Raw genomic sequence first — 55,771 nt, 5'->3', positions numbered from 1 at the left:
TTCGTCATGATCTGACCAGTCTTCCCGCCCGAGGACTCGGGCAACAAGACGACTCTCACAACGACTGGATCTAAAAAACGGGGTCAGCCCAGGTGTACCCACCCTCGACCAAGGCAAACAGAATGCTTGCATGGCCGTCTTCAGTGATACCCGAGACAAGCTCCTCTTGGGCGGTGGCGCCCGCCGCAACGTACCAACCGCTCTCAACCTCATACAGGTCGTAAAACTGCGCGATCGTGTCGTCGCACATCTCACAGTCAGGGGCGGAGACTGCGGCGGCAGGTTCGAAGTCACCAGTCAGCTGTAAATACGTGATGGCCTCGAACCAATACTCCAGCGCCGCCAACGCCCCCTCCTCGGTCTCCTCATAGATCTCAGCCGGAATCTCAGGCTCGGGCCAGTTCTGCGCGGGGCCATCCGAGGACGCAGGTACCGGCGTCGGGGACGGTTCGGGGTCCTCGGTCTCATCCCCGTCACGACCCGGCTGCTCCGGCTCCGAAGCTCCACCTTCCGGTGAGGTCTCCTCCGTGCTCGGCTCAGCATTGGACCCACCGAGTTCCGGTCCGGCATCGTTACCGCCGCAGGAACTCAGGAGGCACCCGAGAAACAGCACAAGACTCACCACACCAAGCCGACCCGCTGAAGTGTTCATGAACCTGTCCCGTCCATAGCGTCACTGCTGCTGAAGCACACACTAGACAGAACCGCCCCGGCGCAACAGGGCCGGGGCGGTTCTGTGGACGAGCGAAGAATCAGAACAATTGGCGGAAATTCGTCTTCGCGAGGTCGACGAGCTCATCGCCACGGCCGCTGAGCACGGTTCGCACCGCGTAGAGCGTGAAGCCTTTCGCCTGCTCAGCGGTCACGCTCGGCGGCATCGAGAGTTCCTGACGCTCGGTGACGACATCGAGCAGCGCAGGGCCATCGTGCGCGAGAAACTCCTCCACGGCCGCAGGAAGATCCTCAGATTTCTCGACTCGGATCCCCTTGATATCCATCGCCTCGGCCACCTTCGCGAAGTTGGGGTTCTTCAGCTCGGTGCCGAAATTGACGATGCCGGCAGCCTTCATCTCCACCTCGACAAAGTTCAGCGAGGAGTTGTTGTAGACCACGGTCTTGACCGGCAGCTCGTTCTGCGTGATGGTCAGCAGCTCACCCATCAGCATCGCCAGCCCACCGTCACCGGCGAGTGCGATCACCTGCTTCTCCGGCTCGGCCATCTGCACGCCGATCCCCTGCGAGATCGCATTCGCCATGGACCCGTGGCTGAACGAGCCGAGCAGCCGACGTCGGCCGTTCATCGTCAGGTACCGGCAGGCCCAGACCACCGGGGAACCGACGTCGGGCAGAAAGATCGCGTCGTCGTCGGCGGCGTCGTTGATCAGCTTGGTCAGGTACTGCGGATGGATCGTCCGCTTGGACGGGGTGGCCAGCGCGTCAAGGTCCTTGCGGGTCTTGGCGTAGTGCTTCGTCGCCCCATCGAGGTGTCGAGAGTCCTGGTGCACGTCGAGCCTCGGCAGCAGCGCCTCCACGGTGTCCTTGACCGAGCCGACCAGCCCGACATCGACCGGTGTGCGCCGGCCGATCTGGGAGCCGCGGATGTCGACCTGCACGACCTTCGCATGCTCGGGATAGAACTGCTGATACGGCAGATCCGAACCGAGCACCAGCAGGGTCTCGCAGGCGGCCATCGCCCGGTACCCGGAGGAGAACCCGAGCAGCCCGGTCATTCCGACGTCGTAAGGGTTGTCCCACTCCACGTGCTCCTTGCCGCGCAGCGCATGCACGATCGGCGCCTGCAGCCGCTCAGCGATCGCGAGCAGCTCGGCGTGAGCCCCGGCAGTGCCGGCCCCAGCCAGGATCGTCACGCGCTCGCAGGTGTTCAGCGCCTCGGCCGCACGGTCGAGATCCGTCTCGGCCGGGATGACCCGGGAGAGCATCGGCCGGATGCTCTCCGCCTCGGCCTGGACATCGGCGAGCGCCACATCGCCGGGGATCACCAGCACGGCGACCCCCCGCTTCTCGATGGCCTCGCGCATGGCGATGCGAAGCAGCCGCGGCATCTGGTCTGCGTGGGCGACATGCTCCACATAGACGCTGCACTCGCGGAAGAGCTCCTGCGGGTGGGTCTCCTGGAAGTAGGTAGACCCGATCTCCTCACTGGGGATGTGCGCCGCGATCGCGAGCACCGGAGTCCGCGAGCGCTGCGCGTCGAAGAGACCGTTGATCAGGTGCAGGTTGCCCGGTCCGCAGCTGCCCGCGCAGACGGCAAGCTCGCCGGTGACCTGGGATTCGGCGCTGGCGGCGAAGGCGGCGGCCTCCTCGTGCCGGGTGGGCACCCATTCGATGGTCCCCGCCGCGCGCAGCGCATCGGTCAGGCCGTTGAGCGAATCCCCGGAGATCCCGTAGATCCGCTCGACTCCGCTGGCGTGCAAGGTATCAACGATGTTCCGTGCGACTGTCGGCATGACGTCCTTCCCGAAAGAGTCGCCGCCACCTGCGCACAGGCCACGGCGCGTATCTCCGCAGTCTAGAACTCCAGGACGTATGCGCCTATGGGACATGTCACGCAGGGAACGACGACGGCGGCTCGGCCCCTCGGCCGGTGCGCCCGCGACAGCCCCACGTAGGCTGGCCCCATGCCGATCCACGACTCCCCCGCCGAGCACCCCATCCTCGAGGCCAGGTCTCTGCAGTCGACCCCGATCTATGACCTGGTCGAAGAGACCTTCAGCTTCGGGAGTGCCGGGGAGACGCTGACCCGCGCGTTCCTCAAGCACCTCAGCGCCGTGGCCGTGCTCGCGATCGACGAGCAGGACCGGGTCCTGTTGATCCGGCAGTACCGCCACCCACTGCGACAGAACATGTGGGAGATCCCGGCAGGTCTGCTCGACGCCGAGGGGGAGCCGATGCTCGACGCCGCAGCCCGGGAGCTCCACGAGGAGGCCGACATCAGCGCCGCCACCTGGCACACCCTGGCGGATTTCCACACGAGCCCCGGCGCCTCCAACGAAGCCATCCGGATCTACCTCGCCTCAGGGATCACGGAGACCCCAGAACATGAGCAGCACGCACGGGAGGGCGAGGAGGCCGAGATTCAGAAGGCATGGGTCCCGCTGACCGAGGCCGTGCAGGCGGTGCTCACCAGTCAGATCCGCAACCCCAGCGCGGTGACCGGCATCCTGGCGCTGCATGCAGTCAGGACCGGCGCCGGAGAGCTGCGCGCACCGCGAGCCCCCTGGGCCGATCACCCCCGCGGCATCGAACCATAATCCCTCGCGCCTTCGCGGGAGAAGTTCCGCTGGTCCATACCCGGTTTGAGCTTGAGGCACTGGGTGGGGGCCGCCTGGAAGAGATTCCGCTGCGATTTGGGCCACGTGGAGTCGATGACCTCGAACCTGGCGGCATGACTGAAAGAGCCGTGCATCAGCAGACGCATCCCATCGAGGTATCGAACTCTTGACTGCGCAATGGGCGACACCTAACGTGTAAGCAACTACTTACACACTGGAGGCGCCGTTGCCGCCCAAGGACCCATTGAGCGTCACCTTCAGCGCTCTGGCCGATCCCACTCGCCGTGACATCCTGAACCGGCTGCGACGTCGGCCGCTCACCGTGAGCGAGCTCGCCGCGCACTACCCGATGAGTCGCGCGGCCATCTCGCAACATCTGTCCGTTCTCGAGCGCGCTGAACTGGTGAGTCGCAATCGCCGAGGACAGTGGGTCGACTGCTCGATCACTCCGGCATCTCTAGACGAGGCGGGCCAGTGGATCGAGCAGCAGCGCACCGAATGGGACGACCGACTGAACCGGCTCGACAACTACCTCGCAAGCCAACCCGCACCTCAGGACGAACCAGCACGAGAAGAACCATCACAAGAACAACCAGCACAGGAAGGCGATACCGATGATCGATGACACCAAGGGCTTCACCCTCGCCCGAACCTTCGCAGCGACCCCCGAGGAAGTCTGGGAGGCATGGACAGACCCTGACGCCGCAGCACACTGGTACCACCCCGAGGGCGCATCCACACCACGCGAGAGTATTGAGATGGACGTACGCGTGGGAGGCCGCTATACCTACACGATGGTCAACGACGACGACGGCACCAGAGTGATCACCGCTGGCGTCTACCGAGAAGTGACGCCCTGCCAGCGCCTGGTCTTCACCTGGGGTGACCCGCTGGCCGAGCCGGAGGACACTCCCGTCATCACACTCGTTCTGACACCGACCGGAGAGGGAACCCGCATGACCTTCGAGTTCCGCGGGGCGGACGGAGCCGCAGGAGACAACTTCTTCTACGACGGCTGGGACAGTGCGCTGGATGTCCTGAGTGAGTACCTCAGCACACGCTGACGGCCCGGGCACCCACCAGCCAATCTCAGCTGGCCTTCTTCTTCTGACCTGATCCGCTGCTCTTGGAGGAGTCCTTGGAAGATCTGCCCTTTGCGGAGCCCTCGTCCGACTTCTTCGAAGAACCGTTCTCCGCGTCTCCGGCCGCTTTGCCGGAGCTCTTGCGCCGGGAATCCACGGACTGCTTCAGCGCCTCCATGAGGTCGATGACGTTGCCGTCGCCATCGTCCTCGTCCTCGAGGTTGCCGAAGGTCGCCTCGGTGTCGATGTCCTCACCGTGGGCGAGCTTCTCCTCCACCAGCGTGTGCAGCTGATCCTGGTACTCGTCCTTGAACCGCTCCGGATCGAAGTCCTCGGCGTAAGAGTCCACCAGCGAGCTGGCCATCTCTTGTTCTTTCTTGGTCAGCCGCGACTTGGGGATCTCGAACTCAGGTTCCCGCAGCTCATCGGCCCAGCGCAGCCCCTGCAGCACGATCACGTCTTCGCGCACCCGCAGCACCCCGAGCCGGGTCTTCGAGCGCAGCGTGAACGTCACGATCGCCACCCGGGAGGACTCCTCCAGGGTCCGGCGCAGCAGCACATAGGCTTTCGCGGATTTCCCCGAAGGCTCCAGGTAGTAGGACTTGTCCAGCACCATGGAGTCGATCTGCTCCTCGGGCACGAACTGCTCCACCGCGATCTCCTTGGAGTCATCCGCGGGCAGCTCGCCGAGCTCCTCCTTGGTCAGGATCACCGAGGACTCCCCGGAGTCATAGGCCTTGTCGATGTCCTTATAGTCGACCTTCTCGCCGCAGACCTCGCAGTGCCGCTCGTAGCGGATCCGACCGCCGTCGTCCTCATGGACCTGATGCAGAGACAGATCATGGCTCCGGGTGGCCGAGTACAGCTTGATCGGCACCGTCACCAGCCCGAAAGACACGTCGCCAGACCAGATCGCCCGCATGGGTCACTCCTGTCGTTGTTCCTGAGGGTCATTCCTCATTGCCGTTGTCTCATGACATCACAGCCGAAAGCTTCACGGCAGGCAAGACCGCGCTCGAGGAGAGCCCCGGCCGGAGCCGACTCAGTGATGCACCTGGCCCTCGCTCTGCCTTCTCGTCGTGGTCCGGACGATCACCAACCTCGGAGGTCTCCAGACCCGCTGTGCACATCAAAGGGGCACCGCCGATGATCGACGGTGCCCCTCTTGAGAAGTCCTGGAATCAGCGCTTCTTGCCCTTGTTCTCGTACTGCGAGAGCGCAAGGCCCAGCCCGAAGAAGGTGGGGGCCCAGTGGCCCACGAAGATGCCCCAGCGGTCGGCCTGTGGCTTGGAATCATCCTTCTTGAAGCGGGACGCGGTCCAGCTTCCGAAGGACAGGGCTACAGAGGCCAGCGCGGCGTTGTAGGCGTACTCTGAACGAAAACCGAGATTATGCAGTGTGGCCAGCATGTGACTCCTCACATCGAATCATTGTCAGTACCCGAAAGAATGTGGCACCTGACTAGAACCTATGGGTGGCGCCTGGTGATTCCATGGTGATTGCCTGCGCAGGGGCTCCGTGCTCCCCTCCGTTCAACGAGCTCAGGGCACACGAGCCACTCTGCGCAGGACCAGGATTGCCGGTGTCAGCGGTGGAATCTCTCTACTCGGGCTCGGTCCGCAGACTCAGGCCACCGACGTCGTCGATCTCGATCACGGAGTCGAGATCCAGCTGCGCGAGGAACCGAACGTCGTGGCTCACGACGAGCAGCGCCCCGCGATAGGCGCCCAACGCCTCGGCCAGTTGTTCCACGCTGGTGATATCGAGGTTGTTCGTGGGCTCATCGAGGATCAGCAGCTGTGCCGGCGGTTCTGCCAGCAACAGCCGCGCAAGGCTGACTCGGAAGCACTCTCCCCCGGACAGGCTGGAGACGGGGCGGTCCACCACGGAGCCGCGCAGCAGCAGTCGAGCCAGTTGATTGCGGATCTCACCGGCCGGCAAGGACGGGGCCGCCAGTTGCACGTTCTCCAGGGCCGAGCCTGAGTCATCAAGGTCATCCGAACGCTGCGGCAGGTATCCCACCCGGTCGGTCAACAGCTCACCGGTGATCCCACCCCCAGAAACTCCTGAATCAGATCCGCCGCGCACCAGGTGCTCGAGCAGGGTCGTCTTCCCCGAACCGTTGGGTCCGGTCAGCGCGACACGCTCCGGGCCCTGCAGGATGATGCTGCGGGACCCGTCCCGAAGCTCGGCGATCCGGCGGCTGCGCGGCACCGCAGGGTCCGGCAGCGTGAGGTGGATGTGCTCCTCGTCCCTGACCTTGGCATCCGAGGCGTCTAATGCAGCCTGGGCGGCCTGAACCTTGCCCTCGTGGGTGGCGCGCATGGCACCCGCCGAGACCTGTGCCTTGCTCGCGCGGTTCCCCGCCAGGATCTTCGGGATCCCCCCGCTGGCCTGGGTCCGCTTACCGGCCCGCTCCCGGCGGGCATTCTTGGTCTCCGCCTCGATGCGCTGCTTCTTCTCGGTCTTGAGCGCCTGCTGGGCGGTCCGCGCTGCTTGAACCGCCGCGGCCTGCTGCTGCGCGAGGTGCTCGCTGAACTGGCTGTAGGGGCCCCCGAAAACCTCGAGCCGGCCGGCGTGGAGCTCCGCGGTGGAGTCCATGTGCTCGAGCAGCTCGAGGTCGTGACTGATCACCACCAACGTGCCCGGCCAGTCGTCCACGAACTCAGCGAGCTGGGCTCGCGTGCGGCGATCCAGGTTGTTGGTCGGTTCGTCGAGCAGCGTGACCGGGGTCCTGCGCAGCCGCAGCCCGGTGACGGCGATGAGCATCGCTTCACCACCGGAGACCTCAGTGACCGGACGCTGCAGATCAGCCACGGAGAATCCGATCCGCTGGAGCGCCTCCTCGGCTCGGGACTCGATGTCCCAGTCATCGCCCACGTCCTCAAAGTGCCGGACGGCCGCGTCGCCCGCCTCTATCGCGTGCAGCGCCCTCAGGGTGGGCTCGATCCCGAGCAGCCCGGCCACGGTCCTGCCGTGACCGAGCGTGAGCGTCTGGGCAAGGTAGCCCACGTCGCCGATGGTGCTGATGTGACCCGCTGTTGGAGTCAGCTCTCCGGCGATGAGCCGAAACAACGTGGACTTGCCGGTGCCATTGCGCCCGATCAGTCCGGTCCGACCGGTGGTCATGGTCCCGTTGAGCTGCTCCAGGACGGACGTGCCGTCGGGCCATTCGAAGGAGAGGTCGTGCAGGGTGATGGCTGAGGGTGCTGGCATGGGATGAAGTCCTTCGGTCCTCGCCCGGGATGCGGGCGGATGCGGGCGGATGCGCTGAAAATGGTTCCTCCGGGCGCTGGAACTCGCTGCGGCGGAGGGCATAGTCCCGGACGTGCGGACCACTCACGAAGCGGTGCCGGAGAACGGCGATCGCAGAAGAATGGAGTGGGAAGCTGCCACCGGCGGCGCGGGAACGCGCTCTGGCCGGCGGCCACCGAACGTCAGGTGGCTAGGCGTTGTCGACTTCGGTATCCATGAGTTCAAGCTACCAGCCAGCTGCCGGTGAGCGCCTCCTGCTGACGCGGAATTCCGTGAGAGTCAGTTCCGGGTGGAAAGGTACGCCGCCAGTCCCAGACCGCCCAGCACGGCCGAGACATCCCGTGGAGAATGAGCACCAGCCGACGACGGCGGCAGGTGGGCCGCCACATGCACCCACTCCCCTGCCTGATTGGGCAGGGAGAGCGCGGAGCTGTATCCGCGCTGCGCGCCGACCGCGGTGAGCTCAAAGCCCGAGAGGGTCTGATGCCGGACCCGGCGGGGTCCGTAGCCAGGCAGGGCCGAGGCGAGACCGGCAGGTTCGAAGACCTTGCCCATCCAGCCGTGGAGCAGCTGCCGGGCCTCAGAGGAAGCTCCCCCAGCCACCGCTGGATCATCCTCTGGGTCGTCGAGGGTCCCGAGGGAGCGCAGCAGCTGACACGTTGAGGCGGCGGTGGCGGACCCCAGCAGGCCCTCACCCCAGGACTCACCGGATTCGAGTCCGGACAGCTGCACCGCATCGAGCCGGAGCGAGCTCGTGAGACCCCCGGCCTCGGAGAGCAGGTCGACGCCTTCGGCGGCCGCGAAGTCCAGCAGTGCGAGCACGCAGGCGCCGTCGCCGGTGGAGAGGACCAGGTTCACCGCGTCCTCCACGCTGAGCTGCAGCTCTCCGGACATCAGTCGCAGGGTGCCCGTGCGGGCTCCGGCGCGGTGGTCCCTGGAGACCGTGAGGGAACGTTCCAGGAACCCTTCGTGGCTCTGGCCCAGATGGGCCAGGGTCAGCCCGAGGAGGAGTTTTCCGATGCCGCCGAGGTCATGCGGCTCATCCGCCCTGGATTCTGCCACCACCCCGGAAAGCCCGGCGTCACCGACCGCGAACCGCAGCTGCGGATACGCCGCCGCGCATTCCTCGAGAGTCAACATCCGCACCTCAGCGACCACGGGCCCACTCCTGAACGGCCAGTCCCAGCTCGGCGAACAGATCGAAGACCGCCACCCGTCCGGGGAGCCCGGAGGGCAGCTGTGTCGGAATGTTCTCGGCGTAGGCCGCGACCGCCGCCAGCGGCACACCTGATGCCGAGAGCGCGAGTCCCACCTGGGAGAGGCTGCGCAGTCCTCGCCCGTTCTTCTCCGCGAACCGGATCTGCGTGCAGGCCACTCCCAGTGCAGGCGTGAAGAGTCCGAGCATGGCTTCCCGGGCGAACGCGCACAGCTCCACCGAGAGCATCAGCTGGGCGGCGGCGGTGTCATCCACGCAACCGCGTCCCAGCTTCTCCAGCAGTCGGGACTGATCCCGCGCCGTCGTCGTGGTGAGGGTGTCCAAAGAGTGACTCCAGGTCAGGTCGCCGGTGCGGGGGAAGATCTCGCGGTGCAGCGTGGCGTGCAGGCCCATCCAGGCGCAGTAGTCATTGACCCATTGCAGCGGGTCCGGGCGAACCGAGCCGATGGCGGCGAAGACCAGCTGGGTGCAGATGTTGTCCGAGGTGCTCATCATCTGCAGCAGGGAGTCGCGCAGGCTCAGCGAGATCCCGGCGGAGAGGTTGCGCATGATCCCGGCCTGGACGCCGTCCTTCATCTCCTCGGTGATCACCGAACGGTCCTCCAGGCTGAGCTCGCCGGTCTCGACCAATGCCAGGCAGGCCAGGAGCACGCTGACCTTGCGGGTGCTGAAGGACGCGACGGCGCGGGTGGCGTCTTCACCGATGACCTCACCGGTGCCTACGGTGCGGATCATCCAGGAGAGCGCGAAGGGCTGATCTGCGGCCAGACGGGTGACCGCAGTCTCGAGGTCCCGCAATGACTGCTCCACAAGACTCCTCGTCACCAGGCCGGTCGGACAGATCCAGCATAATCGCGACACACACTTGCGAGGCGTGCCCGTCCGAAACGGGCGAGGCCTCGCACTGGACGAGGAACAGAATCGGCTGCGACTCCACGCTGGTGTGTCGAGGAGGGGGACGCTCCCCCACCTGGCCGCAGGTGAGGACGCCCCTTCATGGTCGATCCCAGGCGAGGCGCCTCCTGCGGGAGGCCCTGCAGAAACAGCTGCCAGCAACTACTCAGATGTCGTCCTCGTAGGCAGGTCCGCCCTCACTCTCCCAGCGGCCCAGCTGGCGGGTCTTGGAGGAGTTGTACTTGCGGCGCACCCCATAGCCGCCCTGATCATCCTCGTCAAAGAAGACAGCACCGAACCCTTCCAGGGCAACACGCAGCTTCTTCTTGGCTTCGAGGTCCAGTCCGCATCCGCGGTGCTCGAAGTCGCGGACCCGTGCGGGCTCGAGGGCGGCCGCTTCACTCACCTCATCGACGGAGACCTGGGTGAGCGCACGTGCTGCCCGGGCCAGGTCGGGGGTCAGCGGGGCGAGGTATCGTTTCATCTTCCCAGTGTGTCAAACACCACACTTTTCGGGAATGGTCGCCAGAACGGCATCGCAGTCACCCATCAGAGATCGGAGCGAACACCATGCAGAAGACCTCGCTGATCGCATTGTCACGGCATGAACTCGAGCAGGCCCGCGAAGCCTCCAGCGGCAGGAGCGCGAAGACGGTCTTCGGCGGACACGAGCATCAGCTGCGGCAGACCGTCATCGCACTGCGTGCAGGTGAGGAGCTCTCCGAGCACGAGAACCCGGGGGAAGCCACTCTGCAGGTGTTGGAAGGCCGGGTCTTGCTGAAGTCCGGTGAGGCGTCCTGGAACGGATCGCCCGGAGATCTCCTCACCATCCCCGACGGACTGCATTCGCTGGACGCGGTCGAGGACTCCGTCATCATGCTCACGGTGGTCAAGCTGCGCTGAGCGAAGCCTCCCCAAAGGTCCCCCTGAACCGCCTAGGCGTCAGGCAGGTGGGGCATGCGGACCGCTGGGCGCATTAGGGTTGGAGCATGATCAACGAAGACGCACGACTGCCCCAGGACATCCTGCACGAACTGCCCGGCTCCAACGCGGTGATGAAGCACGGTGTCGCTGTCGACGCCGCCCGCTGGCGCGCCGAACTCTCCAAGCGCGGCCTCCCCGAACTGACCGGGATGCTCCGCAGCCTGGATAAGGTCTCGCTGACCCGCCGCGACGTGTTCGAGATCGGTGACCGCGAGCGCACCGCCGAGAACGCCTTCCAGCTCTTCTACTACTCGCTGTCCTGGGGCCTCGGACCCAAGGTTCCGCGTCTGCACCACCGCCTGGACAACTTCGCCTCTCACCGCGAGGAAGCCTCCGAGCTGCTTGTCTCCGCATGGAACGCAGCCCGCAGCGAAGAGTTCGCCAAGGATGCCTTCAGCATCCTGACCACTGAGGACGGCGCAGGCCGGATCCCGTGGTTCGGCCCCGCGTTCTCCACGAAGTTCCTCTACTTCGCCCAGGGCGCGGCCGCGCAGCCGAAGCTCCTCAGCCTGGATCGCGACATCGCCGCGAACCTCGCCCGCGACGCCTGGCCCGATGCCACCACCGACGTCTGGGTCCCCGAGGTCTACGAGCAGTACTGCACCCTGCTGACCGAATGGGCCGATGAGGCCTCCCAGGACTCCTCCGTGGACCGCACGGTCCGCGCCGATGAGATCGAACTGGCGATCACCCGCCGGGCATAAGACACTCCGCAGGAAACGCCACGCGGCGGGCGCCATCCAGGTGCCCGCCGTGTGTGTCCTGGATCACAGAATTACCCGACAAGCCGTTCTAGATTGAGGTCATAGGTTCTCACCTCAAGAAAGGACGATCCGATGTCTGCTCCCACTGCAGCACACGGAACACCAAGCACCGCAAGGCCCACCAGCTCGATGGGACAGATGGTCTCTGCCGGGATGCTAGGCGGCCTTGCGGGCGGGCTCGTCTTCGGAGCCCTCATGGCCATGATGGGCATGTTGCCGATGATCGCGTCCCTGGTCGGAAGCAGCTCGGCTGGAGTGGGCTTCGGCGTACACCTCGTCATCTCGGCCCTCATCGCATTGGGCCTTGTGGTGCTTCTCGGTCACGTGTTCTCGAGCTACGGCCGCGGAGCACTCATCGGCCTGATCTACGGCGCTCTCTGGTGGGTCTTGGGCCCGCTGCTGATCATGCCCCTGATGATGGGGATGCCGGTATTCGTCCTCGACGCGACAGCGCTGTGGAGCCTGATGGGCCACCTCATCTACGGCCTCATCCTCGGCGTGGTCGTCGTCGCGGTCCTGAATCGGCGCAGGTAGAGGCCCGGCTCATCGGTAATCGGGGTTGGGATCCAGATCGGGGTCCCGCCCCGCGGCGCGCCACTGCTCCGGGACATTGCCCCAGGCAGGAATTCCACCCGCCCGGCGGAGCATCATAGCCATATGCATCAGGTTCCAGGCCATGAATGTGGTGTTGCGATTGGTGAAGTCGCTCTCCGGTCCACCGGACCCCTCGTCCAGATAGCTGGGGCCTGGGCCGATCGGACCGATCCACCCCGCGTCCGCAGCGGGCGGGATCGTCACCCCGATGTGTTGGAGGCTGTAGAGGATGTTCATGGCACAGTGCTTCACCCCATCCTCGTTGCCGGTCACCAGTGCTCCGCCGACCTTGCCGTAGTAGATGTACTGACCGGCGTCGTTGGTCAGTCCTGACATCGCGTAGAGGCGTTCGATCACCTGTTTGGTGACCGAGCTGTTGTCCCCGAGCCAGATGGGTCCGGCCACCACGATGATGTCGGCCGCCTTCACCCGTTCGAACAGCTCTGGCCATGCGTCGCGTTCCCACCCGTGCTCTGTCATATCTGGGTAGACCCCGGTGGCGATCGGATGGTCGATGGGGCGGATGATCTCCACCTGCACTCCTTGCCGGCGCATCAGGCCGGCGCTGAGCTCGACAAGTCCTGAGGTGTGACACAGTTCGGGGCTGCGTTTGAGGGTGCAGTTGAAGAAGACCGCCTTCAATCCCGAGAATCCGCTGTCCCCGTCCGGGGCCTCCGGGTATCCGCTCATGGTGACCGCTCCTCTTTCCGCCGGTTCAAAGTCTCGTGGATCAGCGCGGCTTGCTGCCCACGCGGACCTGCAGGTGCCCGCCCCGAGCCGAGGCGGAACGGACCTCCGCGGAATCGCGTTCCAGCGCCTTCCACGGATGCGCATCGATGTCTGCTCCGCCCAGCCAACAGGCGGTCCGCGCCAGAGGCGTCAACAGTGCGCTGGGTCCCGTCGGTCGCTGCATGTCCAGCACCCCCAACCGGCCTCGCGTCACCGTCAGCTGCTGCATGGTCTCCCAGGCGTTCTCCCACTGCTGCATGAGCGAGAGCGCGTAGGTCGCCAGCGTGACCTCGGAGAACGGGCGGCCTCCGTCCCGTGTCACCTCGACGGAGATCTGCTCGGCACTGAACGCGGTGGCATCGGCCTGGATCAGGATCACGTTCTCCCAACCGTGGCGCACCGCCCTTCTTCGGGCCTGGGCGAGCATCTGGGCGCTGCGGTCCACGCCGACGATGATCCCGCCGGGACCCACCCGATCCTGCACGAGCGGAAAGTTCATCCCCGTGCCACACCCGATGTCGAGCACCTGGTCTCCCGTCCGGAACCCGAGCAGCTCGACCAGCCGTTCTCGGCCCGCACCGTAGACGGGGTACTCGGCGGAGAGCAGATCGTACAGGGGCGCGAAGGCCGTATATTTCTCGATGGTCGCGCTCCTTCCACACGGGCGATCTCCGGGCAGCTCCCCGTCGATCTCTTCTGACCTTACTCATCTCGAAGCTGGAGGAAAGTGTCTTGGTTTACAGATCGCCCAGTTCGACGCCCGTAGGCTGAGCTGGTCTCATCCGATCTGCACGAAGGACCCCTCCATGGATCAGCCCATCGACCTGTTGGTCATCGGTGGCGGGACCGCAGGAATCGTGGGCGCCAAGACCGCCGCCCGGCTGGGCGCACGGACCGTGCTCGTCGAGGCGCACCGCACCGGAGGCGACTGCCTCTGGACCGGGTGCGTCCCCTCGAAGACCCTCCTCTCGGCCGCTGCGCAGGCAGCCCGGGTGCGCACCAGCGGCGGCTCGGAACCTGATTTTCCACGGGTGCGGGAACGGATCAGCGCGGCCATCGAGACCATCGAGCCGGAGGACTCACCGGAAGCTCTGGAGCGCGCCGGCGTGACCGTTCTGCACGGAAGCGCGCGGTTCACGGGACCGGGCGAGGCCGAGATCGACGGCCGGCTCCTCCGCTTCCGCCGAGCTCTCATCGCCACCGGCAGCTCTCCCGCCGTTCCGCAGATCCCTGGCCTGGGGCAGGCGCAGACCGTCACCTCGGACACCATCTGGGAGCTGACCGACCTGCCCGCCCGGCTCCTGGTCCTCGGTGGCGGGCCGATCGCCTGTGAGCTGGGGCAGGCCTTCGCCCGGCTCGGGTCTGAGGTGACGCTACTGGCCCGTTCAGGGCTGCTGCCCAAAGAGGACCGCGACGCAGCAAGCCTGGTCCAGGCGAGTCTTCAACGTGACGGGGTGACCGTGTTCGACGACGACGAGGCGCGCCTGATCAGCCGGGGTGCGGCTGGTTCGCTGGTCACCACCACGGCAGGACGCGAGCTCGAGGCAGAGGTGATCCTGGTGGCCACCGGCAGGACCCCGCGCACCGCCTCCCTGGGCCTGGAGCACCTCGACGTGGATCTGGACTCCTCCGGGCAGGTGCTCGTGGATGACACCATGCGCACCTCGAACAGCTCGATCTGGGCCGCCGGAGATGTCACCACGCACCCGAAGTTCACCCACCTGGCCGGGGCCTACGCCAGCACCGCCGCCTCCAACGCCGTCCTCGGACTTCGGCGACGGGTCAGCACCACCGTCCCGCGCATCACCTACACCTCCCCGGAGGTCGCCGCAGTCGGTCTCACAGACGCCGACGGCCCCGGGATGAGCACCTCGACCGTCACCCTGGAGGAGACCGACCGCGCGGTGACCGAAGGAGCACGTGAGGGCTTCGTGCGTCTGGTGATCGGCCGGCGCGGCCGGATCCTCGGCGGGACCATCGTGGGCCCGCGGGCAGGCGAGTCCCTCGGCGAGCTGAGCCTCGCCGTCGCCAGTAAGCTGACCACCCGTCAGCTCGCCGGCGTCACCCACGCCTATCCCACCTACAACGATGCGCTGTGGAACGCGGCGGTCGCCCATGCGCGCCAGGGGCTGGACTCCCCCGTGGTCAAGACGCTCACCGGCACGCTGGCCGCCGTCGCCCGATACCGGGACCAAAACCGGAACCGGCGCTCCCGGGCTCAGCGCAGCGCGTGAAATCCCGCGACGATGCGCTGGGCCGCGCTCAGGCACACCAGCAGCGCCCACACCGCGGCGATATAGGCGGCCGCGGCGGGGAAGATCAGCCACAGGCTGTGCACCAGAACCGTCTCACCGCCCTCCGCCAGGCCACCCAGGAAGGAGAGCGAGCGTCCGTCGTCGAGCGTTCTGCCCTGCTTCTCCGCGATGGAGGAGAACGACAGGAAGGCGCCGCCGTTGATGTAGTAGGCGAAGAGCACCAGCAGAAAGGGCAGCCAGGGTGCGTCGAAGGCCGCGTTCGCGCCGATCGCCACGCCGATCACCGTCGCTCCGTAGACGATGAAGTCCGCGCAGATGTCGAAGAATCCGCCCTGCCCGGAGGCCGGCGATGACCCCAGCGCACGACGCCGCGCCAGCGGCCCATCCAGGCCGTCAGCCAGTCTGCAGAGCAACCACATGAGCAGCGCCGGGATCCACAGCTGGGTCGCGGCCAGCGCCGCGCTGGCCAGGCCCGCCACCAGGTTCAATGCGGTGAGTCGGTTCGGGGTCACCGCGGGCACGTCGAGCCATCGCGCGGCCGCGTCCAGTGCGGGGCCAAGGCTGGAGCGCAGTCGTGCATCAAACATCTGCTCGGCCTCGTCTTCCGCGAGCCCGGACCATGTAGGCGATCGCTGCCAGGGTCAGCAGGCCCAGCACCGCGAAGGCGACTTCGGCCTGCAGGCCCGGCTGGAAGCCATAGGCGCCCAGCGCGAGGTAGCTGGCAGTGCCGGGGATCATGCCCACCAGCGTGCCGAGCAGGTACGGCCACCAGCCCAGGGCGGTCAGCCCGGCCGAGTAGTTGATCGCGGTGAAGGGCAGCACGGGCACGAGCCTGACCCCGACCACGGCAAGAAAGCCGTGGCGCAGCAGGACCTCCTCGACCTTGGCGACGCGGGTCCCGGTGAAGTGTTCCACGGCTTCCCGGCCCAGGACGCGGCCGAGCCAGAACGCCGCGGCGGCGCCCACCATGGCGGCGCTGTAGACGATCAGCAGCCCTGGTCCGAACCCGAAGAGCACGCCTGCCCCGATGGAGAGCACGTTCTTCGGCACCGGCGCCAACGTCAGGGCTGCGTAGGCGGCGCCGAAACCGAGGGGCCCCCACCAGCCTGCCTCCGCCACACTGGCCCGCATCTGCTCCACACTCGGGATCGGCAGTGCCAGCGCGGCCACGGTGAAGAGCACCAGGGCGATCAGCAGGACCAGCGCCTTCAGCACGGCTTTCCTGTCTCGCCTTCCGGCCGCAGGAGGCTCCTCGCGTGGTTCCGGGACACCAGGCTCGGGGCTCTCACCTTGCATCCCCTGTGCCCCCATCTCATTCACCCCATGACCCTACGTGAACCCGCACCCCAGACCCGCCTCCCCCAGACCCGTCTCCTCCAGATCCGCCTCCCCCAGACCAGAAGGACCCGATGACCCGGCACAGACCCCGCACCCGGACACAGAAGCACCTGATGATCCTCCCGTCCCTGGCAGCTGGCGCCCTGCTGCTCTCGGCCTGCGCAGGAGGTTCCGTGGCCGCGCCCGAGGAGTTCACCGACTTCGACGCCGTGCTGGACGCGGCCCAGGGCCAGACGGTGGACCTGTGGATGTACGGCGGTGATGAGCAGGGCAACACCTATGTCGATGAGGAACTGGCCCCGGCGGCGGAGGAGCTGGGCATCACGCTGCGCCGAGTCCCGGTGACCGACACTGCGGACGCGCTGAATCGGGTGCTCAATGAGCGGCAGGCCGGACGCGAGGACGGCTCCGTGGACCTGGTCTGGGTCAACGGCCCCACGTTCAGCACCGGGCGCCAGGCCGAGGCGTGGCGCTGCGGCTGGACCGAGATGCTGCCCAATATGGAGCACACCGACCCTGCGGACCCGCTGCTGAGCGATGATTTCGGGACCCCCGTCAACGGGTGTGAGGCTCCCTGGCACAAGGCGCAGTTCACCTATTTCTATGACTCGGAGGCCGTGGCCGAACCACCGGAGTCGCTGCCGGAGCTGATCGACTGGGCCGAGGCGAACCCTGGGCGATTCACCTACCCCGGGCCCCCTGACTTCACCGGCAGCGTTTTTCTGCGCGAGGTGATGATCTCCCAGGCCGGCGGCGCCGGGGAGATCCCGCTGGAGTTCAGCGCGGAGAGCTTCGCGGAGCACTCCCCCGCCGCGATCGAGACGCTGGAGGAGCTGGCACCTTCGCTCTGGCGCGAGGGCGCCACCTACCCACGGGACGAGCAGGCGCTGAACGAGCTCTTCAACGACCGCCAGATCGACATCGGGATGACCTACGGCCCGGCCCGGCTGACCGAACTCGTCGACTCCGGGGCGCTGCCTGCCTCCACGCGGGTGATGCCCATGGAGGAGGGCACGGTGGGCAACGCGAGCTTCCTCGCGATCCCGGTCAACGCGCAGGACACCGCCGGGGCGATGGCCGTGGCGAACCTCGCGCTCTCCCCTGCCCAGCAGGCGCTCAAGGCCGACCCTGAGGTGTGGGGCCAGTTCACCGTGCTCGACGTCGAGGGGCTGGACTCGGCGGACCGGTCACGATTCGAGGAGCTGCCCAGCTCCCCGGTGGTGCCCTCCTACCAGGAGCTGTCACGCAACGCTCATGCGGAGCTGGGCTTCGACTGGGTGCCTGCCCTGGATGAGGCGTGGCGAGAGTCCGTGGCCAGGCGCTGATGAGCGTTCCCTCAGGGCAGCGATCAGCCTCTCGGCGGGCGCTGCTGACCGCGGCCCCTGCCGTGCTGCTGGTGGTCCTGGTGATCGGCGCCGCCCTGCTGACGGCGCTGCTACAGAGCCTGGGGTTCCTGCCCGTCTTCGGAGAGGCCAGGTTCAGCACCGAGGCGTGGGCCGACGGGGCGTCTCTGCTCGAGTCGGCAGGCGTGTCCCTCTACCTCGCGACGGCGTCCACGGCCCTCGCGCTCGTGGTCGGCTTTCTGGTCGCCGCGTATGCGCTCACCGCGGGTCGCGGCGGCCGACTGGTGGCGGCGCTCAGCGCGGCCACCATCCCGATCCCGCATCTGGTGGCCTCCGGGGCCATCGGGCTGCTGCTCGCCGATGCCGGCTTCCTGGCACGCGTGCTGGGCATGCCCGAGGGATTTCCGCAGCTGGTGGGTGATTCCTGGTGGGCCGCGGTGATTCTGGAGTTCGCATGGAAGGAGTCTGCCTTCGTCGCGCTGGTGGTCCTCGGCGGGATCGGCCGGCCGGTGGCTGAGCTGACCGAGACCGCGGCGACGCTGGGCGCCTCAGCACGGCAGCGGATGCTGCACGTGATCCTTCCGCTGGCCCGGGTCCCCTTGGGCGTGGCCGGGCTGGTGGTGTTCGTCTACACCCTCGGCTCCTATGAGGCGCCCTGGCTGCTGGGGCCGGTGGCCCCGGAGCCGCTCTCGGTGCGCGCCGTGCGGCTCTTCGGATCCGTGGACCTGAGCTCCCGCCCGGAGGCGATGGCCACCGCGCTGACCTCCGTGGCGGTCGCGCTCGCCGTGATCGGGCTGGGACTGCTGCTGACTCGCCGCTCGAGACGACGCTCGAGAGCCCAGTCAGGTGTCAGCTCATGACCACGGTGACGAAGCCGGTCCCGAGCAGCCGCGTCCCCGAACGCAGGCCTCAGCCCAGCGCACGGCGAGCATCGGTTTCCGGGTGGCGAAGAATCCTGCCCGTCGTCCTGGGTGCGGCGCTGCTGCTCTGGATCCTGCTGCCCCTGGCCCCGGTGCTGCTGTGGTCTGTGGCCGGTCAGTGGCGGGCGCCCGCACCGCTGCCCGGCTCATGGTCGTCCCAGGCGCTGGAATCACTGCTGAGTCCCGAGATCCTCCAGGCAGGTCTGTGGTCCCTGGCGCTGGGCATGAGCGTCGCCGTCGCTGCCACGACGCTGGGGGCACTGGCCGCGTTCAGCCTGCACAGGCTCCCGCGCACCCTGTCCCGGATCGTGGGGTTCCTTCTGCTGACCCCGCTGGCGATTCCACCCTTCGCTCTGGTCATGGGCGCCAATGTGCTGCTGCTCTCTGCCCGGGTCCCCACGTTTGCCGCCGTGCTGATCGTGCTCACGGTGACGGCCCTGCCCTACACGACCTACATGTTCAGCGTCGCGCTGGCCTCCTATGACTGGCGGTTCGAGGAGGTGGCACGCACTCTGGGGGCGTCTCGGGTGCGGGTGATCCGCACGGTGCGGATGGCACTCCTGGCACCGGCGATCGCCCGTGCCGGCTTCCTGGCGTTTCTTGTGGGCTGGAGCGACTACATCACCACGGTGCTCATCGGGGGTGGCCAGTTCCGCACGCTTCCGATGCTGCTGGGCTCCTCGGCGTCGAGCACCGGTGGTGAACAGCTCACCGCCGCGCTGTCCCTGGCGATGATCCTCCCGCCTGTCATTCTGCTGGCCTTCTTGGCCCGCTGGGGCGCCCGTGGAAGGATCTCGCCATGAGTTCGAGCCTGACCTTCGACGCGGTCTCGCACCGTTTCGGTGCCGAGGAGGTGCTGCGAGACATCACGCTCTGCGTGCCGGAGAGCAGCTGTGTCGCTCTGCTGGGAGCCTCCGGAAGCGGAAAATCCACGCTGCTGCGCATCGCCGCAGGACTGTTGCCACCCTCGGCGGGGCAGGTGCGCATCGACGGGGAGGACGTCACCGCGGTGGAGGCTGAGAAGCGCGAGACCGGGCTGGTGTTTCAGCGGCCGCTGCTGTTCCCACATCTGAGCGTGGTGGACAACGTGGCCTTCGCCTCCCGCATGGCCGGAGGCTCCAAGGCGGAGTCGCGGCGTCAGGCGCGTGAGTATCTGGAGCTGGTCCAGCTGGCCGACTACGCCCAGCGCATGCCGGGCCAGCTCTCCGGCGGGCAGGAGCAGCGCGTGGCGCTGGCCCGCGCTCTGGCGCGCCGACCGCGCATCCTGCTGCTGGACGAGCCGTTCAGCTCGCTGGACCTTGGGCTGCGCGAAGACATGTACGAGCTCCTCGAGACAATCCGCGAGCAGCTTCGCCCCACCATCGTGCTGGTCACTCACGACCGGCGTGAGGCGTCGGTCCTGGCCGACACCATCGCGGTGCTCGAGCACGGTGAGATCCTCCAGCACGCCCCCGTCGCCCAGATCCACCACCAACCAGCCTCTCCGGCGGTCAATCGCATCCTGGGCGGGCTGAATGAGGTTCTCGGCGTCATCCGCGCGGGGGTGCACCATTCTGCACTGGGCCGGATCACTGTCGCCCCAGACACTCCCGACGGCCCAGCCCTGCTGATGCCCCGGCAGGAATCGCTGCAGCTGACCGGCGCCGGTGAGGCCCCCGCCCGAGGAACGGTCACCCAGATCAGACCCTCCGGTGCGCACACCCTGGTGCGCGTCACGCTGGACGCAGCTGCAGATCAGGAGCGGGTCGACGTGGCCGTCGAGGTCACCGGGACGCCGAGGCTGAGCCGCGGGGACACCACCGGGGTGGGCCTGCGCGGGACCGCGGGATGGGTGGTTCCGCTCTGAGCCGGTGGCCGTCGTGCCTGTGCGCGAGTGTGCGCTGGATTGCAGACCTGCGCTCGACGACGCACCTACGGTGGTCAGTGCAGCCGAGACACGGTGCCGCCGAAGTTGAAGGAGGGAGCAGGAGATGTCCATCATGGAGACACCCAGCGCATGCGTGCATCACCTCACCCATGCCTCAACATGCGGTGACCAACCATGGTCTCCGCAGCGACGGGAGAGAGACCCCTTGAGCTTCGCCACCGATGACTTCACCTGCCTGGATGAGGTGGACCTGTTCGCTGACCTCAGCCCTGCCGAGATGGAGGGACTGGAACAGATGGTCCCGGAACGCCGTTTCGGCCCCGGGGAGCTGGTCTTCTCGCAGTCGGAACCAGTCAGTGCCCTGTTCGTGCTGAAATCCGGGCGCGTCCGGGTCTTCCGGGTCGCCGAGGACGGGAAGACGCTGACGCTGGCGATCCTGGAGCCGGGAGCGGTTTTCGGCGAGATGCTGCTGGTGGGTCAGCGGATGTATGAGAACTACGCCGAGGCCATCGAAGACTCGGTCATCTGCCAGCTCACGGTGGAAGACGTGGAGCGGCACCTGATAGCGGACCCACGCATCGCGCTGCGGATCGCGAAGCTCCTCGGTGACCAGGTGGCCCGCCTGGAAGAGCGGCTCACCGACCTGGCGCTGCGTCCCCTGGCGGCCCGCGCCGCCAAGACGCTGCTCACCCTGGCCGAATCCGCCCCCACCACCGCGCTCAGCGCCCGACTGGGGCACGGCGGCACCATCCGCATCACACATGAACAGCTCGCCGGCCTGCTCGGAGCCACCCGTGAGGGGACCAGCAAGGTCCTCTCGGAGTTCGCCGCGCAGGGTTACATCCGGCAGGCCCGCGGACGCATCACCGTCAAGGATTCGCAGGGGCTGCGGTCCACCGCCAGAACGACCTCCTAGATTCTTCCGCCGCCCACACCTATCGGTTGGCGGGATCCACACAAGAGAAAGGCATCACTTTGACACGAGCCGCTGTACAAACCGTCGAGACCGCACCCGAGAGCGTCCAGCCTGAGCTGAAGGACCTGGAGCAGAAGTTCGGCAAGGTCCTGAACATCCATGGGGCGATGGCGTCCTCACCGGTGGCGCTGCAGACCTACATCGCCATCCAGCAGGTCATCGCGGACTACGGAACCTTCGACGCACAGACCCGGGAAGCCATCGCGCTGGCCGTGGGCAATGTCAATGACTGCACCTACTGCCAGTCCGCCCACACCCAGGGCGCCAAGGGTGCCGGACTCAGCGAGGAGCAGACCGTGGCCATCCGTCGCGGCGAGGTCGACTTCGACCCGAAGCTGCATGCTCTGCTGGAGGTGGCCCGCGAGGCGACCGCGGAGAAGGGCAATGTCCAGGACGCCACCTGGCAGGCCGCGCTGGATGCCGGATGGAGCACCGAGGAGCTGACCGAGCTCTCCAGCCATGTGACGGTGAACCTGTACACCAACTACTTCAACCACATGGTCAAGACCGAGCTCGACGTCCCGGCCGCACCCTCGCTGTAGCCTGCGGCGGCGCAGCCTGCGGGAACGCAGCGCTGAACCGCTCGTAGCCTGAGGCTGACTGGTGGCGGGCGCCGCGAACTGCGGCGCCCGCCACTGGCGCGCTGTGGGCAGGGTCTGCGCCATCCGTCACGAAGCGCCCAGCCAACACTCAGCCTCCGCGACCAGGGTTGACCCATGGCTAGCAAGCGGCAGCAGACTGTCACCGTGGGTGGCCACAAGCTGCGGCTCTCCAACCTGGACAAGGTCCTCTTCCCCGCCTCGGGCACCACCAAGGGTGAGGTCATCCACTACTTCCAGACCGTCGCGGACGCGATGCTCCCCCACGCCAGGGATCGTCCGGCCACCCGGAAGCGCTGGCCCGACGGCGTGGGCACCGCGGACAAGCCCAGCGAGCCGTTCTTCCGCAAGAACCTGGAGGACTCCGCCCCGGCCTGGGTGCCGCGCCAGGAGCTGGAGCACTCCGATCACAGCAACATCTACCCGCTGGCGAACGAACCCGCAGTGCTGGCCTGGTTCGGACAGGTGGGCGCGCTGGAGATCCACGTTCCGCAGTGGCGCTTCGGCAAGAACGGCGAACCACAGAACCCCGACCGACTGGTGCTGGACCTGGACCCCGGGCCCGGTGCGGACCTCAGCGACTGTGCGCAGGTGGCCCTCTGGTGCCGCGACATCCTCGATGAGATGAACCTGCCCTCGATCCCGGTCACCTCCGGCTCCAAGGGCATCCACCTCTACGCCGCCCTGAACGGAACCTACACCTCGGAACAGGTCTCCCCGGTGGCCCACGAGCTGGCCAAGGCGCTGGAGACCGATCACCCGGACGCGGTGGTCAGCGATATGAAGAAGTCCCTGCGCCAGGGCAAGGTGCTCATCGACTGGTCGCAGAACAACCCGAACAAGACCACCATCGCCCCCTACTCGCTGCGCGGTCGACCCGGCTCACCGGAGGGTCCATATGTGGCCGCACCGCGGACCTGGGAGGAGCTCGACGACCCCAAGCTCACCCAGCTGGACATGCACCAGGTGACGCAGCGCCTGGCATCCGGCACCGATCCGCTTGCGAACTTCAGCTCCGACGACGACGCCCCGGACGGCCTGCCCTCCACGCACGACGCGCTGACCACCTACCGGTCGATGCGCGATGCGGCCAAGACCCCCGAACCTGTCCCCGCAGACTCCCCCGCGACCCGGGGTGACGCCCCGATCTTCGTGGTCCAGGAGCATCACGCCACCGCGCTGCACTATGACACCCGCCTGGAGCGCGACGGCGTCCTGGTCTCCTGGGCGGTGCCCAAGGGCCCGCCACTTGACCCCAGTGAGCAGCACCTCGCGGTGATGACCGAGGACCATCCGATCGAATACGCCGAGTTCGAGGGCACCATCCCGAAGGGCGAGTTCGGCGGCGGCGAGGTCACCATCTGGGACACCGGCACCGTGGAGATCGAGAAGTGGGAGGAGCGCAAGATCCGGTTCATCCTGCATGGTCAGCCCGACGGCGGCCTGGGCGGGGTGCCGCGGCGCTACGCCCTGGTCAACACCAGCAAGGGCAAGGACAACGGCAAGAACTGGCTGATTCGGCTCACCAAGGACCAGCCGAGTTCAGCCAAGTCCGCGCGGCCCGACGCCGAGAAGAAGCCGTTCGAATCCCCGCTGAAGCGGTCCACACCGAAGTCCCAGCAGAAGCCCGAGCGCAAGCCCACGCCGATCCCTGATCCGCTCCCCTCTCCCATGTTGGCCAGTCCCGGGAAGCCTGCGGACATTCGCGGCTCCGGGTGGGTGTTCGAAGGCAAGTGGGACGGGTACCGCGCGATCGCCGCAGTCCACGAGGACGGACACGTTGAGATCCGCAGCCGCAACGGCAAAGACTTCACCCAGACCTTCCCGGAACTCGCAGAGCTCGCCGAGCTCGTCCCACCGGGCACCGTGGTCGACGGCGAGGTGGTCGCCCTGAACTCTGGCAGCAGGCCGGACTTCGGGCTGCTCCAGCGCCGCGGCCGACTGACCAAGTCACGCGAAATCGAGCAGACAGCAAAGCAGATCCCCGTGCACTTCATGGTCTTCGATGTGCTGCACACCGCGGAACAGGGCGACCTCGCCAAGAAGCCCTACCGGGAACGGCGGGAGCTCTTGGAGGATCTGGCGAAGAACGGCACGCACGTCCAGGTCCCTGGCGACCTCGGTGACTCGCTGGAGGAAGCGATCGAGGTCAGTTCGGAGCTCAAGCTCGAGGGCGTGGTGGCCAAGCGGAAAGACAGCGTCTACCGGGTCGGCCGGCGCTCGGATGACTGGGTGAAGCTCAAGCATGAGAATCACGCCGATGTGGTGATCATCGGTTGGCGCCAGGGCAAGGGCGGCCGCGCGAAGACCTTCGGCTCGCTGCTGCTGGGTATGGAGGACGAGGAGGGCGAGCTGCATTACGCCGGGCGGGTCGGCACTGGCTTCAGCGACGTCGACCTCACCGACATCCGCACCCAACTGGAGAAGATCACGCGCAAGACTCCCCCGGTGGATGACGTCCCCCGTGAAGATGCCTCCGACGCCACCTGGGTCATTCCGAAGCTGTCTGCGGAGGTCCGGCATTCCGGTTTGACCAGGGACAACCGGCTGCGCCACCCCACGTGGCGAGGAGTGCGGATGGACAGCGGGCCCTGACTTAGCTCAGCGCTGAAGCGCTGTACAGAGGAACCACGATCCGTAGACTGCCTAACGAGAAGCTCATACCCAACACAGGAGAACGATATGACTGATATGACTGCCAACGAGCTCGTCAAGAAGCTCAACAGCATCGGCACCTGCATGTTCACCACAGTGGACCAAAACCACCGCATCGTCTCCCGCCCCATGGGCGTCACCGAGATCGACGACCAGCACAAGTTCTGGTTCTTCACCCCGCTGAACTCGGACAAGGTTGAGGACATCATCGGTGAGGGCGAGGTCAACCTCGGCTTCGTGGATGCCCACACCTGGGTCTCCATCGCAGGCTCCGCTCAGGTCATCGCCGATCTCGAGCGCAAGAAAGAACTGTGGGACCTGGGCCCGAAGGCCTACTTCGAGAGCGGCCCCGAGGATCCCAACGCCGTGCTGATCGAGGTAACTCCCGAGACCGCCCAGTACTGGGAGGGCCCCGGCAAGGCCGCCGCACTCGTGAAGATGGCGAAGGCTTCGCTATCCTCGGAGACCCCGAACATGGGCGACCAGGGGCGCGTGGAGTTGTAAGCAGCCACTAATGACTCGGGGCGGGGAACTTGGGTTTCTCGCCCCCTCTCATTCCCGAACCTCTTGCCGCTGCCGATCCCCCACGCCTGGAGCATCCGACGCGGATGGACCAATTGCCTTGCTAGGGGCTTTCCCAAGATCGGGCCTAGAGTTCCCCGGCCTGACTTGGGTGAAGTAGGGGGCGAGATGCTCACGAAGGTCGGGATCACAGACGTACACGTACGTTCCCTTGATTCCTCGGGTGAGCAGTACCCCGTAGATGTTTATGACGTACTCAAGTAAGTCTTCATCGTTGAACTCAAGGCCAAGGCGGGGGTTATTCTCTTTCCCCTTCTTGTCGAAGTAGTTGGACCGATCGAAGACGATCCGTTGTTGCTCGGTATCGAACCTCAGGTCGGAGCCGATGATGACTCCCGCATAGTTCAGGTCGTATCCCTGAACCGTGTGGATCGATCCCACTTCATCGAGCGATGTACTCGAATTGATCCAATCCTTGGTGGTCCGATTCCACTGAAGTCCGTAGCCATCGAGCACGATGTCAGGAAGGCTCTTGTCCTTCTTGCTTCTCCATTCCCACGCGTAGCCGGCGACCAGACGAGCGAGTCCGTGCTCAGCATCCCGTTCCCGAATCCGATCGTGCATCACTTGAAGCTCATAGAACATCTCGATCTCGTAGTCGGCGAACTCATCCGATCCCGGCGCTTCGGATCGCAGTATGGCGCGAACGTAGTCGATGTAGCCGCGTCCAGCTTGGACTCGCATCTGCGAGTGAAGCTCATGGTGCCTGTCCGCTGACTTGGCAACTTCCAGCAGCGACTCCCACGAAGAGCGAGGGATATCTGCAGGCCTCACACTCTGTGCACCATCCAGGAACAAGATCTGATGATCACTCTTCTGCTTGATCCAATCCAGCTGCGTGTAGTGACTCTCGTCGTGTCCGAAGAGCTTCTGATTGATCTCGGTGAAGCGCGTGTTCTGGCTTGCGGATGGCTGGTTGGCCCGCTGGTTCAACCGGTGCGCTTCGTCAACTACCAGGACATCGAAGTGCTTCTCGGACTCCCCTACCGCAAATGGGTCAAGCACCATCGAACGCTCCAAGTAAGGCGTGTGCTTGAAAACCTCAGCCACCGAGGCTCGAAGGGACTGCTGTGGAACGACGAAACCGATCGAGAGCGCACTCAAGCGTTCTCGATTGCCTTCTGTGAAAAACTCTGCGAATCGCGAGTCCGAGTCATCGATAGTCGTGTCCAGCTCGGCATCTTCTGCAGTTCCGATATCAGCCAGGAGCTTCATCAAGTAGATGGCCACGACGGTCTTGCCTGTACCTGGATCCCCCTGCACGACGATAGGGACATCGTGCCCTTGACCAGGTACCCGTCCCAGAAGGTCTCGCAGGATGTCCTCGACGGCCACGGCTTGCTCCGGAGTGAGGGCCTTGAATGGAGACAGCTTGAAGAGGTCGTCGTTCTGGATCTCTGGCAGTGACCGCTCGAAGATACCTTTGCTCCGGAGGTCCTCGAAGATCTCCTGGAAGGTCTCGCGATATTTGGCTCGATCGAAGTAGTCTCCGTTAACTATGCCCTTGTTTCGATTGAGCAAGACATAGCGATCGTCACCGCCGAGGTATTCGATCAGGAAAGCTTCGAGGTCCAGCGCGGCGGACTTGTTGAAGGTGTCATCGAGGATGATCTGGACGTGCTGCATTGCGTCCTTCGCGCCTGACGCGAGGTGTTGGCGGATCCGGGAGGCGACGTTCCGTGACTCACCGACGTAGATCGATCGCTCATTCCGAAGCGTGTAGACGGCAGGCCAGTTCCCATACCTCTCGTCAGCGTCAGAGAGGATCGAGACCGCGCCTTTCGCGAAAGGGTAGGACCGAATCTCAAAGCTGGTCATACTTGGTGCTCTTCCCTCGCGACTTCTCCACCGGGTACTTGTCTCGGGTCAATCGAAGCTTATCGAGGACCACCTCATCAGGATCCCAACCCATTCGATCCGCCAACAGGTACGCATAAGTGAGCACGTCAGCGAGCTCAGTCCGAACCAGATCAGGGTCCACCTTGTTGTTCCACTGCACGCATTCCAGAAGTTCGCCAGATTCGATGGCGATGCTTTTGATCAAATTTTCTGGACTATGGAACTGGGCCCATTCGCGTTCGGCAACAAGAATCCTGAGTTCACCCTTGACATCTGACAACGACATATCGCCACGCTACCTCTTCGTGTGGATGAAGCGATGATTGTCCAACCGAAGATACGCCCTGGGTACATTCCATGCTCAGAATGAGGGCAACCCTTGGCCTAATCAGCGGCCGCGCGGCGTGTGAGCGGTCATCGTCTGCAGTGAGTTCAGCAGCTCCTGGGTGTACGGGTGCGCCGGTGCGTGGAAGATCTGCTCAGCGTTCCCGTACTCCACTGCTTCCCCGTCCTTCATCACCAGGATGTGGTCACTCATGTGGTGGATCACGCCCAGGTCATGGGAGATAAACACGTAGGTGGTCCCCAGCCGTTCCTGCAACTCGGTGAGCAGATCCAGCACCTGGGCCTGGACCGAGACGTCCAACGCTGACACGGCCTCATCCAGCACCACCACATCGGGCTCCGGCGCCAGTGCACGGGCGATGGACAACCGCTGGCGCTGCCCGCCGGAGAGCTGCAGCGGGTGTTTGGCGAGATGTTGCGGGTCCAGCCCGACCAGACCCACCAGTTCCTCGGCCCGATCCCGCAGCTGGGCACGCTGCCGGCGGCGAGCGCCGAAGGCGATGCCGTCCGTGGCAGGTTCCAGCGCATCGGTGAGGATCTGTTCGGCGCTCCACCGCGGATCGAAGGAGCTCAGCGGGTCCTGATAGACCACGGTCACGTCGCGCCGGCGGCTGCGCCGCCCGGACACTCCCAACTCGCTCCATGGCTTCCCGTTCAGCAACACGGACCCGGAATCAGGCTGGAGGAAGCCCAGGGCGATGGATGCGGTGGTGGATTTTCCCGAGCCGGACTCCCCCACAATCCCCAGGGTCTGACCCGCTCGGACGTCGAAGGAGACGTCCTTGACCACAGTGCGAGTGACGCCATCGGGACCGCGGAAAGACTTGGTCAGACCCGTGGCCTCCAGCACCGGGGGTGCGTCCGCCACTTCGTGGGTTCGCACCGGGGAGGTATTGAGGGCTACCGAGGCATGCTCACGCTTGGCCGAGGTCAGGTACTCACCCTTGGTGACGCCGGAGGGGACGGCGTCCAACAGCTGCCTGGTGTACTCATGCTGCGGGTGGTTGAGCACGTCCTCCGCGGTGCCCTGCTCGACGATGTGCCCGCCCTGCATCACCAGGACTCGATCGGCGAGGCGTCCGACCACGGAGAAGTCGTGGCTGATCAACAAGATGGCGGTCCCGGAAGCCTTGCGCTGCGCCAGGAGGTCCAGCACCTGGGCCTGCACGGTCACGTCCAGGGCGGTGGTGGGTTCGTCGGCCACCAACAGCGGAGGATCATTGGCGATCGCTGAAGCAATCAGGGCCCGCTGGCGCAGACCTCCGGAGAGCTCTCCGGAGCGCTGCCTGGCCCTCATCTCGGGTTCCGGCACGCCCACCGCCTCGAGGAGCTCGATCACCCGTTCCCTGCGCTGAGCCGCCTTGCCGACTCCGTGCAGCCGCAGCGACTCGCCGATCTCGGCGCCGATGGTGCGCAACGGGTCCAGGGAGACGAGCGCATCTTGGAGGATGAAACCGATCTGCGCCCCGCGGATCCTGCGCCACTGCGCGTCGGTAGTGCGCTGGATGTCGCGTCCGTCCACGCTGGCACGGGTGGCTTGGATATGCGAGTTGGGCCCGGTCAGACCGATGAGGGTGCGGGCAGTCACGGATTTGCCGGACCCAGATTCCCCGATCACCGCCACGCATTCACCTGGGTTGATATCCAGTGAGAGGTCGTGCACCACGTGGTGAGCCGCGCCGGCAGCATCGGTGAACCAGACGTTGAGATCCTCCAGCGTCACCAGCGACGCCTCTGCGGGGGCAACGTCTGGCGCGGTGTCGGGGCGGATGCGGGAAGTGGTCTCGATATCGGGGTTGATGACAGTCGTGGTCATGTCTGTGATCCTTCCAAGGCGGATTCGAGGTGCTTGCCCAGAATCGTGGCGGTCAGTGCAGTGGCGAGCACGGCCAGGCCGGGCAGGATTTCCAGCCACCAGGCCTCGGTGATGTAGGGGCGGCCAGCTTCGAGCAGCGCACCCCATTCCGGCGACGGCGGGGCCACGCCGAAGCCGAGGAAGGCCAGTCCGGAGGCCCAGACGATCGATTGGCCGATGCCCAGGGTCAAGATCGCCAGCAGCGGACGAAGCGCATTGGGCAGGATGTGTCGGTTCAGGATCCGCCAGGGTGAATGTCCCAGCGCCTCGGCGGCCTGCACGTATCCCGAGTGGCGCACGGCGAGGATCTGTCCGCGCACCATCCGGGTGTAGCCGGGAGCGGTCCCCAGCCCAACCGCAAGGATCAGCGTGGGTGCCGAGGGCCCATAGACGGTGATGAACACCATGGCCAGCAGCAGCGTCGGGAACGCGAAGAAGACATCGAGGCCACGGCCGATGAAGGCGTCCGCCCATCGCCCGCCCAATCCGGCCCAGGCGCCGAATATCACGGCAAGACCGACCCCGATCCCAGTGGCGCCCAGGCCGATCAGCAGCGACTGTCCCGCCCCGTGAACCATCCGGGAGTACAGGTCACGCCCGGACTGATCGGTGCCGAACCAGTGCTCCCAGTTCGGTGACGCCAAGGGTGCCTCGAGCCTGATGGCACGGGGATCGTGGGTGGCCAACAGCGACGGCGCGAGGCTGGCGATCAACAAGACCAGCGCGAAGACCGCGGCGATCCAGACGGTGAGCGGGACCTGACGGAGCCGGCTCTTGGGTCTGCGGGACTGCAGCGAGGAGTACAGCTGGGAGGCCACCGTCGTCGGCTTCTGGGTTGTCGAATGCTGGGTCGGTGACCGCTGGTCTGCGGGACCGTTGAGTGTGGTGGTCATTGGTTACTCCAGTTCTGACTCAGTGAGTCAGTTTCAGGCGCGGATCAACAAGGACGTAGGCGGTGTCCACCACCAGGTTTGCGATGACGTAGATGAGCGCCACGAGCATCACGACGCCGCAGACCACCGGCAGGTCACGCCCGTTGACGGCATCGACCAGCACTCCCCCAAGGCCTGGCCGGGAGAAGACGTTCTCCGCGATCACCGCCCCCGAGAAGAGAGAGCCGATGGCCCAGCCGGTCAGAGTCAGACCAGGCAGCAGCGCGTGGCGCAGCACGTGCCTGATCCGCACCCCGGTGTCGCTCATCCCGCGAGCCCGGGCGGTGAGGACGAAGGGTTCGTCCAGCGTGCGTTCGAACTCGGCGCGCATGGTCTGGCCTAGGAAGCCGGCCAACGGGAGGCCCAGGGTCAGGGCGGGAAGGACCAGTCCGAGGGGTCCCTCTCCCCCGACCACCGGGAAGAGTCCCAGGCCGAGGGCGAAGACCACCAGCAGGATGATGCCCAGCCAGTACTGGGGCAGCGCAGCGGCGGCGGCTTCGAGGCCGGAGAACAACCGGGACACCCAACCCACCCGGCGAGCCGTCAGCACCAGCAGCACCAGCGCGATGACCCAGGCGACCACCAGGGAGGAGAAGGTCAGGATGACGGTCGGCGCGATCTGGTCCCCGATGACCGTGGTGACCGGCTGCAGCAGCTGGTAGGAGACGCCGAGATCTCCACGGAGCAGACCGCCCAGGAAGCTCAGGTACTGGACGAGAAGCGGGTCTGTGAATCCGAACATCTCATTGATCGGTGCCAGCTCCTCTGCGGAGCGTTCCTGGACCTGACCCGTCTGCTGGTTCAGCAGCATGGTGGCCCGATCTCCCGGCAGAAGCGCCTGCATCAGAAAGGTCAGGGAGGCGGCTGCCCAGACGACGAAGGCGGCCCCGCCGAGCTTGCGCAGGATCAGCGAGACCACGAGTCTCGGATCGGTTCTCTGACGTGGGGAGACGGGAGTCGGATCAGCGGTGGTGGCCTGGTATGGCTCGGTGGTGGCGCTGAGTGGCGGAACAGTCATGGGTCAGCCCTCTTCTTCGGTGACGGATTCTTCAGCGCGGAAATAGGCGTCGTGGAAGACCGGTGAGCCCTGGGACTCCTCGAGCCAGACGTCACTGAGCTCATCGGAGACGGCGATGGTGTTGGTCTGGGTGTAGAGCCCGATGGCCGGGGCGAGCTCGCTGAGTTCGTGCTGCGCCTGGGAGAAATGCTTCGTGACGTCCTCCGACGTCGGAGCCTGCAGCGCCTCTTGGATCGTTGCGAAGACTCCTTCATCCACCAGGAACGTGGTGTTGGCCCCATTGGGCTGATCCTCGGTGCCTGGCCGGTAGTTGATGTTGAGGATGCCGGCGTGTGGTGAGGTCCAGTAGCCGACCTGGGCGTCATAGGCATCGGGGCCGGAGAATGCGCCGGAGGAGTTCTCTGAGGGAGTCAGCGGGCGCAGCTGGATGTCGAAGCCGGCATCGCGGGCCTGCTCCTGGAAGTTCTGGATCGCGGTGTTTCCGTCGGGGGTGACGATGGTGTTCAGTCCGTAGGTGAACACCACTTCGAGCCGTTCCCCGGCTTTGAGTCTGGTGCCGTCCTCAGCGCGCTCGGTCCAGCCGGCCTCGTCCAGGAGCTCATCGGCGCGGTCCAGGTCGAAGGGGTACTCGGTGGCCGCGTCGACGTCGTAGTCCGGGGTGCTCTGGGAGAGGTATCCGCTGGGCTCGAAGGGGACCGTGCCCAGGAATGCCGACTCGATATTGGCTTCCCGATCGGTTGCGAAGCTGAGCGCCTGGCGGACCTGCTGATCGGCGAAGGCGCCCTTCTCGGTGTTCAGGTTGATCACCACCGGACGCCCCGGGGTGATGTACTGCTCGAAGTCGAACCGTTCCCGGGCCTGTGCGATGTTGACCGCCGGCACCTCTCCGATCACGTCGCTCTCCTCGGAGAGCAGCGAGCCGTAGCGCGAGGTGTTGTCAGGGATGAAGCTCCACCGGATGCCCTCCACGTACGCCGGGCCCTGGTGCTTGGCGTTCGCGGGGGCGGAGTTGTAGTCCTCGTTGCGGACGAACTCGAGGTACTGGCCGCTCTCCCATGCCTGCACGGTGAAGGGTCCGGAACCGATCGGGGCCCTGCAGTTCTCCTCCTCGCTGCGGGTCTCCAGCGCGGTGGGCGACTGGATCCCGAAGTAGGACTGGGAAAGCGTCGAGAGGAACGGTGAGAACGGCGCGGAGAGGTGGACCTCCACGGTGTGCTCATCCACTGCGCTGGAGTCCTCGTAGAACCCGCCCAGGTGCGCGGCCGCGGTGCCGTTGCCGCCGTCGAGCCAGTGGTCGAAGTTATACGCCACGGCCTCAGCGTCCACCGGCGTGCCGTCGGTGAAGGACACGTCATCGCGCAGGGTCAGGGTCCAGACCAGCTGATCCTCCGAGACCTCCCAGTCGGTGGCGAGCCAGGGAACGATCTTGCCATCGGCGTCCTGTGAGACGAGCGAGTCCAGGATCTGGCGCGCAGTGAAGTTCTCCTGGATCCACCCGCCGTAGACGCACTTCGGCTCTTGGAGGTGTCCATATTCGATGATGCCGCCGGACTGAGGGCCGTCAGCGGGCTGCCGGTCGGCAACCTGTTCGGCGCTGACCAGGCCGGAGGTGCCACTGCAGGCGGTGAGTACGGTGGCGCTGAGGATCGCCGCAGCGCTGAGCGGGGTCCTGAATCTCTGTCTCTTTTTGGGTGCGTTCAGGTGGGGCGGGGTGGTCATGGTGCTCCTTCTCGGAGTGGTTCAAGCAGAGAGGACGTGGGCGCGAGTGGCCCGGGACGTCACAGATCAGACAGTCGCTGGGACCTGCGCGAAGGCTCCGCGGTAGCGGGCGCCGGGGTGGGTCGCGGGCAGCCGATCACGGCCGAAGAGCTTCTGCCGCAGCGTGCCCGGAGTGTATTCGCGCTGAGCCAGTCCGCGATCGCGCAGCACCGGCAGCACCTTCTCGGCGAACTCCTGGAAGGATCCGGGGATCACCCAATTGACGACGTTGACCCCGTCGATGCCGGCGGCCTGCCACGCCTCCAGCTGGTCAGCGATCTGCTCAGGCGTGCCGACGATCCGGTTGCTGCGGTTGGAACGCCAGGCGATATCCGCCACCAGCGGTTCACGATCGGTGATCGTCTTGGAAGCCCATTCGGTGAATCCGCGCCGGGTGTTGGTCTGCACGTCCTTCAGAGGCGTCTCGGGCGGGTAGACGCGTCCGTCGGGATCCACCAGGGCAGCATGCGCGAGGTAGCCGTCCAGCGAGACGAACTCTTCGGCTTCCTTGAGCTTTCGCTGCGCCTCTTCTTCGGTGTCACCGATGATGAAGCTCAGCCCCTGGAAGAACTTGATGTCCTCTGGGGCGCGTCCGGCTTCCACGGCCCGGGCACGGGTGTCTTCGATCTGCGCCTTGGCGACTTCTGGGTTCGGCGCCCCCAAGAAGACGGCTTCGGCGTTGCGTGACGCGAAGTCGCGACCAGAGACGGAGGAGCCGGCCTGGAACAGGACCGGGGTGCGCTGGGGTGAGGGTGAGGGCAGATGTGGGCCTTCCACCGAGTAGCGCTCGCCCTGGTGGTAGATCTTGTGCACCTTGGCCGGGTCTGAGTACCGGGATCCCGCGCGGTCGTTGATCACTGCACCCTCGTCCCAGGAGCCTTCCCAGAGCTTGTAGGTCACATCGACGTATTCGTCGGCCCAGCGGTAGCGCTCGGAGTGCTCGGTCAATCGCGGCATGCCGTAGTTGCGTGAGCCGTTGTCCTGCATCCCGGTGACGATGTTCCAGGCGATCCGACCCTTGGAGATGTGGTCCAGTGTGGAGATCTGCCGGGCGAACTGGAACGGGTGGGACTGGAAGACGTTGGAGGTTGTGGCCAGGCCGATGTTCTCCGTCACCACGGCGAGCGCGCCGAGCAGCACGGTTGGATCATTGGACGGGATCTGCAGGCCCTCGTTGAGGTAGACCGAGTAGTCGGCATCTGAGTCCCCGTAGTGGCCGGAGACGTCGGCGAAGAACATGGCGTCGAACTTTGCCGCCTCCAGGATCTTGGCCAGATTGACCCAGGTGTCCACATCGGTGAACTCCGTCTGGTGGGCATCCTCGCGCCGCCACTGGCCGTGATGGATGTGGCTGTTCGTGTTCATCACGAAGGCGTTGAAGTGCAGCGGAGTGGGGGCGGAGTTGCTGTCAGGCATGAGGTTTCCACGTCTCTTTCGGACCGTGGCACCGCGCAGCGTCCCGTGCTCGGGGCGGATGCGCAGGCACCGTACTTGCCCGGGACGGTTGTGACACCGGGCCGAATCATCACCTGGAGCACCCCACTACGGTGAGAGGGTTGCTGTCCGGACAGCCAGGGCTTTCGTCCGGAACTCGTGATTCCTTGGTTCAGCGTAGAACGCACTCATTCCAAGTGCAAGACTTGATCATATTTACTGACATATATCGACACGTTGAGGATGGGCTCCCTGCGACCGGAGTCGCACCCGGTCAAATCCCTGACTGACACTCAAACATCGAGCTCACCCGCATTCCACGGGTCTTCCCAGACCAGCGCGATGCACCGTAGGGTTGAACATACCTGAGCGTCGACACCGGAGTGAGTAACCGTGAGCAGCTACAGCACCGATCCATCCCAGACCACCCCCACCTCCGTTCCCCCATTAGATGAGCCGCTCTACGGCGCCACGCTGGGCCAAGCCGTGCGGCGCTTCTTCGGCAAGTACACGCACTTCAAGGGGTACGCCTCGCGCAGCGAATACTGGTGGGTGCAGCTCTTCACGAACGTCGTCACCGGCGTGATCTCGATCCCCTACCTGCGCACCTACGACCCCACCCTCGGACGCTTCGACCTGACGGAGGGCACCGGAAACGTCGAAGGCCTGGTCCTGGCGAGCGCGCTCGGCGCGTTCATCTGGGGCCTCCTGACGTTTATTCCGATGCTTGCACTGAGCTGGCGCAGGTTGCATGACGCGGGACTCCCAGGACCCACGTACTTCCTGGTGCTGATCCCCTTCGTCGGCCCAATCGTCCTTATAATCCTGATGATCCTGCCGACTCGGCCTGAGAAGCACATCCGAGCTTGGGAGTACCCGACGGAACCAGCACCCGAGGCCCAGAATGCAGGACGCACCCTCCCTTAGGCTCTCCGCCTCGTCAGTGAGACCTCAGGACTTCAGCAGCCGCTCCCGCTCGGCCTCCACGTCGTAGTCCGCGGCGGGCCAGCGCAGCTTCAGGTCTGAGAACGCTGCGATCAGCAGCTCCTGGACCGCCAGCCGGGAGTACCACTTCCGGTCCGCTCCGATCGCGTGCCAGGGGGCGTGGTCGGCGTCGGTGGCTTCCATGACCCGCGAGTAGAGCTCCTGATACGTGTCGAACTCGGCCCGCGCGTCGGCGTCGGAGGGGTCGTACTTCCAGTGCTTCTCCTTACGGTCCAGCCGGGAGACCAGCCGGTCCAGCTGCTCCTCCTGGGAGATGAGCAGCTTGACCTTGATGATGACGAAGCCCAGCCGGACCAGTTCGCGTTCGAAGAGGATCAGCGCCTCGATGCGACGCTCGATCTCTTCCGGGCTTTCGCTGCCGGTGATGCTGGGCACCAGCACATCCTCGTAGTGGGACCGGTCGAAGACGCCCACGAGACCTGGCCGCGGCAGGCGCCGGATGATGCGCTCCAGGTAATGCTCGCGCTGCTCCTCCGGGGTGGGTTTCCCGAATCCGGCCACCTCGATACCCATCGGGTCCATCGAGCTGACCACCTGCTTGACCACCCCGCCCTTTCCGGAAGCGTCCATGCCCTGCAGCACCAGCAGAATCCTCGGGCCACGGTCCAGGTTGTTCAGCGCAGTCTCCACCTCGGGTGAGAACAGCTCCTCGCGGCGGGCCTTCTCCTGCGGGGTCCGACGCGGAACCCGTCCGGCGATGGCCTTAGCGACCTCCCACTGGTCCGCCTCGGAGGCGGCGACCACATGGGCCCACATCAGCTCCTGCAGATCCGCGAGCATCGCCGAGCGTTCGGCGAGCGCCTCCTCCCCGTCGTCCTTCTTGCCCTTGAACCCGATCTTCTCGCGAGTCGGAACGTCTGCGAGCGTGAACGGGGATGGGTACTGGTTCACCCGCCAGAGCGTGCGGGGGTCGCCCTCGAACGGGGTCTTCTTCGCACCCTTGGGCCCGCGAACACCATTTAGCGGGACATCGAGCCGGTGGGCGTTGTTCTCATTCTTGGACACGGTGTCTCCTTGTGGCGGGTGACTTGCCGGCAGGCAGTGACGTCAGGGCGGACTACTAGGTTCATGCCTACCAGAGTTCACCTCCCTGGGAAACAACCCGGGATCAGTTCCTCGCCCCGGGAGGCCCCTGAGACGACGGCGGAGGTTCAGTCGACTCGGAGCGTCCAGGACTCCTCCGCGTCCTGGAGCACCAGCCGCTGCTCGACGCCGCCTGGATCCATCCGGATCCCGAGTGCCGCAACCAGCAACGTCGGCACCAACTGCGTGGAGGGGACCGCCTGCGCGCCACCCTCGAGACTTTCCGTCCTGGCGGCAGGGAACATCTCCCGAGTCACGTGCACCGCGCGGTGATCCGGCGCGGTCTCCAGCGCGGACGTCACCGCCGAAGCGCTCACGCCCCGGGACACCAGCCATGCAGACACCTGATCCAGCAGCGCGAGCCCACTGGTGTGCACGGTGACCGGCCGCCCGGGCTGGGTCACGGTCCAGCCGACCCCGGTGGCTCGCACACTCAGCCCGGTTGCGACACCGGAGAGCAGGCGAGCCACCAGGGGTTTGGCGTGGGAGCTGGACAGGATGGGTCCGGCCCAGTCCTGCCGCGCCACGCCACAGCCGCCGCACATCAGAGCATCACGTCTCCGCTGTTCGGTCCCAGGGTCTGGCCCACGTAGATGTTGCCGCCCGGGGAGGAGGCCAGCATCACCGCGGTGGGCGCCACCTCGTCCACCGTGCCGAAACGGCCCAGGGGCAGCTCGGCGCGCTTCTGAATCTTCCAGTCCTCGCTGATCCCGGCGACCATCGGGGTCTCGATGGGCCCGGGGGCGATGGCGTTGACCAGCACCCCGTCGCCGGAGACCTCCCGGGCCAGGGATTTGGTCATCGCGATCACCCCGGCCTTGGCTGCGGCGTAGTGCGCCATCCCAGACCCGCCCTTCTGCCCGAGCTGGGAGGCCACGTTGATGATCCGCCCGTCGCCGCGTTCGAGCATCCCGGCCAGCACCGCTCGGTTGAGCAGGAAGACGCTGGTCAGATCCACACTCAGCGTCTCCTGCCAGGTGGCCAGGCTCATCTGCGCCAAGGGAGATTCCGTGAGGATCCCGTGGCAGGTGACCAGGGTGTCGATCCGGCCCAGTGCCTCGATCGTCTCCGCCACCCCAGCGTCCACAGCCTCCTCGGAGGCGGCGTCGAAGATGATCGGCACGGTGTCTGCCACAGTGCCGTCGGCCCCAGTGCGGGCGTTCAATGCGGCGGAGACCTCGGTGACCCTCGCCGAGCGGTCGGCCAGCGCCACCCGGGCGCCAGCAGCACTCAGGTGGGCCGCGATAGCCTCCCCGATGCCGCTGGCTGCCCCGGTGACCAGGGCGGTGCGCCCGGCGAGGATGTTGCCGTAGTTCGGAATCCCGGCGCCCGGGATCTGCGCTACCTCAGTGCTCATCAACCTCAGCCTCTCATCGCGACGGTCAGGCCGCCGTCGACCGTGAGTTCTTGTCCGGTCAGGTAGTTCGCATCGGCCGAAAGCAGGAAACCGATCACGCTGGCCACCTCCTCAGGTCTGCCCACCCGACCCCAGGGGATATAGTCCCCTGCGGCCTTCAGCCCCTCGGGGCCCAGTGAGTTCACCGAGTCCAGCGACTGCGGAGTTTCGATCAGCCCGGGGATGACCGCATTCGCGCGGATCCCGCGCGGTCCGAACTCCACCGCCAGGCTGCGGGTGAGCCCGATGACCCCGGCCTTCGCGGCGGCGTAGTGGGCATGTTCGGCCCAGCCGTAGTAGCTGCCCACGATCGAGGAGGTCGCCACGATCGAGCTCCCCTGCCCCAGGTGCGGCAGGGAGGCCCGGACCAGTCGCATCACGCCATGCAGGTCCACCTGCAGCAGCTCGTCCCAGCTGGCGTCGTCCATCTGAGCGAACGGCGCCTGGCGCAGGATCCCGGCGTTGGCCACCACATGATCCACGGTCCCGTAATGGCCCACCGCCGCGGCGATGAACGCGTCGGTGGACGCGGTGGAGCTGACATCGAGGTCCAGGATCACGCCCTCTCCCCCGGCCGCGGTCACCAGGTCGAGGGTCTCCTGCGGGTCATGCGGGTCCTTGCCGAAGTGACCGATCACCACCCGGTGACCCTTGCCGGCCAGGTACTCCGCGGTGGAGCGCCCGATCCCGGAGGCGGCCCCGCTGATCACGGTGACCGGCGCCGCGGTGGCTGTGTTCTCTGCGGTCATCGGTTGCTCCTCGCGGCCTGAACGACCTCGTCGGTGGGGCGCAGCGCCGGGATCGGCACCTCCTCGCGCGGGACATCGGTCTCGACCTTCTTGGCGAAGAGCATCACCAGTCCTGAGACGAAGGTGCCGATCGCGCCCACCACCAGCGCTGCGGTGGCGAACTCGAAGGCGGCGGCCACCAGTGCGGTGAGGATGAACCCGCCGATCACGGCCCCGGGCTGGCTGAAGGCGCTGATGAACGCGGAGCCGGTGGCCCGGCAGTCGGCGTCGTAGCATTCGGCCTGGAAGTACATGATCGCGGCGTAGGGGCCCAGCAGGAAGAACAGCCCGACCATGTAGAGCGGGAGCACGAATTCAGGGTTGTTCGGGCCCAGCATCATCACCGCGAAGGCCACGCCGGCGATCAGCCAGCCGACGACGACGACGTTCTTGCGTCCGAACTTATCGCCCAGGAACCCGTGGGTGAGGTAGCCCAGGGCGCCGACCAGGTTGGCGCCGACGATCATCAGCAGTGCGCTGTCGGCGTCCACGCCCTTGCCTGACTCCAGCACCGAGGTGCCCAGCACCGAGAAGGTCGCGATGCCGAACCAGTTCAGCGTCCAGGCCAGCGAGAGCACGATGGTGTTGCGGCGGTGCTTGCCGTTGAAGATCCGCTTCAGCGGAACCTCTTTCTCCACCCGGAGACCGGTGGCGGCCGAGAGCGCCTCGGCCTCCTCCGGCTTGCCTGCCTTGCGCAGGTCCCGGATCTTCTTCATCGTCGTGAACTGAGGGGTCTCCTTGAGCAGGAAGTAGATCAGGGCGAAGACGACGATCGAGGGGATGATCGAGAGCAGGAACGCGACCCGCCAGTTCTCCGCGCCGAAGAAGTGCGCGGTCAGCGCGACGAAGCCTGCGGCCAACAGGGCGCCCACCGGCCACCCGGACTGCACCAGGGAGTAGAAGAAGCCCTGGTTGCGCTTGATCCGCTTGGACTCGGTCTGCGCGAAGATCTCATTGAGGTAGGTGCCGTTGACGTTCTGCTCGGCCAGGCCGAGCCCGGTGAAGCCGCGCACGGCCACCACGGAGGTCGCCCCCTGGACGGCCGCGGTGGCGACACCGGCGACAGCGGTACCGCCCACCGAGGCCATCATGCCTTTGCGCCGGCCCATCCGGTCCACCAGCGGACCGAAGATGATGATCACGATGAAGATCGCCGCGCTGGCCAGGGTGGAGACCAGCAGCGCGAAGCTCTGGGTCCAGCCGAAGGATTCCTCGATGCGCGGCAGCAAGGTGCCGAAGAGGATGTAGTCGTAGACGGCGATGCTCCAGGCCACGAAGCAGATGACCGTGACCAGCACGGTCTGCTTCGCGGGGATCTTCGCCATGGGCTTGGGCTGCTCAACTGCTGGGGTCGACATCAGTTGTCCTCATTCCGGTGCAAGTGGAGGGTCTTGTGGGGGGGTGCTCAGCCCTGGCGGGGTGAGCGCTTGATGAAGTCATCGGCGATGGTGTCGAACTGGGCCCACTTCACGCCGTCGTGGGAGTTGATGTGCTCGATCAGGCGCTCCAGCATCAGCAGCACCTGCGGGCGGCCGGAGACGTCGGGGTGCACGGTCATGGTGAAGACCGCGTAGTCGTTCTCCCGGTAGATGTAGTCGAACTGGTCACGCCAGATCTCCTCGAGGTGGCGCGGGTTCACGAAGCCGTGGCTGTTCGGGCTGCCCTTGATGAACATCATCGGAGGCAGGTCATCGAGGTACCAGGAGGCCGGGATCTCCACCAGGTCGGTCTCCTCGCCACGGACCAGCGGCTTCATCCAGGTACTGGCCGGCTTGTCGTAGTTGATCTTGGAGGCTTCCCAGTTGTCCCCGACGCGCACGTAGTAGGGCTCGAAGTCCCGGTGCATCAGCGAGTGGTCGTATTTGATGCCCTGTTCCAGCAGCAGCTCGTTGGTGACGGTGGAGAATTCCCACCAGGGGGCCACGTAGCCGGTGGGCCGGCGGTCGCTGCGCTTCTCGATCAGGTCGATGCAGTAGGTCAGGATGTCGGTCTCCTGCTCGCGGGTCATCGCGATCGGGTTCTCGTGGCTGTAGCCGTGGACCCCGATCTCATGCCCGGCGGCGACGACCTGGTCGAACTGCTCGGGGAAGGTCTCGATGGAGTGACCGGGCCAGAACCAGGTGGCGGGCAGGTCGTACTTGGCCAGCAGCTTGTTCAGCCGTGGCACCCCGACCTCACCGGCGAACATGCCGCGGGAGATGTCTCCCGGGGAGTCCTCACCGCCGTAGGAGCCCAGCCAGCCGCCGACCGCGTCGACGTCGATGCCCAGTGCTACGTAGATCTCTTTAGCCATGATGTAAGTCCTCTTTCTCTACTTGTTTTCCGTTGCGTGTACTTCTCTGCCAGTTCCTGCTGTTCTGACTCAGCGCGCGGTCTGCACCCAGCGCTCGAGCCGGTCTTTGGTCTCTTCTCGGGCCCCGGTGCTCAGCAGCAGTGCGAGCAGCACCCGTGCCTGGGTCCCGGGCAGATCTCCCAGGGCCACCGCCCCGGCGGCAAGCGCGTCCACCGCTCCCCCGCCGCTGTAGATCGCGGCCACCGAGCCGCCGAAGGTCCGGCTGGCGAGCCCGACGACGACGCCGGCCTGCGTGGCCTCGGCGATCGCCTCCACCAGGGCGCTGCCTGGATTCCCCGCACCTCCGCCGAGGACGATCAGCCCTGCGGCGCCGGATGCGATCGCGCTGCGGATCAGCGCGCCGTCGGCCCCGGGGTAGGACAGGACCATGTCCACCCGTTGGTCACCGAAGTTCTGGGTGGGGTGGGGCAGCCGGGGAAGGCTGCGCGGTCCGAAGTAGTACTGCGGCTGGGCCTCGGTGAGCCGGCCCAGCATGCCGCCGCTGGGATGGGAGAACGGCTGGAGCGCAGAGGCGTGAGCCTTGCGCAGCGGCAGCGCGGTGTGGATCTCTCCCCCGAAGCACAGCAGCGCCCCGTGGAAGCGGGAGGCGGGATCGGCGGCGACCAGAATCGCGTCGCGCAGGTTCCGCGGGCCGTCGCTGTCGGGGTGATCGGGGCTGCGCTGAGCGCCGGTGAAGACCACCGGGCGGTCGTCGTCATGGGTCAGCGCCAGCAGTGCGAGGGTCTCTTCGATGGTGTCGGTGCCGTGGGTGACCACGACGCCGTCGACCTCGGGACGTTGCAGGATCTCACGCACCGCGGAGTCGATGCGGGCCAGGTCGGAGAAGCTGAAGTTGAAGGAGTTCTCCACGGAGATGTCCTGCGTCTCGACCTGGATCTCGCTGATCAGATCCGCCAGGGCATGGTGCTTCAGCGCCGCGAGCAGCTGCGCGGCGGAGTCGCTGGCACGGGATCCCCCGGCGGCGTTCTCCCGAGAGGAGATGGTGCCGCCGGTGGCGAGAAGGACGATGCGGGACAAGAGGGCCTCAATTCGATCGGTGCGTCGTATGAGGTAGATCTCACCACACACAATCGTTTACGGCAATCGATTTCGTAGACTTCTGTGTTAATTGCTTGTAAAGCCTCTCCGGCGGCTTCAGGGGTGCGAGAGGGCGATAGGCTGACACAGCAGGAGGTGCAGATGGCACAGCAGAGGGCACGAGCGGTCACCCAGCGCGGGCTGGCCGAGCTCGCCGGAGTCAGCGTGGCCACGGTCTCGCGCGTCCTGGGCTCTCCCCCGGATCAGCGGCATCGCTGGGCGGCGCCCGAGACGGTGCGCACCATCCTTGCGCTCGCGGAGGACCATGGCTACACGCGGAACCCCCACGCCGCGAGCCTGCGCACCGCCCGCTCCAACCTGGTCGGGGTGATGGTGCCCCGACTGCAGGACTTCGTGCTCGCGACGATCTATGAGGGCATCGAAGAGGCCGCGATGGAGAACGGGATCAACACCTATGTGATGAACTCCCTGGATGACACGGCCCTGCAGCGCACCCGCACCCGGGCGATGATCGACCGCCGAGTGGATGGACTGATCTTCGGCGACGCCCACCTCGATGACACCTTCCTCGATGAGCTGCGCGAGCAGGGGGTGCCGCTGGTGCTGACCTCCCGACGCCGCGAGGGCCATGTCTCGGTGACCTGCGACGACTACCTCGGCGGCCGCCTGGTGGCCGAGCACCTGCTCGAGCTGGGACGCACCGACGTCGTCGTCCTCGCCGGACTGGAGTTCGCCTCCACCGCCTATGACCGCACCCGTGGGCTCATCGACCGCCTGGCCGAAGCCGGGGTGGAGGTGCCGGAGAACCATCTGATCTACCGCGGCTTCGACACCGCCGCCGGTCGCCAGGCGATGGGCGAGATCCTCGAGGCGGGGATCCGACCGAACGCCGTGTTCGCCACCAACGATTTCGCTGCCATCGGCGCGCTGGGGGTGTTGCAGGACCACGGGTTCTCGGTGCCCAACGATGTGGCGCTGATCGGCTACAACGACACTCCACTGGCCGAATCGGTGGGGATCCCGATGACCACGATCCGGTCCAAGATGCACCTGATGGGCCGCGAGGCACTGCTGACCCTGCTGGCGCTCATCGCCGGCAAAGAGGTCTCGTCCCAGAAGCTGGAGCCCGAACTCATCGTCCGGGCCTCCTCCGCAGTGAGCGTCCGCGGAACCAGATAGACCGATCGCCTACCCACCAGAATCCCCTGGTGTCCAGGCCGGGACATGAAGGGAATACACACATGTCATCCTCCGACACCCCCATCAGGGTGATGCTGGTCGCAGACCCCGGCGTGGCCGCGCGCCGCATCGAGAAGATCAAGGAAGCGTTCCTGGCCGAGGCGCGCGACATCTTCGTCGACGATGTCACGGTGGAGATGGAGATCCGAAGTCCGCGGATCACCCCGGAGGGGAGCCTCGACATCGAGGCTCTGAGAGAACTCGACGCAGATCACCTCGACGCCGATGCCGTGCTGATGCTCACCGAAGTCCCGCGACACGTCGAAGGACGACCTCTGGTGGCGGAGATACTCGCCAAGAATCGGACCGCAGTCGTCTCCTACCCGACGCTGGGAGTGCGCTCGACCAAGCGAAGGATCCGTGAGATCTTCATGGACTGCCTCCTCCGGTTGCTGCCGGATTGTCACGGGCCGCTGCAGAAGGAATACCGACAGCGATGGACCCGTTGGCAGCCGGTCGAGCCCAGCGGTCGGCACCGCCTGTTCGCCCACCCGGGCACCGGCGAAGTGCGCACGCTCTTGGGCATGACGGTCGCCAACGACCCCTTCCGGACCGCCCCGAAGCTCTCCGGCGCTCTCGCCGGCGCAGCTGCGGTAGGCGCCTTCGGCATCTTCTACTACTCGATCTGGGAGATGGCTGACGCCCTGAGCACGGCGCGGCTGCTCTCCATCGGGGGTGCGGTGATTCTGAGCATGGTGGCCTGGCTGATCTTCACCAACCGACTCTGGGACAAACCCACGAACAAGGATCTGGCACGGGTCTTCTGGCTCTACAACGGGTCCACTGTGCTGACTCTGCTGATCGCGGTGTCGATGCTCTACGTGGCGTTGGTGGTGACCATTCTCATCGGCGCACTCGTGGTCATCGATCCAGACTTCCTGGCAGATCTCATCGGCAGCGAGATCAGCTTCTTCAACTACCTCGACATCGCCTGGCTCAGTGCCGCGATGGGGGTCGTGGCCGGAGCCGTGGGCTCCACCTTCGACTCCAGCATGGATATCCGCCGCATCACCCACGGCCAGCGTGAGTCCCAGCGGCGGTATTCGGAGGACGAGCTGGAGTAGAGGGTTTTCTTGGCGGGTTGCGATTCATGTCCGTGGTCACATCTAGGGTGATTTTCACTGATGCAGAACACGCATTGTTCTCTGCGTCAGCCCACTGGATCTCCAGTGGATCGCCCGAGGGAAAGGGACACCATGAATCACTCACACCATGATCAGCACCCGACAGACCAGTATCCGAGTACGCAGTATTCCAACGATCAGTATCAGCCTTACCCGCCCGCTGCGGGCGGGGCGGAAGCACCAGCCAAGAAGCGGCGGCGCTGGCCGTGGATCGCTGGGATCATCGTCGCGCTGCTTGCTGGGGTTGGGATCGGCAACAGCGGAGAGGCCGAACCGGAGATCGTCACGGAAACTGAGACGGAGACCATCACCGAAGAGGTGGAGGTAGAAGTCGAAGTCGAACCGGCGGATCTTGAGGAGCGCCGCGAGGTGATCGCGGAGGACGAAGAATCCCTTGAAGCCAGAACCGCTGAGCTAGATGATCGGGAAAGCGCGCTCGACTCCCGTGAGCAAGAACTGGCATCCCAGGCGGAGGAAGAGGTCGAGACCGAGGAAGCTGATCAGGAAGAGACGTCGGTCTCGGATTCCGGCTCCATCCCGGGCTCAGGAACCTTCCTCATCGGCGAGGAGATCCAGCCAGGCACCTACCGCACCGAGGACACCTCAGGGTTCTGCTACTGGGCTCGACTCTCCGGCCTCAGCGGCGAGTTCGACGACATCATCACCAACGGCCTGCCTGAGGGACAAGGATTCGTCACCATCGCCGAAACCGATGTCGCCTTCGAGACCAGCGACTGCGGCGAGTGGGTCGCGCAGTAAGCGTTCCCCCGATAACGCCGGGTGAGTCCGGGGTCCCCCGGACTCACCCGGTTCCACACTTTGAGAGTGAAGACTCGGCGACTAACCATCACCATCGTGGCAATCCCACTATGTGATGCCGACTCAACCCCCGGCCTCACAGGCTAGCCTGGACCTAACGGCACGCTGATGAGGGGATTTCTCAATGGATACAGATGCGCAGCGCGCGGCGCGAAGTACGTCGGCGACTCATTTGCCCTCCCGACGATTCGCTGGACGCAGGTTCGACCTGGTCTGGTCTCAGGAGGGCTACCTATGGGACACCCCGTCTGGCACGTACCATGTTCGCGATTGCTCCGCAGCTCCTGACTCGGCCGTCATGGTGGCGCTCGATGAAGTTCAGCAAGCCTGGCGAGAGCAATCCGCTGAGGCGGTCACCGTCGGTGTCGACTCCCGCTTCTGTCTCAGTTGTCTGATCGGACCTGAGGACGCGACCGTCTACGTTGGACCAGGCGAAAGTTATCCCGCCCACGTATCGGCGATGGGCGACGCTGCACGGTTCGTACTGGGGCATCTCTTCGGCGACGGGCTCTCCGTCATCGACCCCAGCCGCAAGATCTGGACGCCCGAGAATGCTGAGTATCTTCGAAGTGCCATCCAGGATGATCCAAATGAGGGTCCCGGAAGTTTCATGGAGAAACTCGAACTCCAACTGAAGAATGCTCCCCGAGATGTGGTGCTGCTAGCAGCTGAGTCCATCTACCTCCGCAGCCTCCCGTTGATGAACCTTCGACCGGACACGAAATTGGGGTACATCGAGACCCTGTTGGCCTGGCTTCCAGACAAGCCCGCTGTCCCCGAGCTGATGAGACTCTGCCTGAATTTGCCCGGCATCTTCCATGGAGGGCAGGGGTACAACCAGCAGTTCTGGAAGCAGATGATCTGGATGGCTCTGTTTGCCAAGTCCTGGACAACACTCTCAAGGCCAGCCCAACATGAAGCGCGAGAGGACCCCTGGCGATTTAGGGACATCACAGACGCTGTCCCATACGAGCAGCCTTCCATGAGGAACACACTCAGATTCCTGGCGTTCCCTTTCGTCTTCGAGCACCTGATCAGCGAGAAACACAAACGCGCGTTGTTCGACGGACTTAGTGGTCTCGCCCCGGATCTTCAGCTCTCCTCTGACCTCGACCACGACCTGTACCTCTTGCGAAAGCATCTCGAGGAAGACGCAGAGACCAGAATCGATTGGTTTGCCGAGCCCTGGTACTCAACATGGCAAAAACGGACCTGGGAAGGCACCCACGCCTGGGCGGTGCAACCACGGACCGAAGACGCCGGTGCCACGTCCAAGTGGCTCAAGGAAGCAGCCATGAGTTACAACGCCTCTTACCTGAGATCGCTTGAGCCCGGATCAGACTTCGTGACGGTCAGAAATCGAGTCTTCGACGCATACCGGCACCTCGACTCGGCCCGCCGCCTGATCCTCGCCGAAGAAATCCACACCTTCATTTCCCGAATGGAGGAAGGCGACGCCGTAGCGGTGCGAGACGGATCAGCCATATGGGTGGGTCGAATCTCAGGAGAAGGCAACTTCGACCCTGACCTCCACGAAATCCGTCGAGAAGTGACATGGAACGAAGAGCCTGTGTCAATTGACGCGCTCCCCGAACATGTGTCCTCAGAGATTGATGAGTCTCCCGGCGTCGTCGAACTTCCCGGGTCGCTGCCTTACCTGCAAGACATGCTCGAAGATGACTCAACCTTCCGTGAAGATGTCCAGACCTCTGACTCAACACCCAATCTCAATGACATCGCCCACAGCGGTGAATTTCGACCAGCTGGCCCCGCTCTGGCCGATCAGCTCCACATGGACCAGATCTGGCTCGATGAGATGATCTCCGTGCTCGAGGAACGCCGCCAGATCATCCTGTACGGACCTCCTGGCACCGGCAAGACCTTCCTGGCGCGCGCCATCGCCCGGCACGTGACCAACCAAGAACCTGAGATCGTGCAGTTCCACCCCTCCTATGCATACGAGGATTTCTTCGAGGGGTACCGCCCGAGCCCGACGGATTCCGGTGGACTCGGCTTTGACCTCAAGCCTGGACCCCTGCGACGCCTCGCTGCCAAAGCGACCAACGATCCACAGCGGCCATACGTCCTCCTCATCGACGAGATCAACCGAGGGAACCTCGCCAAGATTTTCGGCGAGATGTACTTCCTACTTGAGTATCGGGACGAGCACATCCGACTGCAGTACTCCTCGGGAGAGAAGTTCCGGCTCCCTCCGAACCTCTACATCATCGGCACGATGAACACGGCGGACCGCTCCATCGCAATGGTTGACACCGCAATCCGTCGCCGGTTCGCGTTTCTAGAGATGCACCCAGACAGCACCCCCGTCGCTGGGCTGCTCGACCGTTGGCTTCGTGCTCGAGGATTCTCCGCGACGCGCGCACGTCTCCTTGAGGCGCTCAACGACGAGCTTGGAGAGGAGAGCCGAGACCAGCACATCGGGCCTTCTTATTTCATGCGCACCCAGGCCGCGACCGAAGTCGGTCTCGAACGGATCTGGAAGTACGATCTTCTGCCGCTCTTGGAAGAACACTTCTACGGTATTCATTCTCCAGCCGAGGTGGCTGAGCGCTTCAGCTACCGACAGATCAGAAGGCAGCTTCTCCGTGGAGAAGGAGCCTCCGAAGCCACGGACTCCGTATTGTGAACCGGCTCGACCTCACGGAGAACGGGAAGGGTGTGGTCCTCGCCCTGTCTGAGGACCTCGTCGAGGCGCTTACGGTTTCAGACCTCATCGATGTTTGGCCGGAACGTCATGGGCAATGGCTGCTGAAGCCAAAACTCAATCGAGTGGGCGCACTGCGGGCCGGTCAGATGGACGTCGTCGTCCACCCCAAGGCGCCGTTCCATTCACTTTTCTTCATGATCAGCTACGCCCGGCACCCGAGCGAGCCCGCCGACGTCGTCTCTGGGTCCGCTGATGATGATCTCTGGTCCTCGGTGGCCAAAACACTGGTACTGCTGAGCCGACGCGCGTTGGACCGTGGCCTGCTACACGGATATGTATCTCGCGACGATTCACTGATGACCGTCAAGGGGCGTCTGCGCCTGTCCGATCAGCTTGCTCGGCACGGCGGCATGCCAGTGCCTTTGGAAGTTAGCTACGACGAGTTCACGACAGACATCGCTGAGAACCAGATTCTGCTTGCGGCACTTCAGCGCATGGTGCGTGTCCCAAGACTCTCTCCCAGCGTTCGGGCAGAGCTCAGCCAGCTGATTCGACGCTTGCATGGAATCGAAATGATTCACCCGGCGGCCCCGCTGCCGCCGTGGACGGCCTCACGAAAAAACCGTAGGTACCTTCCCGCGCTGGACCTGGCGGAAACCATCCTTCAGTCCACCGGACTGAGCCTGAACGGGGGACACCAGAACGTCGCATCGATGACCTACAACATGGCTGACGTGTTTGAGAACTTCCTCTTCGTCGCCATAAGAGAGTCGCTGCGGGGACTCGGCCCGGGAAGCACCAGGGACCAGTACCGGACCGTTCTAGACACTGACCGAACAGTCCCGATCCGACCTGACATCGTACACACGCTGGATGGCCGACCAGTCGCCGTGGCGGATGTGAAGTACAAGGTACTCGGAGAAAGCTCGGGCGTACCTGCCGAGGATGTCTACCAGGTGCTGGCCTATTGCACCGCGCTGGGTCTGCACACGGGGCACCTGATCCATGTCGCGAAGTCCAACGAAGTTGAAGGGCCACGGCGCATCCACATCACCGGCTCGAGCATCACGATCCAACTCTCAGGTCTCAATGTCACTGTCGAGCCTGCGGGCCTGCTTGATCAGATACGACTGATTGCGGAACGGGTGCACGTCAAACAACGGACCACAGCAACGGTCGAACCGGTCGCCTTCGTCCAATAGCACCCGAGAAGGCGCGTCGCAGGATCCCAAGCCCATGCCAAACGACCTTCCGTGGAAGTCGACATATACACACCTGGCACTTGAATAGATCTGTGTCACGGATCACTATGGAGATAGTCAACACTGACATGCAGTCTTCCCCTCCCGAGAGGTCACCCCACCATGTCCACCACCTCCACCCTGAACAAGACCGGTCTCCTCGATGACGCCCGCTGGGAAAGCAACATCTTCACCGGGCAGTGGCAGACCGGCGGCGGTGAGCTGATCCCGATCACCGAGCCCGCCACCGGTGAGAGCCTCGGCACCGCCGGCGGCGCCTCGGTCGAGGACGTCGACCGCTCGGCCACCGCCGCAGCCGCCGCGCAGAAGCAGTGGGCTGCCATGAAGCCCTCCGAGCGCGCCGCCGTGCTGCGCCGCGCAGGGGATCTCTTCGAGGCCCACGCCCAGGAGATCGAGACCTGGATCGTGCGTGAGACCGGTGGCGTGCCCACCAAGGCCGCGCTGGAGACGCACGTCGCCGCGGCCGAGTGCTTCGAGGCGGCGGCGCTGCCCTCTGCCCCGGCCGGCGAGGTGCTCAGCACCGAACAGCCGCGCTGGTCCTTCGCGCGGCGCCGCCCGGCCGGCGTCGTCTCGGTGATCTCTCCGTTCAACTTCCCGCTGATCCTCTCCATCCGCTCCGTGGCCCCGGCTCTCGCGCTGGGCAACGCGGTGCTGCTGAAGCCGGATCCACGCACCAGCGTCTCCGGCGGCGTGGTCATCACACGGATCTTCGAAGAAGCCGGGCTCCCCGCCGGCGTGCTGCACCTGCTGCCGGGCGGCGGCGAGGTCGGCAAGGCACTCACCGAGGCCCCTGAGGTGCGCATCATCTCCTTCACCGGCTCCACCGCGGCAGGCCGCCTGGTCGGTGAGACCGCTGGCAGGCTGCTCAAGCGCGCCCACCTGGAACTTGGCGGCAACAACGCCCTGGTCATCCTCCCCGGCGCCGACCTGGACAAGGCCGCCTCCGCCGGGGCCTTCGGCTCCTTCCTGCACCAGGGGCAGGTCTGCATGACCACCGGACGGCACCTGGTGCATGAGTCCCTGAAGGAGGAGTACATCGCGAAGCTGAGTCAGAAGGCGAAGCACCTGCCCGTGGGCAACCCCGCCGAGGACGGCATCGCGATCGGCCCGATCATCGACGCCAAGCAGCGCGACCGGATCCACTCGATCGTCCAAGATTCCACCGCGCAGGGTGGCACCGTGGAGGCCGGCGGCGAGTTCACCGACCTGTTCTACTCCCCCACCGTGATCTCCGGGATCAGCATCGACAACCCGGCCTGGGCCGAGGAGATCTTCGGCCCGGTGGCCCCGGTGATCTCCTTCTCCACCATCGAAGAAGCCGTGGAGATCATCAACGGCAGCGAATACGGACTCTCGGTCGGTGTGCTCGGTGATGTGGGTCTGGCGATGAAGATCGCCGACCAGGTCGACTCCGGCAAGGTCCACATCAACGAACAGACCGTAGGCGATGAGGCCAATGCGCCCTTCGGCGGGGTCGGCGATTCCGGCACCGGCTCCCGGGTCGGTGGGGCCAGCGCGAACATCGAGTCCTTCACCGAGACCCAGTGGCTGACCGTGCGCTCGGAGATCGCGCCCTACCCGTTCTAAGCCTCAGGCCTCGCCGATGCTGACCTGGGCCTTCTCCTTGCGGCCGAAGGCCCAGAGCAGCAGCTCCTCGGGTGCCCCGGTGATCTTGCGCATCGGGGCAGAGGCCGGGCCGGACGTCGTCGAACCGTAGCCGGGGCTGACGAAGGTGATGCGCTGCTTCGCGGAGCGGGCGGCCATGGGGAACATCATCGACCCCTGCTTCCACAGTCGTCGGCGCAGCTTCTCGGAGATGCTGCGCGGATGCTTCGGGTCGAAGTCAGGCTGTGCGCGCAGCACGTCTTCGGTGTGGATGTAGAACTCTGCGGTGTTCATCAGGTCATTCAGCGGCGGGAAGCTCTGCGGGAAGTACGACGGCGGCCCGGCCTGCACCCGCTCCACCAACGACTCGTACCCGGTGCTGCGCAGGTTCTTCAGGGCCTTGCTCGCCCGGTCTCCGACCAGGGGGAGGCTCGGTCCGATGAGCAGGTGCGGGTGGGAGTCCCGGATCACGATGTGCAGCGCGAGATCCTCCGCGGCCCATCCTTCACACAGCGTGGGGGCATCGGCGGAGACGCTGCGCAGGGCAGTGACCAGGGCTTGGCGTTGCTCGGAAGCTGTGGAAGTCATAGGCCCAAGTGTATGGTCGGGTGCATCGATTGGGTACGGGAAGGACCATGACATGACACCGCAGGCACGCACCGAAACTTGGCTCGAACCACATGGCTCCCCGGACTCTACGGTGAAGCAGCTCATCGTGCTGATCCTCTTCGTCGGGATCCCCCAGGCCGTGGGATTCCTGGGAAGCATGCTCACCGCTGAGGAGACCGACGGCTGGTACGCCGCGGCGGACAAGGCGGCCTGGACTCCGCCGGATGCGGTCTTCGGCCCGGTCTGGACCGTGCTGTATCTGCTGATGGGCGTCGGCGCCTGGTTGGTCTGGCGACGTCGGCACAGCGTCAACGCCACCCCGGCCCTGGCGCTCTTCGTGGGACAACTCGTGCTCAACAGCATCTGGTCCCCGCTGTTCTTCGGCGGCTACCCGGTCTTCGGGACCGCGGCGCTCTGGGCGGCGATGGTGCTCATCGTGGTGCTGATCGCCGCGATCGCGCTGACCATCTGGCGGTTCTGGCCGATCTCCCGAATCGGGGCCTACCTGCTGCTGCCCTACCTCGCCTGGACGCTGTACGCCTCCACGCTGAACTTCTACATCGCCCTGATGAACTAGGGCTGGAGCTCCAGCTCCTGCAGCTTGGCCTCGACGTCCGCGTTGGAGGGCTCCACCTGGTGGGAGCCGTCCGGGTAGACGACCACCGGGATCCGTTTGCGCCCGGAGATCTCCTCGGCCACCTTCGCGGCGGCCACGTCCTGCTCCAGGTCGATGTAGTCGTAGTCCAGCTCCAGCGCGTCGAGCTGGGCCTTGGTCCGCCGGCAGTCCCCGCACCACTGCGCGCCGAACATCCGGATCTTGGTCTCTGCTGCCATCGGTGCTGTCTCCTTCAGCTGCCCAGGACGTGTTCGAGGGCTTCCTGCAATGTGTGGTGCCGGAACGCGTAGCCCAGGGCTTGAGCCTTCACCGAGGTCACCTGCTGATCCGCGCCGACGATCTCCTTGGCGCCCTGCTCACCGAGGACCAGCTTCGGACCGAAGGCAGGCACCGGGATCGCCGAGGGGCGACGCATGACCGCGGCCAGCGTCTTGGAGTACTGCTTGGCGGTGACGGGCTCGGGGCCGACTCCGTTGACCGGGCCTTCGGCGTGCGGGTTCAGCGCCAGGTGCACGAAGAGCGAGGCGATGTCATCGATGCTGATCCAGCTCTGCCATTCCTTGTCTCCCAGCGGTCCGCCGGCGCCGACGGTGTAAAGCGGGAGCAGCTGGGACAGGGCGCCGCCGGCGGGCGTCTGCACGATCCCGGTGCGGACCATCCCGACCCGGACGCCCGCCTTCTTCGCGGGTGCGGTGCTCTCCTCCCACTTCTTGCAGACCTCGGCGAGGTAGTCCGTGCCGGCCGGTGAGTCCTCGGTCAGGATGGCGCTGCGCAGGGACCGATCCTCCGGCGTCGCACCGTAGTAGCCGATGGCGGAGCTGCTGATCAGCACCCGGCCACGCTGATCAGCTTCCTCCAGGTGCGCGAGCGTGGTGGCGATCAGTGAGGTGCCCTCCACGCGGGAGTCCAGGACCTTTTTCTTGTGCTCCTCGGTGAAGCGGGCGGCCAGCGGGTGCCCGGCGAGGTGGATCACGGCGTCCACATCACGCAGCGACTCGGGGTCCAGGGTGCCGGCCTCGGGATCCCAGAGGATCTCCCCGTCGCTGCCGCTCGAGGAGCTCCCGCTGCCGCGGACCATCCGGCGGACCTCGATGCCGGCACCGCCGAGCAGCGCGCAGACCTGACGTCCGATCAACCCGGAGGCGCCGCTCACGGCCACGACCTTGATCGGGGCGGCCTCGGGCCGGTGGTGCGAATCCTGGTTCAGCTGTGAGGCCAGACGGCCATGGGACTGGTGGAAGGCGAGGTCATCGCTGCTCTGCCGGCCGCGGTAGGCGAAGATCCGGTTGAGCTCGGTCTCGAACTGGCGGGCGACCACCTTCTGGACCGCGGCGGGGAGCCTGTCCACCACGGGCAGCTCATAGGTGACCTTCTCGCGCAGCACCATCCCGGCGCCGTCGTCCTCGAAGCTGCGGTCATGCCGCCAGGACTTCGCGGGGCCGGAGATCATCTCATCGGAGAAGCTGTGGCCGGCCTTGAAGTTGGTGTGCCGCGAGCGCCACTTGGTGTAGCCGCGCATCGGCAGCGAGCTGGCCGAGCCGGCCATGTCCATCAGCCCGGCGAGCGTGGTGCCGAAGAGGCTGGGCATGTTGATCCCGAGCACCGACTCCGAACCGTCCTGCAGACCGTTGCTGGGCTCCTCGATCACCCGGCCGGCGAAGGGCGGATGCAGCCGGACCAGCGCGCCCGGACGGGCGTACCAGTCGAAGACGTCTTCACGGGAGAAGGGCAGGTGGGTCTCGTACTCGAAGATCGGCATAATGCCTCCTGGTAGACCTGGCGCGGCAGCTTAGCCGGAACGCTACCAGGCCTCACTGCCCCGTGGCTGGGTGTTGAGTTGCTTGGCAAGTCAACGGTGCGGACTTAGCCTCTACCTATGAGAGGTCTACCGAGTGATCCTCCGCAGAGACACGGACTGACACTGGCGCTTGGTCACCTGCAGCGTCACGTGCTGTTCGACTCCGCACTGGTGATCCATCAGCCCGCCAATGGCAGATCCCGAGTCGTCACGCGGCTCGGTTACAGCGATGGAACGGCGTGGGCCCTGCAGAATCTGTTCCCCTTGAACTACGAGATCGGTTTCACCGACCGCCTTGACCCGGTCGATCACCTACCTCCATCGATCAGTGACAGCGGGGCAGACCTGCGCGAAGAGTTCGTTCGGACAACTCTGTTCCGCCGCTACCTGAGCACTGAAGGCTATCGCGACGGAATGAGCCTGGAGCTCTTCGATGAGACCGGGTATCTGGGACTGGTCCACTTCTCCGCGCGGCAGCCCGATACGTTCCAACCCACACAGCGGGCCCTGGCACAGAGCCTGTCGGGTCTCCTCGCGCTCGGACTGCGGGCTGATGCTGCGCTTCATTCCACGACCGAAACCGTGCATCTGCGGTGGACTCCAGACGCACTTGGCGCAGCGGAGCGGGAGAGCGTCCCCCTGCTCAGGGACTCGGACTTCGTCCGGGTGGTGGCCGAGTTCATGGAGAGCTCACTGGACACCCTCCGCCATCTGTGGCGATTCGACGGCAGCTGGATTCATGTGACCTTGTCCCGGCTCGGAGCCTTCGACGACCTCGCGGTGAGCGTCCAGGAGTTGACTCGAGAGGATCTCTGGCAGCTCAGCCTGCAGGAGCTTCGCGTTCTCAGCGGCCTGGTCATCGGCCGGACCGACGCTGAGATAGCGATGGCACTCACGTTGAGTGAGCGCACCGTCAACTCTCATATGTCCAGCATCCGGCGGAAGATGGGCGTCGCGAGACGCGCGGAGGCCGCCGCGAGAGCCGCGACGGCCTCCATCTATCTTCCGGGTCCGCGCACCGCGCCGATGAAGGACCTCACCCGGATCTTCGGCGGCGCGCGCTAGTGGATGTCCGAGACCAGGACACTCGCCAGATCGATGGCCTCGCGCTCATGTTCGAGCAGCTTGTCACCGCCCATCGCGCCAAGGATCGGTGTATAGGCATCCTGGGTGCCGGTGCTCACCCCAGCCATCTCTTCAATTACCGCGAGTCCACAGAACGGGACGTAGATGGGGCTGTAGCCACCCTCCTGCAGGCAGACCAGTCTTCCTTGGGACACCTCCGCGGCGAGATCCACCAGCTTTCGCACCAGACTGCGAAATCCTTCGCTGCGCATCATCATGCGCGCCAATGGGTCCATGATGGAGGCGTCGAAACCGCTGGCGACGATGATGAGGTCCGGCTTATAGGCCCTGACGGCAGGCAGCACGACCGTGTCGAATGCGTATTCGTAGGCCCCGCTGCCTCCCCCGGGAGGCAGCGGGACATTCAGCGTGTACCCGAACCCCTCCCCGTGGCCTCGCTCCTCTCGAAAACCAGAGTCGGACGGGAAACAACGGTCCTGATGGACTGAGATGTTCAAGACTTCGGCGGTCCCACCAAAGATGTCCTGAGCTCCGTTGCCGTGGTGGACGTCCCAGTCCACGATGGCGACCCGCTTCAGCCCCAGCACATCGCGCGCGTAGGCCGCGGCGACGGCGCCGTTGTTGAAGGTGCAGAACCCCCTGCCGGTGCTGCGCTCCGCGTGATGCCCGGGGGGATTGATGAGAGCGTATGCGTTGCTGACCTGTCCCTCAACGACCGTACGGACGGCTTCGATGGCTCCACCGGCCGCCAACAT

At 65.5% G+C, this 55,771-nt stretch carries 54 protein-coding genes and 1 riboswitch (1 of these 55 only partly in view); of the genes, 24 read left to right on the top strand and 30 right to left on the bottom strand.

What is annotated here, in order from left to right:
- Positions 1-70: 70 nt before the first annotated feature.
- A complete protein-coding gene (locus EV640_RS11200) occupies positions 71-652 on the bottom strand; it encodes a DUF6318 family protein (RefSeq protein ID WP_133726454.1) in 582 nt (193 codons plus the stop codon).
- Positions 653-752: 100 nt separating this feature from the next.
- The gene (gene poxB, locus EV640_RS11195) at positions 753-2,468 is read right to left on the bottom strand and encodes a ubiquinone-dependent pyruvate dehydrogenase (protein ID WP_133726453.1); all 1,716 of its coding nucleotides are present in this window, start codon (positions 2,466-2,468) and stop codon (positions 753-755) included.
- Positions 2,469-2,639: 171 nt separating this feature from the next.
- Between poxB and EV640_RS11190 the strand changes: the two genes are divergently transcribed.
- From EV640_RS11190 to EV640_RS11180, 3 genes are all read left to right on the top strand, one after another.
- The gene (locus EV640_RS11190; protein ID WP_133726452.1) at positions 2,640-3,272 is read left to right on the top strand and encodes an NUDIX domain-containing protein; all 633 of its coding nucleotides are present in this window, start codon (positions 2,640-2,642) and stop codon (positions 3,270-3,272) included.
- A gap of 265 nt (positions 3,273-3,537) precedes the next feature.
- A complete protein-coding gene (locus tag EV640_RS11185) occupies positions 3,538-3,918 on the top strand; it encodes an ArsR/SmtB family transcription factor (RefSeq protein WP_243832303.1) in 381 nt (126 codons plus the stop codon).
- Complete coding sequence (locus tag EV640_RS11180; RefSeq protein WP_133726450.1) at positions 3,908-4,357, top strand: SRPBCC family protein; 450 nt, start codon at positions 3,908-3,910, stop codon at positions 4,355-4,357. Before EV640_RS11185 ends, EV640_RS11180 begins: the two co-directional genes overlap by 11 nt.
- 25 nt (positions 4,358-4,382) lie before the next feature.
- On the opposite strand, the gene ku is transcribed toward EV640_RS11180, so the two are convergent.
- The 6 genes from ku to EV640_RS11150 form a co-directional block, all read right to left on the bottom strand.
- Positions 4,383-5,297 (bottom strand): non-homologous end joining protein Ku, encoded by a 915-nt coding sequence (gene ku / locus EV640_RS11175; RefSeq protein WP_133726449.1) that lies wholly within the window; start codon positions 5,295-5,297, stop codon positions 4,383-4,385.
- A 259-nt stretch (positions 5,298-5,556) separates the two neighbouring features.
- A complete protein-coding gene (locus EV640_RS11170; protein ID WP_036473899.1) occupies positions 5,557-5,784 on the bottom strand; it encodes a hypothetical protein in 228 nt (75 codons plus the stop codon).
- Between the two features lie 193 nt (positions 5,785-5,977).
- Positions 5,978-7,591 (bottom strand): ABC-F family ATP-binding cassette domain-containing protein, encoded by a 1,614-nt coding sequence (locus EV640_RS11165; protein WP_133726448.1) that lies wholly within the window; start codon positions 7,589-7,591, stop codon positions 5,978-5,980.
- 318 nt (positions 7,592-7,909) lie between these two features.
- Complete coding sequence (locus tag EV640_RS11160; protein WP_133726447.1) at positions 7,910-8,788, bottom strand: serine hydrolase; 879 nt, start codon at positions 8,786-8,788, stop codon at positions 7,910-7,912.
- Positions 8,778-9,656 carry a serine hydrolase gene (locus EV640_RS11155; RefSeq protein ID WP_133726446.1) on the bottom strand — a complete coding sequence of 293 codons (879 nt, stop codon included), beginning with the start codon at positions 9,654-9,656 and terminating at the stop codon, positions 8,778-8,780. Before EV640_RS11155 ends, EV640_RS11160 begins: the two co-directional genes overlap by 11 nt.
- A gap of 250 nt (positions 9,657-9,906) precedes the next feature.
- Entirely contained in the window at positions 9,907-10,224 is a 318-nt protein-coding gene (locus tag EV640_RS11150; protein WP_133726445.1) for a hypothetical protein, read from the bottom strand.
- Positions 10,225-10,310: 86 nt separating this feature from the next.
- Here EV640_RS11150 and EV640_RS11145 point away from each other — a divergent pair, with 86 nt between their 5' ends.
- From EV640_RS11145 to EV640_RS11135, 3 genes are all read left to right on the top strand, one after another.
- Positions 10,311-10,643 carry a cupin domain-containing protein gene (locus tag EV640_RS11145; RefSeq protein ID WP_036473906.1) on the top strand — a complete coding sequence of 111 codons (333 nt, stop codon included), beginning with the start codon at positions 10,311-10,313 and terminating at the stop codon, positions 10,641-10,643.
- A gap of 86 nt (positions 10,644-10,729) precedes the next feature.
- Positions 10,730-11,428, top strand: a complete 699-nt coding sequence (locus tag EV640_RS11140) for an 8-oxoguanine DNA glycosylase OGG fold protein (RefSeq protein ID WP_036473908.1) — start codon at positions 10,730-10,732, stop codon at positions 11,426-11,428.
- A 132-nt stretch (positions 11,429-11,560) separates the two neighbouring features.
- The gene (locus EV640_RS11135) at positions 11,561-12,022 is read left to right on the top strand and encodes a hypothetical protein (protein ID WP_243832302.1); all 462 of its coding nucleotides are present in this window, start codon (positions 11,561-11,563) and stop codon (positions 12,020-12,022) included.
- A 9-nt stretch (positions 12,023-12,031) separates the two neighbouring features.
- Here EV640_RS11135 and EV640_RS11130 read toward each other — a convergent pair whose 3' ends face one another.
- Both EV640_RS11130 and EV640_RS11125 read right to left on the bottom strand, forming a co-directional pair.
- On the bottom strand, positions 12,032-12,772 hold the full coding sequence (locus EV640_RS11130; RefSeq protein WP_133726444.1) for a flavodoxin family protein: 741 nt from the start codon (positions 12,770-12,772) through the stop codon (positions 12,032-12,034).
- A gap of 40 nt (positions 12,773-12,812) precedes the next feature.
- Complete coding sequence (locus EV640_RS11125; protein WP_279586517.1) at positions 12,813-13,373, bottom strand: class I SAM-dependent methyltransferase; 561 nt, start codon at positions 13,371-13,373, stop codon at positions 12,813-12,815.
- Between the two features lie 244 nt (positions 13,374-13,617).
- On the opposite strand from EV640_RS11125, the gene EV640_RS11120 reads away from it, so the two are divergent.
- Positions 13,618-15,045: a dihydrolipoyl dehydrogenase family protein gene (locus tag EV640_RS11120; RefSeq protein ID WP_133726442.1), complete on the top strand. Its 1,428-nt coding sequence runs from the start codon at positions 13,618-13,620 to the stop codon at positions 15,043-15,045.
- On the opposite strand, the gene EV640_RS11115 is transcribed toward EV640_RS11120, so the two are convergent.
- Positions 15,030-15,653: a CDP-alcohol phosphatidyltransferase family protein gene (locus EV640_RS11115; protein WP_133726441.1), complete on the bottom strand. Its 624-nt coding sequence runs from the start codon at positions 15,651-15,653 to the stop codon at positions 15,030-15,032. The genes EV640_RS11120 and EV640_RS11115 overlap by 16 nt on opposite strands.
- A complete protein-coding gene (locus EV640_RS11110) occupies positions 15,646-16,281 on the bottom strand; it encodes a TVP38/TMEM64 family protein (RefSeq protein WP_166645913.1) in 636 nt (211 codons plus the stop codon). The genes EV640_RS11115 and EV640_RS11110 overlap by 8 nt, the downstream gene beginning before the upstream one ends.
- A 194-nt stretch (positions 16,282-16,475) precedes the next feature.
- Between EV640_RS11110 and EV640_RS11105 the strand changes: the two genes are divergently transcribed.
- From EV640_RS11105 to EV640_RS11070, 8 genes are all read left to right on the top strand, one after another.
- Complete coding sequence (locus EV640_RS11105) at positions 16,476-17,729, top strand: ABC transporter substrate-binding protein (protein ID WP_208292198.1); 1,254 nt, start codon at positions 16,476-16,478, stop codon at positions 17,727-17,729.
- A complete protein-coding gene (locus tag EV640_RS11100; RefSeq protein ID WP_133726439.1) occupies positions 17,729-18,607 on the top strand; it encodes an ABC transporter permease family protein in 879 nt (292 codons plus the stop codon). The genes EV640_RS11105 and EV640_RS11100 overlap by 1 nt, the downstream gene beginning before the upstream one ends.
- A complete protein-coding gene (locus EV640_RS11095; protein WP_133726438.1) occupies positions 18,604-19,470 on the top strand; it encodes an ABC transporter permease in 867 nt (288 codons plus the stop codon). The genes EV640_RS11100 and EV640_RS11095 overlap by 4 nt, the downstream gene beginning before the upstream one ends.
- Complete coding sequence (locus EV640_RS11090) at positions 19,467-20,513, top strand: ABC transporter ATP-binding protein (RefSeq protein WP_133726437.1); 1,047 nt, start codon at positions 19,467-19,469, stop codon at positions 20,511-20,513. Before EV640_RS11095 ends, EV640_RS11090 begins: the two co-directional genes overlap by 4 nt.
- 226 nt (positions 20,514-20,739) lie before the next feature.
- Positions 20,740-21,450 carry a Crp/Fnr family transcriptional regulator gene (locus tag EV640_RS11085; protein ID WP_243832300.1) on the top strand — a complete coding sequence of 237 codons (711 nt, stop codon included), beginning with the start codon at positions 20,740-20,742 and terminating at the stop codon, positions 21,448-21,450.
- 59 nt (positions 21,451-21,509) lie between these two features.
- On the top strand, positions 21,510-22,052 hold the full coding sequence (locus tag EV640_RS11080; protein WP_036473915.1) for a carboxymuconolactone decarboxylase family protein: 543 nt from the start codon (positions 21,510-21,512) through the stop codon (positions 22,050-22,052).
- A gap of 174 nt (positions 22,053-22,226) precedes the next feature.
- Positions 22,227-24,704: an ATP-dependent DNA ligase gene (locus tag EV640_RS11075; RefSeq protein ID WP_133726435.1), complete on the top strand. Its 2,478-nt coding sequence runs from the start codon at positions 22,227-22,229 to the stop codon at positions 24,702-24,704.
- An 87-nt stretch (positions 24,705-24,791) separates the two neighbouring features.
- Complete coding sequence (locus tag EV640_RS11070) at positions 24,792-25,268, top strand: pyridoxamine 5'-phosphate oxidase family protein (RefSeq protein ID WP_133726434.1); 477 nt, start codon at positions 24,792-24,794, stop codon at positions 25,266-25,268.
- Between the two features lie 48 nt (positions 25,269-25,316).
- On the opposite strand, the gene EV640_RS11065 is transcribed toward EV640_RS11070, so the two are convergent.
- The 7 genes from EV640_RS11065 to EV640_RS11035 form a co-directional block, all read right to left on the bottom strand.
- A complete protein-coding gene (locus EV640_RS11065) occupies positions 25,317-27,164 on the bottom strand; it encodes a DUF2075 domain-containing protein (protein WP_133726433.1) in 1,848 nt (615 codons plus the stop codon).
- Entirely contained in the window at positions 27,151-27,471 is a 321-nt protein-coding gene (locus EV640_RS11060; protein ID WP_036473918.1) for a nucleotide pyrophosphohydrolase, read from the bottom strand. Before EV640_RS11060 ends, EV640_RS11065 begins: the two co-directional genes overlap by 14 nt.
- A 102-nt stretch (positions 27,472-27,573) precedes the next feature.
- Positions 27,574-29,346, bottom strand: coding sequence for a dipeptide ABC transporter ATP-binding protein (locus EV640_RS11055; protein ID WP_084479355.1), 1,773 nt, complete (start codon positions 29,344-29,346; stop codon positions 27,574-27,576).
- Positions 29,343-30,278 carry an ABC transporter permease gene (locus EV640_RS11050; RefSeq protein ID WP_084479356.1) on the bottom strand — a complete coding sequence of 312 codons (936 nt, stop codon included), beginning with the start codon at positions 30,276-30,278 and terminating at the stop codon, positions 29,343-29,345. Before EV640_RS11050 ends, EV640_RS11055 begins: the two co-directional genes overlap by 4 nt.
- Before the next feature lie 19 nt (positions 30,279-30,297).
- Positions 30,298-31,335 (bottom strand): ABC transporter permease, encoded by a 1,038-nt coding sequence (locus tag EV640_RS11045; protein ID WP_051500870.1) that lies wholly within the window; start codon positions 31,333-31,335, stop codon positions 30,298-30,300.
- A 3-nt stretch (positions 31,336-31,338) separates the two neighbouring features.
- Positions 31,339-33,054 (bottom strand): ABC transporter substrate-binding protein, encoded by a 1,716-nt coding sequence (locus EV640_RS11040; protein WP_051500871.1) that lies wholly within the window; start codon positions 33,052-33,054, stop codon positions 31,339-31,341.
- Positions 33,055-33,120: 66 nt separating this feature from the next.
- Positions 33,121-34,509: an LLM class flavin-dependent oxidoreductase gene (locus EV640_RS11035; protein ID WP_036473931.1), complete on the bottom strand. Its 1,389-nt coding sequence runs from the start codon at positions 34,507-34,509 to the stop codon at positions 33,121-33,123.
- A 66-nt stretch (positions 34,510-34,575) separates the two neighbouring features.
- Positions 34,576-34,692: riboswitch (SAM riboswitch) on the bottom strand.
- A 228-nt stretch (positions 34,693-34,920) separates the two neighbouring features.
- On the opposite strand from EV640_RS11035, the gene EV640_RS11030 reads away from it, so the two are divergent.
- Positions 34,921-35,454: a DUF805 domain-containing protein gene (locus tag EV640_RS11030; RefSeq protein ID WP_051500872.1), complete on the top strand. Its 534-nt coding sequence runs from the start codon at positions 34,921-34,923 to the stop codon at positions 35,452-35,454.
- A 24-nt stretch (positions 35,455-35,478) separates the two neighbouring features.
- Here EV640_RS11030 and EV640_RS11025 read toward each other — a convergent pair whose 3' ends face one another.
- The 7 genes from EV640_RS11025 to EV640_RS10995 form a co-directional block, all read right to left on the bottom strand.
- Positions 35,479-36,537 (bottom strand): polyphosphate kinase 2 family protein, encoded by a 1,059-nt coding sequence (locus EV640_RS11025; protein WP_051500873.1) that lies wholly within the window; start codon positions 36,535-36,537, stop codon positions 35,479-35,481.
- A 146-nt stretch (positions 36,538-36,683) separates the two neighbouring features.
- Positions 36,684-37,142, bottom strand: coding sequence for a hypothetical protein (locus EV640_RS11020; protein WP_133726432.1), 459 nt, complete (start codon positions 37,140-37,142; stop codon positions 36,684-36,686).
- Positions 37,143-37,159: 17 nt separating this feature from the next.
- Complete coding sequence (locus EV640_RS11015; RefSeq protein WP_133726431.1) at positions 37,160-37,972, bottom strand: SDR family NAD(P)-dependent oxidoreductase; 813 nt, start codon at positions 37,970-37,972, stop codon at positions 37,160-37,162.
- Positions 37,973-37,977: 5 nt separating this feature from the next.
- Positions 37,978-38,760, bottom strand: a complete 783-nt coding sequence (locus tag EV640_RS11010; RefSeq protein WP_036473935.1) for an SDR family NAD(P)-dependent oxidoreductase — start codon at positions 38,758-38,760, stop codon at positions 37,978-37,980.
- A complete protein-coding gene (locus EV640_RS11005) occupies positions 38,757-40,157 on the bottom strand; it encodes an MFS transporter (protein ID WP_051500875.1) in 1,401 nt (466 codons plus the stop codon). The genes EV640_RS11010 and EV640_RS11005 overlap by 4 nt, the downstream gene beginning before the upstream one ends.
- 47 nt (positions 40,158-40,204) lie before the next feature.
- Positions 40,205-41,092, bottom strand: coding sequence for a polysaccharide deacetylase family protein (locus EV640_RS11000; RefSeq protein ID WP_133726430.1), 888 nt, complete (start codon positions 41,090-41,092; stop codon positions 40,205-40,207).
- Positions 41,093-41,161: 69 nt separating this feature from the next.
- Positions 41,162-42,169 (bottom strand): asparaginase, encoded by a 1,008-nt coding sequence (locus EV640_RS10995; protein WP_036473940.1) that lies wholly within the window; start codon positions 42,167-42,169, stop codon positions 41,162-41,164.
- Between the two features lie 162 nt (positions 42,170-42,331).
- Here EV640_RS10995 and EV640_RS10990 point away from each other — a divergent pair, with 162 nt between their 5' ends.
- The 6 genes from EV640_RS10990 to EV640_RS10965 all read left to right on the top strand — a co-directional run bounded on the left by EV640_RS10990 (position 42,332) and on the right by EV640_RS10965 (position 50,889).
- Entirely contained in the window at positions 42,332-43,369 is a 1,038-nt protein-coding gene (locus tag EV640_RS10990) for a LacI family DNA-binding transcriptional regulator (RefSeq protein ID WP_036473942.1), read from the top strand.
- 62 nt (positions 43,370-43,431) lie between these two features.
- A complete protein-coding gene (locus tag EV640_RS10985) occupies positions 43,432-44,493 on the top strand; it encodes a hypothetical protein (protein ID WP_133726429.1) in 1,062 nt (353 codons plus the stop codon).
- Between the two features lie 132 nt (positions 44,494-44,625).
- Positions 44,626-45,312, top strand: coding sequence for an Rv1352/Rv1906c domain-containing protein (locus EV640_RS10980; protein WP_051500876.1), 687 nt, complete (start codon positions 44,626-44,628; stop codon positions 45,310-45,312).
- Positions 45,313-45,670: 358 nt separating this feature from the next.
- Positions 45,671-48,019: an McrB family protein gene (locus tag EV640_RS10975; protein WP_166645912.1), complete on the top strand. Its 2,349-nt coding sequence runs from the start codon at positions 45,671-45,673 to the stop codon at positions 48,017-48,019.
- A complete protein-coding gene (locus EV640_RS10970) occupies positions 48,016-49,242 on the top strand; it encodes an McrC family protein (protein ID WP_036473944.1) in 1,227 nt (408 codons plus the stop codon). The genes EV640_RS10975 and EV640_RS10970 overlap by 4 nt, the downstream gene beginning before the upstream one ends.
- Positions 49,243-49,404: 162 nt before the next feature.
- Entirely contained in the window at positions 49,405-50,889 is a 1,485-nt protein-coding gene (locus tag EV640_RS10965; protein ID WP_133726427.1) for a benzaldehyde dehydrogenase, read from the top strand.
- Between the two features lie 3 nt (positions 50,890-50,892).
- Here EV640_RS10965 and EV640_RS10960 read toward each other — a convergent pair whose 3' ends face one another.
- Positions 50,893-51,495, bottom strand: coding sequence for a TIGR03085 family metal-binding protein (locus EV640_RS10960; protein ID WP_036473946.1), 603 nt, complete (start codon positions 51,493-51,495; stop codon positions 50,893-50,895).
- Positions 51,496-51,547: 52 nt separating this feature from the next.
- Here EV640_RS10960 and EV640_RS10955 point away from each other — a divergent pair, with 52 nt between their 5' ends.
- Positions 51,548-52,093, top strand: coding sequence for a TspO/MBR family protein (locus tag EV640_RS10955; protein ID WP_084479360.1), 546 nt, complete (start codon positions 51,548-51,550; stop codon positions 52,091-52,093).
- Here the strand turns inward: EV640_RS10955 and EV640_RS10950 are convergent.
- Positions 52,090-52,350: a glutaredoxin domain-containing protein gene (locus EV640_RS10950; RefSeq protein WP_133726426.1), complete on the bottom strand. Its 261-nt coding sequence runs from the start codon at positions 52,348-52,350 to the stop codon at positions 52,090-52,092. The genes EV640_RS10955 and EV640_RS10950 overlap by 4 nt on opposite strands.
- Before the next feature lie 14 nt (positions 52,351-52,364).
- Complete coding sequence (locus EV640_RS10945; RefSeq protein WP_036473949.1) at positions 52,365-53,891, bottom strand: TIGR01777 family oxidoreductase; 1,527 nt, start codon at positions 53,889-53,891, stop codon at positions 52,365-52,367.
- 117 nt (positions 53,892-54,008) lie between these two features.
- Between EV640_RS10945 and EV640_RS10940 the strand changes: the two genes are divergently transcribed.
- Positions 54,009-54,995 carry a response regulator transcription factor gene (locus tag EV640_RS10940; protein WP_036473951.1) on the top strand — a complete coding sequence of 329 codons (987 nt, stop codon included), beginning with the start codon at positions 54,009-54,011 and terminating at the stop codon, positions 54,993-54,995.
- On the opposite strand, the gene EV640_RS10935 is transcribed toward EV640_RS10940, so the two are convergent.
- On the bottom strand, positions 54,992-55,771 hold the 3' portion of the coding sequence (locus EV640_RS10935) for a class II histone deacetylase (protein WP_133726425.1). 339 nt of this gene lie beyond the right edge of the window; the window shows 780 of its 1,119 coding nt (coding positions 340-1,119); its start codon lies beyond the right edge, outside the window; its stop codon occupies positions 54,992-54,994. The genes EV640_RS10940 and EV640_RS10935 overlap by 4 nt on opposite strands.

The sequence above is a fragment of the Nesterenkonia aurantiaca genome (genome assembly GCF_004364585.1).
Taxonomy (GTDB): Bacteria; Actinomycetota; Actinomycetes; order Actinomycetales; family Micrococcaceae; genus Nesterenkonia; species Nesterenkonia aurantiaca.
Note: the sequence above shows the minus strand (reverse complement) of the source record. Positions and strands in the feature narration are given on the sequence as shown.

What these genes read in the sequence shown, in the direction of transcription:
- EV640_RS11035 (WP_036473931.1), bottom strand. Translation starts at nt 34,509, where the DNA reads ATGCCTGACAGCAACTCCGCCCCCACTCCGCTGCACTTCAACGCCTTC.
- EV640_RS11015 (WP_133726431.1), bottom strand. Translation starts at nt 37,972, where the DNA reads ATGAGCACTGAGGTAGCGCAGATCCCGGGCGCCGGGATTCCGAACTAC.
- EV640_RS11055 (WP_084479355.1), bottom strand. Translation starts at nt 29,346, where the DNA reads ATGACCACGACTGTCATCAACCCCGATATCGAGACCACTTCCCGCATC.
- EV640_RS11115 (WP_133726441.1), bottom strand. Translation starts at nt 15,653, where the DNA reads ATGTTTGATGCACGACTGCGCTCCAGCCTTGGCCCCGCACTGGACGCG.
- EV640_RS11190 (WP_133726452.1), top strand. Translation starts at nt 2,640, where the DNA reads ATGCCGATCCACGACTCCCCCGCCGAGCACCCCATCCTCGAGGCCAGG.
- EV640_RS11090 (WP_133726437.1), top strand. Translation starts at nt 19,467, where the DNA reads ATGAGTTCGAGCCTGACCTTCGACGCGGTCTCGCACCGTTTCGGTGCC.
- EV640_RS11070 (WP_133726434.1), top strand. Translation starts at nt 24,792, where the DNA reads ATGACTGATATGACTGCCAACGAGCTCGTCAAGAAGCTCAACAGCATC.
- EV640_RS10985 (WP_133726429.1), top strand. Translation starts at nt 43,432, where the DNA reads ATGTCATCCTCCGACACCCCCATCAGGGTGATGCTGGTCGCAGACCCC.
- EV640_RS11065 (WP_133726433.1), bottom strand. Translation starts at nt 27,164, where the DNA reads ATGACCAGCTTTGAGATTCGGTCCTACCCTTTCGCGAAAGGCGCGGTC.
- EV640_RS10990 (WP_036473942.1), top strand. Translation starts at nt 42,332, where the DNA reads ATGGCACAGCAGAGGGCACGAGCGGTCACCCAGCGCGGGCTGGCCGAG.
- EV640_RS11165 (WP_133726448.1), bottom strand. Translation starts at nt 7,591, where the DNA reads ATGCCAGCACCCTCAGCCATCACCCTGCACGACCTCTCCTTCGAATGG.
- EV640_RS11170 (WP_036473899.1), bottom strand. Translation starts at nt 5,784, where the DNA reads ATGCTGGCCACACTGCATAATCTCGGTTTTCGTTCAGAGTACGCCTAC.
- EV640_RS11000 (WP_133726430.1), bottom strand. Translation starts at nt 41,092, where the DNA reads ATGGCTAAAGAGATCTACGTAGCACTGGGCATCGACGTCGACGCGGTC.
- EV640_RS11005 (WP_051500875.1), bottom strand. Translation starts at nt 40,157, where the DNA reads ATGTCGACCCCAGCAGTTGAGCAGCCCAAGCCCATGGCGAAGATCCCC.
- EV640_RS11150 (WP_133726445.1), bottom strand. Translation starts at nt 10,224, where the DNA reads ATGAAACGATACCTCGCCCCGCTGACCCCCGACCTGGCCCGGGCAGCA.
- EV640_RS10980 (WP_051500876.1), top strand. Translation starts at nt 44,626, where the DNA reads ATGAATCACTCACACCATGATCAGCACCCGACAGACCAGTATCCGAGT.
- ku (WP_133726449.1), bottom strand. Translation starts at nt 5,297, where the DNA reads ATGCGGGCGATCTGGTCTGGCGACGTGTCTTTCGGGCTGGTGACGGTG.
- EV640_RS11060 (WP_036473918.1), bottom strand. Translation starts at nt 27,471, where the DNA reads ATGTCGTTGTCAGATGTCAAGGGTGAACTCAGGATTCTTGTTGCCGAA.
- EV640_RS11145 (WP_036473906.1), top strand. Translation starts at nt 10,311, where the DNA reads ATGCAGAAGACCTCGCTGATCGCATTGTCACGGCATGAACTCGAGCAG.
- EV640_RS11105 (WP_208292198.1), top strand. Translation starts at nt 16,476, where the DNA reads ATGACCCGGCACAGACCCCGCACCCGGACACAGAAGCACCTGATGATC.
- EV640_RS11130 (WP_133726444.1), bottom strand. Translation starts at nt 12,772, where the DNA reads ATGAGCGGATACCCGGAGGCCCCGGACGGGGACAGCGGATTCTCGGGA.
- EV640_RS11180 (WP_133726450.1), top strand. Translation starts at nt 3,908, where the DNA reads ATGATCGATGACACCAAGGGCTTCACCCTCGCCCGAACCTTCGCAGCG.
- EV640_RS11075 (WP_133726435.1), top strand. Translation starts at nt 22,227, where the DNA reads ATGGCTAGCAAGCGGCAGCAGACTGTCACCGTGGGTGGCCACAAGCTG.
- EV640_RS11120 (WP_133726442.1), top strand. Translation starts at nt 13,618, where the DNA reads ATGGATCAGCCCATCGACCTGTTGGTCATCGGTGGCGGGACCGCAGGA.
- EV640_RS11095 (WP_133726438.1), top strand. Translation starts at nt 18,604, where the DNA reads ATGACCACGGTGACGAAGCCGGTCCCGAGCAGCCGCGTCCCCGAACGC.
- EV640_RS11040 (WP_051500871.1), bottom strand. Translation starts at nt 33,054, where the DNA reads ATGACCACCCCGCCCCACCTGAACGCACCCAAAAAGAGACAGAGATTC.
- EV640_RS10965 (WP_133726427.1), top strand. Translation starts at nt 49,405, where the DNA reads ATGTCCACCACCTCCACCCTGAACAAGACCGGTCTCCTCGATGACGCC.
- EV640_RS11135 (WP_243832302.1), top strand. Translation starts at nt 11,561, where the DNA reads ATGTCTGCTCCCACTGCAGCACACGGAACACCAAGCACCGCAAGGCCC.
- EV640_RS11010 (WP_036473935.1), bottom strand. Translation starts at nt 38,760, where the DNA reads ATGACCGCAGAGAACACAGCCACCGCGGCGCCGGTCACCGTGATCAGC.
- EV640_RS11200 (WP_133726454.1), bottom strand. Translation starts at nt 652, where the DNA reads ATGAACACTTCAGCGGGTCGGCTTGGTGTGGTGAGTCTTGTGCTGTTT.
- EV640_RS10975 (WP_166645912.1), top strand. Translation starts at nt 45,671, where the DNA reads ATGGTGGCGCTCGATGAAGTTCAGCAAGCCTGGCGAGAGCAATCCGCT.
- EV640_RS11050 (WP_084479356.1), bottom strand. Translation starts at nt 30,278, where the DNA reads ATGACCACCACACTCAACGGTCCCGCAGACCAGCGGTCACCGACCCAG.
- EV640_RS11100 (WP_133726439.1), top strand. Translation starts at nt 17,729, where the DNA reads ATGAGCGTTCCCTCAGGGCAGCGATCAGCCTCTCGGCGGGCGCTGCTG.
- EV640_RS11045 (WP_051500870.1), bottom strand. Translation starts at nt 31,335, where the DNA reads ATGACTGTTCCGCCACTCAGCGCCACCACCGAGCCATACCAGGCCACC.
- EV640_RS10960 (WP_036473946.1), bottom strand. Translation starts at nt 51,495, where the DNA reads ATGACTTCCACAGCTTCCGAGCAACGCCAAGCCCTGGTCACTGCCCTG.
- EV640_RS10955 (WP_084479360.1), top strand. Translation starts at nt 51,548, where the DNA reads ATGACACCGCAGGCACGCACCGAAACTTGGCTCGAACCACATGGCTCC.
- EV640_RS11140 (WP_036473908.1), top strand. Translation starts at nt 10,730, where the DNA reads ATGATCAACGAAGACGCACGACTGCCCCAGGACATCCTGCACGAACTG.
- EV640_RS10945 (WP_036473949.1), bottom strand. Translation starts at nt 53,891, where the DNA reads ATGCCGATCTTCGAGTACGAGACCCACCTGCCCTTCTCCCGTGAAGAC.
- EV640_RS10950 (WP_133726426.1), bottom strand. Translation starts at nt 52,350, where the DNA reads ATGGCAGCAGAGACCAAGATCCGGATGTTCGGCGCGCAGTGGTGCGGG.
- EV640_RS10940 (WP_036473951.1), top strand. Translation starts at nt 54,009, where the DNA reads ATGAGAGGTCTACCGAGTGATCCTCCGCAGAGACACGGACTGACACTG.
- poxB (WP_133726453.1), bottom strand. Translation starts at nt 2,468, where the DNA reads ATGCCGACAGTCGCACGGAACATCGTTGATACCTTGCACGCCAGCGGA.